Raw genomic sequence first — 56,792 nt, 5'->3', positions numbered from 1 at the left:
ACGCGCTGCTCGCGATCGGCGAACCGGCGGTCGCACACGCCTCCACGGTCGTCGACGGCCACAGCGTGCTGTTTACCGACACCGAACACGCAACCTTCCAGAACGCCATCACGTTCCCGTTCGCCGACCTCGTCTGCACGCCGCGGGCCTTCCGGGACGACCTCGGTGACGGCCACTACGCCTACAGCGGCTACCACGAACTGGCGTACCTCCACCCGGACCGGTTCACGCCCGATCCGAGGGTGCTCGCCGAGATTGGAGCGCGACCGGCCGCGCCCGCCGCTCCCCGGGCAGACGGTGGCGTCAGTACAGATTTCGGGCCTTCTGCCGACAGCGGTTCTGGCACGAACAGCGGTGCCGGTTCCGGGGCCGCAACCCGTACCGGCACCGCCCCTAACGCGACCACCGACGATCCGCTGGTCGTCCTGCGACTGGTCTCGTGGAACGCCGCCCACGACTTCGGCCGCGACGGAATGAACGACATCGAGCGCCTCGTCGCCGAACTCGAGCGCTTCGGCGCGACGGTCCGCCTCTCTGCGGAAGGTGAGCTGCCGCCGGCGTTGGCCGACCGCCGATTCGACCTGCCGCCCGAGCGGATGCACGACCTGCTCGCCCACGCCGACCTGTTCCTGGGGGAGAGCGCCACGATGGCCATCGAGAGCGCCGTCCTCGGCACGCCCTCGCTGTACGTCTCGGATCTCGACGCGGGCGTGCTCGAGGAACTCGAGACGCGCTACGGGTTGTTACGACGGCTCCCCCAGGAAACCGGCACGGCCGCCGTCGCCGACGCGGCTCGAGAACTGCTGGCGACCGACGACTCGACCTGGGAGCGGCGCCGTCGGCGACTCCTCGAGGAGAGCGTCGACACCACGTCGTTCGTCGTCGACACCGTCGAGCGGGTGGTTCGCGGATGATGGCCGATCGCTCGTTCGGCGACGACTACGAGTTCGCGCTCTGTCTCACCCACGACGTCGACCGGCCCTACAAGACGTTTCAGTCGCTGTACTACGCCGCCGCCGAGCGCGACCCGTCCCACCTCCGATCGCTCGTGACCGACGAGCGCCCGTACTGGCAGTTCGAGGAGCTGATGGCCCTCGAGGACGACCTCGGCGTCCGGTCGGCGTTCTACTTCCTCAACGAGAAACGTCTCCGGGAAAAGTCGCCGTCCGAGTGGCTGGCACCCCGCAACTGGATGTTGTACACCGGCCGCTACGACGTTCGGGATCCGGAGATCGTCGACGTGATCCGGGCCCTCGACGACGGCGGCTGGGAGGTCGGCCTGCACGGCTCCTACGAGTCGTACGACGACCGGCAGCGACTCCGCTACGAGAAGGGCGTTCTCGAGGACGTGCTCGGCGATCGGATCCGCGGCGGGCGCCAGCACTACCTCAACACGAACGTGCCCGAGACGTGGGACCACCACCGATCGATCGGGCTGCGGTACGACGCCAGCTACCGGGCGAGTCCGACGTACGGGTTCGACGGCCAGTACGACGTCCTGCGCCCGTTCGGCGACGACTTCGTCGTGTTCCCGTTGACGATCATGGAGATCGCGCTGCGCGCGAACACGCCGTCGGTGGACGCGGCGTGGCGCGAGTGCCGCCGCCTGCTCGAGGAGGCCTGCGAACGGAACGCGGTCATGACCGTCCTCTGGCACCCCCGGTACTTCAACACCGACGAGTTCGAGGGGTACCGTACGCTCTACGAACGGACGATTCGAGAAGCGAAGGCGCTGGGCGGCTGGGTCGGGCCGCCGGGCGAGTGTTACGAACGGCTCGTGTCGGCGACGCCGTGACGTGACGGCCAGTTCTGTGACAGCCAGCGCCGTGACGGCCGGATGTCAGTTCTCGAGGGCGGCGCGCGCCTGCTCGCGGTCCGCGTCGAGACAGATCTCGTGTTCGTCGTAGTAGAGCGACCCGGTGCCGTTGCCGACGACGTACCCCAGCGGGCCGACGACCTCGATCCGGTTGTCGTCGGACGTCGTGAAGCGCATCGAGGTGTTCTCGAACGCGAGTTCGCCGTTGATCCAGTAGCGCATGATCCCGTCCGGGTTGGCCGTGCCGTTCTCGTAGGAGTTCACCTTGACGTGGGCCTCGATCTCGTTCCACTCGTCCATCCGAACGACGGCGTCGGTCATCTGGAAGTCGCCGGAGCCGGTGTTGTCGAGGTGGTAGGAGTAGCTGAAGAACTTGTATCCGTCCGGCGCTGGCGAGTCGTTACGGTTGGCGAAGCCGATGGCGTTCGACCAGCCGTTGGTGCCGTCGGTCGCGCCGCCGCCCGAGGAACCCGACCCGTTCGTCAGCGGCGCCCAGAAGATTCGGATCGTATCGTCCGGCTCGAGGGCGAAGTTCTCGGGGTACAGTTTGAATCGCGTGTAGACCTCGTCCTGATAGCCGCCGACGTGCTCCGGAAACCGGTACTCGCAGTTGGCGATCTTCTGGTCGTCCGTAAACGTTAGCTCGAGCGACCGATCGCCGGTCGTCGCCCGGTTCGCCACGAATTGCGGCGTGTGGCTCCCCCGGACGTCGTTGACGTCGTAGACCGCGCTCGGGTCGCGATACGCGTCGTAATCGAGGGGTATCGGCTCCGGACCGGCCGCCGCGGCGGTCGTCGCGCTCGCGGCGCCGGAGAGGCCGAGCGCGGCCGTCGCTGATCCGGCTGCCTTGAGATACGAACGGCGCCCGAGGCGGTTCGTGCTGGCGCTGGTACGCTGATCGCTGTCGACCGATCGATCGCGTTCGGCTGCCGGCTGATCGCTCGTCATGCGACCGGGAAGCCGAATTATACTATTATAAACCTTTATTACTCATTAACTTCTGTAGTTCTATACTATACATATAATTTACCAACTATATCTAACCTATCGGACGAATCTCGCACAATCGTAGCATCTCATACCTGCCGTGGAAAGACGGGATTACCGCCAGCATCAGGCGTCGAACGGGCGGCTATCGACGCTGGCGACCGTCGAGCCTCCCGGTCCGCGGTGCGCTCGAGCGGGGGAGTCGTGACGGACGGAAGGAGAGTCGAAAAACGAAGCCGACGGAGCGAAACTCGCTCGCCGAGACGGATCGCTATTCGTCGACGTCTCGGACGTTCCGGTAGATGTCGACGCCGGCGTCGCCGGCGAGCGTGAAGTCCGCGATGTTTCCGTCGAACCAGTAGGCGTCGAGTTCGTCTTCCCGGACGACCCCCTCGACGGAGGCGCCCTCGACGGCGTCGGTCGGCTCGAGCGTCGCGTCGCGGTAGCTCGATTTGATCACGTCGCCGTCGATCGCGAACGAGTAGTCCGAGGGCCCCTCCGCCTCGGTGCCGTCGATGACGATGGCGTGGGGGAGGACGACTCCGTCGTTGTAGTCGTCGGGATCGATCCGCTGATCGCCCACGTAGACCTGGGTGCCACCGGAGATGAACGTGAAGTCGGCGAGTTCGCCGGAGAACCGGAAGCGGTGGACGCCGGTCTCGATGCTCCCGGACGCGACGCTGTCCGACAGCAGGTTGGCCTCCGCCTCGGAGGCGTCGCCGACCATGGTGTCGATCGTTCCGTCGACCGCCACCTCGTAGCTCGATTCGGAGCCGTTGCCGACGATCGTCAGGATGTGGGGCAGGTCGTCGCCGTAGTCGGCCGGGTCGACGGGCTCGCCGTTGACCAGGACGCGGGCCGGACCGTCGACCGTCAACTGCTCGAGGTCGCCGGAGAAGCGGAACGCGTCGCGCCAGCCGGCGACCGAGCCGATGACGTGGCCGGCGTCGATGCGGTCGCCGGCGTTGATCGACGCCCCGCCGTAGGCGGCCTTCGCGACGTCGCCGCCGACCTCGAACTCGTACCGGCTGGTCCGGAGCGTCCCGAGGCCGTCGACGAGGATCACGTTCTCGAGCGGTTCCTCGCCGGCGGCTTCTCCGCTGTCGGCGGGCTCGTCCGGGTAGTCGCTGGGATCGAGTCGCTCGCCCGAGACCCACAGCGCCGACGGCTCGGGATCGGCGGAGATGGCGACGATCTCGCCGTCGAAGAAGTAGCCGTCGACCGTTCCGGGCGCCGCCACGGCGTCGACGACGGCGTACTCGTCGGTCGCGATGTCGACCGTCTCGTTGTAGGTGGCCTGACTCCAGTCGGACTGGACGATCTCGCCGTCGACGTAGATGCGGTACTCGGCCTCCCGGTCGCCGTTTCGGTAGGTCAATCGCTCGTCGTACTGGTCCCGCTGACCGGGTTCGACCAGGGTCGGGTCCTCGTCGTACGGCGGCGTGTCGTCCCGTCCCTCCGGGATCCCGCCGATCGCGATCTCGTGGTTGTCGTAGATCAGCGCGCTCCCCGAGAGGTTCGACCCGACGACGTAGCCGAGCGGACCGACGCCCTCGATGAGGTTGCTCTCGGTGGTCGTCATGCGGAAGTTCGTGCGCTCGTAGGCGAGTTCGCCGTTGATCCAGTAGCGCATGACGCCGTCCCGGTTGGCCTGTCCGTTGGAGAAGGTGTTACACCGGACGTAGCCCTCGATCTCGTTCCACTGATCCATCCAGATCGGGGTGCTCGTCATCTCGAAGTCGCCCGACCCGTCCCGATCCATGTGGTAGGAGTAGCTGAAGAAGTTGTAACCGTTCGGCGCCGGCGAGTCGTTCCTGTGGGCGAAGCCGATGGCGTTCGACCAGCCGTTGGTGCCGTCGGTCGCGCCGCCGCCCGAGGAGCCCGCCCCGTTCGTCAGGGGAAGCCAGAAGATGCGGACGGTGTCGTTCGTCCCGAGCCGAATGCCGTCGGGATACAGGTCGAATCGGGTGTAGACCTCCGACGGCCTGTCGTAGCCGTTCTCCTCGAACCGGTACTCGAGGTTCGCCGTCTTCTGGGCGCCCGAGAACTCCGTTCGAAGCGCGGTCTGGGTGCCGTTCGTCGGCGAGGAAACGAACTCCGGCGGGATGCCGCTTCGGTTGTCGTTGACGTTGTACACCTGCGACGGACTGCCGTACTGGGCGTAATCGAGTTCGATCACGTCCATGCCGTCCGTGACGCCGTCGGGCGCGGCGCTCGAGACGCCCGCGGTCGTGCCGAGTGCCGCCGCGGCGGCACCGGCGAGTTTGAGATAGGATCGTCGCCCGACCGTCTCGCTGCCCGAATCGTCTGCAGAACCGGACGGCGCGTCGTCCAACCCCGGAGTCTTGCGTGCCATATACAGCGAGTAATCCGATTTTACCGTCATAAACTTTTCCGCCTATAGAACGTACAAATAACGATATAATAAACTATTCCGACTGGTACTGTAGTGTGATGATCGGGGATATACTTGAAATATTGAATATGTATTTTCCAGACTGTATTGTAGCGTTACCGGCAGGTCAGCGGTCCTGTCGGACGCTCGGCGGGTCCTCGTCACCCTCGGTCAACTGTCGAGGGAGCGGACGATTTCGTGAATCGTCCTCGCCGCACGCGCCGGAGTCGGACGACAGGTGCGGGGGAGACTGAAGCAGTCCCCTTCGTTCCGTCGAGTGAGACTACAGTCGCCGTACGAGTGTGATAACAAAGCCTACATGAACTGTAGCCGGCCGCGAGTGTCGCCTTCGGCCATCGCCCCTCGTCGACACCGATAACAATGAGTATCAGAGTTTCAGTAGCCGATCCGTCAGCACAGGAGACGTGGAACGAGCACGTCGATCGGTCCCCGCAGGGGACGATCTTTCACCGATACGAGGCCCTCGAGTGCCTGCGAGATCACTCGGGTGCGACGCTGTACCCGCTGGTGGGATACAAGGGAGAGCAACCGGTCGGGATCTTCCCCCTCTTCGTCCTGAACAGCGGGCCGTTCTCGCTGGTCTTCTCGCCGCCGTACGAGCTCGGGATTCCGAGCCTGGGGCCCGCGCTGTTGCACATGGGCCAGTTGAAGCAGCGAAAGCGGGAGAAACGACACCGTCGGTTCATCGAGAGCTGTCTCGAGTGGGTCGACGAGGAGATCGATCCCCAGTACACCTACGTCGAGACCGACTGGAACTACGACGACAGCCGCCCGTTCGCCTGGAACGATTTCGACGTCTCGCCGGCGTACACCTACGTCGTCCCGCTCGAGGACTCGCCGAGCGAGGAGGAACTCATCATGCGGTTCAGCCAGAGTCCCCGCAAGCGGATCCGCGAGCAGCAGGATTCGTCCTACACCGTCGAAGTGGGCGACCGCGACGACCTCGAGTGGACCGTTCGGCAGGTGATCGATCGATACGAGGAGCAAGGGCGAAAGGCCCACCTCTCCGTCGACTTCGTGACGGACCTGTACGAGCGGCTTCCGGAGGGCGCCGTCCGACCGTACGTCCTCTCGCTCGAGGGCGAGCGGGTGTCGGGCAACATCGTTCTCGACGACGGGGAACGGTACCGCGGCTGGCAGGGCGCGACGCGGCCGGACGCCGATTTCCCCGCCAACGAACTGCTCAAGTGGCACCAGATGCTCGACGCCATCGACCGCGGGGTGCCCGACTACGAGATCATCGGAGCGAACACGCCCCGACTGACCACCTGGAAGGCGAAGTTCAGCCCCGAGACGCGGACCTACTACTCGGCGAAACGGTCGACGCTGAGCATGGAGATGGCCGAGAGCCTCTACGTCAACCTCCGGGACGGCAGCGAGTTACTCTCGCGGCTCTCTCCGGTCTCGGCGAACTAGGCTCGCGCGCCGTCGATCCGACGGCGCTCTCGGCAGCGACCTGTGTCCGCACACGAACACCGTTGGACGACCCATCTACGCACTCGAAACCGTGTCATCACTCGATCCGACCCTGTACCGAAGCATCGAACCGATCAACGAGAACCAGTGGAACCACGTCGTCACCCAGTCCGACCGGGGAACCGTCTACCATCGGTACGGCTGGATCCGAGCGATCGAGGACGCCTTCGACCACGACGGCCACCACGTCGTCGTCGAGAAGGGGACCAATCCGGTCGCGATCATGCCGAACTTCGCCGTCGACCTCCCGATTCCCGACCCGATCAGCGACACGCTCCCCATCGCACCGCCGCTCGAGCAACTGGTGTCGATCCCGGTCGGCTTCGGCGGCCCGGTCGTCCTCACTGACGAGGCCGACTCGCTCGACCTGCTGTTCGATACGCTCGAGGCGACCGCCGGCCGCGGCGTCGTCAACCACGCCATCGAGACGTACGACCTCGAGTACATTCGGTACGGGCAGTACCTCCAGACGCGGGGGTACGAGCCGACGTTCGACTCGTGTCTGTTCCTGATCGACCTGCGTGAGGGCTGGGACGCCATCCTCGAGGGAATGGACAAGGGTCGCCGACGGGACGTCCGGAAGGGCAACGAACAGGAGTACCGGATCGAGATCGATCCGCTGGGCGAGGACCTCGAGACGACCTACGACTGGTACGTCGAGAATATCGCGCGCGTCGACGGCTCGCCGCTCCCGAAGGCGTTCTTCGAGGCGCTGACCGACCACCTGCAGGACCGAATCCGCGTCTTCAGGGCGATCGTCGAAGGGCGTGAAATCGGGCGATACGTCTATCTGCTCGACGAGGAGGGCGGCGTGTTGCACCACTGGCTGTCGGCGATTCCGGACGCGGACGACTACGAGTACTACCCCTCCGAACTCCTCCACGAGCGCGCGATCAACTGGGGGATCGACCGGGGGTACGACCAGTACAACTTCGGGAAGACCGGCTCGCACTTCTCGAACTCCGTCTTCCGATTCAAACACAAGTACGGCGGGACGGCAGTCCCCGTCTTCAAGGTCGAGAAGGGGTACTCCCGGCTGGCGTGGCCGATGTACCAGTTCGGACGAGACAAGTACGTGGAGAAGTCGCTCTGAGTCGGTCGGAGTGGACGGCGCGCGGCTTTCCCTCACTCGTCGGGGTGGACCGGTGCGCGGCGTTCCCTCACTCGTCGGGAGCGGACGGATACTCGTCGGGATCGACCCGCTGGCCGGAAACCCACAGCTCCGCGAGTTCGGCGTCCGTCTCGAGGGCGAGGAGTTCGCCGTCGAAGAGGTAGCCGTCGGCGGTATCCGGCTCGGCGGTCGCTTCGACCGTCACGTAGCCGGTCTCGGTGTTGCCGGCCAGCGAAACGTCGACCGTCTCGTTGGGGAAGGCCTCGTGGCCGTCGACGTTGCTCCACTGGGTGTGCACCGCATAGCCGTCAACGTAGAGCCGGTACGTCGTCTCCTCGTCGGTCGCGACGGTGATCCGACTCTCGTAGGCGTCCATCTCGGACGGATCCGCGACGAACGGGTCCGGGTCGCGGGCCGATCCGTCGGCGGCGCCGTTTCCCCGGAGTCGATGATCGTCGTAGAAGACGGCCAGATCGGTCGGCGCGGTCTCGCCCCCGCCGTAGCGAACCAGCGGCCCGGCGTACTCGATCGCCTGTGTCTCGGTCGTCGTCCAGCGGAAGTCGGTCCGCTCGTAGACCAGGTCCCCGTTCAGCCAGCACCGGACCTCGCCGTCGGGTTCCGCGTCTCCGTCCGAGACCGTGTTCATCCGGGCGGACGTCGCGAATCGGAACCACTTCCCGGCGGGGACCGGCGCGTCGATGACCTCGAACTCGCCGCTCGCGTCGTCCTGATCCATGTGGTACGTGTACGCGCTGAGATTGTACAGTGCGTCGCTGTCGGTCTCCCTCTCCGTCACGGCGAACATGCTCGACCACCCGTCGTCGCCCGACGGCCTGCCGCGACCGCCGGAGCCGTGCGGGCCGGCCGCCGTGTTCAGCCCCGCGGACCAGAACCGGCAGACGTCTCCGTCGGCCATCGTCCAGTCGTCGCTCAGCCGGACCATCGCTCGCTGGGTGACCTCGCGCGGTTGGTCGTATCCGTTGTCGGGAAACCAGAACATCGCGTTGCTTCCGTCGCTCGCGTTCGCCGGAATCGCACACCGCAACGCCGTCTCTCCCGTGTACGCTCCGTCGTCGACGAACGAGAACCGGCGGGGATACCCCGTCCAGACGCGATAGATCGCCTCGGGGCTGTCGTACTCCCCGTAGTCGATGTCGATCGATTCGAACGCCTCGCCGTCGCCGACCCCGTCATCGCCGTTGCGCGCGACGAGCGCGATCACTCCCCCCGTTACCCCCAGCGCGGCGGCCCCACCGCCGAGCTTCAACACCGACCGTCGGTCGACCATTTCGTTTCTCCAACTACCACAGACTCCTTTAGTTACGGTCCACAGACTCCGCGAGGTCCGGTCCGGTGTTTGACGAGGATCCCGGGCGATGCGATACCGATTCACGATACGGTCGGCTTACAGCGCAGCGCCCTGCAGCCCACTCGTTCGATGGTGATACCGTACACTTCTGACACATACTTCTGCGTCGTATATATCACATTACGCTCAAATATTGTGTCGTAAATCCGAGCGTATTAGGCCTCTTCCCGACGCATATGCGACCCGATTCTCAGATTCTGTGAACGATGTGAAATGCTTTTCGACGCCAGTCGTGTAGGGCGCTGACAGATGAGCAGTCTCGCAGCGCGGCGTATTCCGACGACTGCGCGACGGTGCTGGTCGGGAACCGAACCGAAACGGGACGGCCCGCTCGAGGGCGTACATCCGCTCTCGCGGGACCGGAGTCGCGTCTCGAGGCCGATATCGGTCGGTGATGCCCCGTGAGACGGATCGTCGACGCGATCTACGGCGCCTCGTCGATCGCGTTGCCGCTGGTCGCCGTCGTCGGAATCGCCGTCCCGGTGCTACTCGGAGCGACGAGTCTGGCGATTCTGGGGCTGTACTTCGCCGTTCCGATGATCGCGGCGCCGCTACTGGTCCGGGCGCTCGGCACCGATCGGTCGCTCCTCGCGCGCAGCGACTGGCACGTCCCGCGGGTCGACTGGCGGGCGTGGTCGATCGCGTTCCACCTACTGGTGGGCGGGCTGGTCGCACTGCTACTGGTCACCGACGTGCGCCCGCTCGCCTTCTACGTGGGGGTCGCGCTCGCGTACGTCCTCTGTTTTCTGTTGATAACGACCACGCCGTCGACTCGCGGCCATCACGCGCTCGGGCTGTACCACCTGATGGCCATCGCGACGCTCGTCATCTACAGCGTCACCCTCCACTACGATTTCTTCGTCGGTCACGGGGACCTGACGACGCACATCGCGCTGACGACGTCCATCGTGGAGACGGCCCGGACGGCCGTGATGGTGCCGGAGTACGAGGCGTTCCAGCTGTGGCACGTCTACGCCGCGGTGTCGACCCAGCTGTTCGGCGACGCGGTCGCGGCGCACACGACGATGTACCTCCTCTCGGGCGGTATCTTCGCCGCGGGCGTCGGTCTCATGTACGGCGTCGCCCGGCGCGTCTACCCGAACGAGGCGGTCGGACTCCTCTCGTGTCTGGTGTTGATCTCGTTCCCGCTGTACCTCTTCTACGGCATGTACTCGATTCCGCGCAGCGTGACGTCGATCCTCTTCCTCGCACTGGTGCTCGCGCTCGTCGACCGCCCGTCGGCCGGGATGCGCGCGCTGAGCCTCGTGCTCATCGGCGGGATCGTCGTCTACCACCCGGTGTCGATCCCGTTCGTCTTCGTGATCCTCGCCGTCCTCTATCTGACCGAACTGACGATCGACACCCCCGTCCGAGCGGTCGACAACTACGTCCTCTCGGTGACGGTGCTACTCACGGCCGCCTACTGGCTCTACAACGCCGAGTTCATCGTCGGCCGGATCCTCGATACCATCACCGTCAGCTTCTTCGGATCGACCGGGGGGTCGGGGGCCGGAGCGACCGCGGGCGTGCTCTCGAGTCCCTGGGTCGAGGTCGCCAACTTCGTTCCCTACGCGTTCGCGCTGTTGTTCGTCCTCCTCGGGTTCCTGTTCTGGCACCGACGGATCGCCGCGGGTGAAGCGAGCGAAGCGACGGCGGCCCACCGGCGCCTTTGGCCGAGTCGAAACGTCCCGCTGTTCACGTCGCTCGGCGTTCTCACTATCCTGCTGGTTCCGGTCGCCTTCCCCGGGCCGACGCTGCTGCTCGACTCGCTGGCCGGCGTCAACGTCGGCCGATTCGGCCACTACAGCTTCATGTTCATCGCGCTGACCGCGGGCTACGGGCTGTACGAACTGGTCGACCGCGGTGGGGTCGCCGTCTTCCTCGCGCTTCTCGTGCTCACGTCGGGCTTCGCGTTCACGGCGGTCTCGAACGAGTACACCGCCTCCGACAATCCGGTCGTCGAGCGGGAGTTCTACACGTTCTACCTCACCGACACCGAGCGGGCGTCGTTCGAGGCGATCGACGCGGGCTACGACGGCGAGATCGGCGCCGACAGGATGTCCTGTCGGTATCTCGTCGCGCTCCACTCGTCATCGTGTTCGATCGTCACCGTCCCCCAGGAGGGTGGAGGGGTGTTCGCCGGTTACGACGGCGTTCTCATCAGGGAGGGAGAACTCCAGGACCGCGATCGGCCGTTACAGTTCTCCGAGTACGTCGACGGCGAGTCGATCCCCGAAGACGAACTCGCGACCCGTAGCAGGGTGTACGACTCGACCGAAGTCGCCTTCTACGGCTGATCGGCGCAGCGCCGGTCAGCCCGTGAGCCGATCCGCCACCTGTTCGACGTTAATCAGGTCGAACGCGTGACAACCGACGAGCCAGACGATCCCACTCGCGGCGATGGCGAGTACCAACCCACCCGGCCCCGAGAAGACGCCCAGTAACGCGACGACGACGGCCGCCATCCCGACCGAGATCCCAGCCGCCGTCGCGATACAGCGGCCGACGGTCCGGGCGTCGAACGGCAGTTCCGTGTAGACGATGCCGACCGACAGGATCGCGTACGTTCCGTACGTGATCACGGTCGCGACCGCGGCGCCGACCGCCCCGAACTGGGGAATCAGGAGCACGTTCAGGGCGACGTTCCCGATCGAAGTGACCGCTTTGAGGACCGCCCGGGCGCGGGCCCGTCCGAGGTAGTCGAGCGCGGGGCCGGAGATGTTCTCGAGCGCCTCGAAGAGGACGAACAGCGCGAGGACCTGCACGACGAGGACCGCGCCGGCGTACCCGTCGCCGAAGACGGTGACGATGGCCGGATCGGCGACGACGAGGATGCCCACGCAGGCGGGGACGTACAGCGACAGCGTCTTGACCAGACTCTCCTGATAGACCGAGGTGGCAGCCTCGGTTCGGCCCTTCGACGTCTCCGCGCCGTAGGAGGGCGACAGCGCGAATCCGATCGACGCCGCGGGGACGCGCGTGAACTGACTGATCTGCTTGCCGATCGTGTAGAACGCGACCTGCGTCGGGTTCGTGAAGAACCCCACCAGGATGACGTCCAGATGGCCGTCGACTTCGGCGGACAACCGCGTGACGCTCAGCGGCAGGTTGTACCGGAGGATGTCCATCCTGACCGCGCCGTCGGTGGCGACGCTCGAGCGATCCAGGCCGCTGACGCGCCAGACCATCCAGTGGCCGAGCACCGCGGCGACGCCGTAGGCGACGACGTAGCCGACGACGGCGGCCGTCGGCGACGGCCAGAGCAAAACGGCGACCGTGACGAATACGAGCGTGAGCCCTCCCTTTATCCCGTGGAGTTTCGCGGAGGCGGTGATCGCCTCGTACCCCTGCAGGATGGCCCGGTTGTACCGGTAGAGGGTGTAGAAGAGGACGTACCCCGACCCGACGAGCAACAGGCCGGCGAGGCCGGCCTCGCCCAGCAGGGTCGAGATGAACTCGGCGCCGACGAGCAACGCGACCGCGACGATCAGGGACGCGACGAGGACCAGGATCCACGACTCGACGACCGCCGCGACGGCCCGTTCGTCCGCGTCCTCCCTGTCCGCCGCGATGAATCTCGCGGCCGCCCACGGGAGCCCGGATTCGCTGAGGAACCGGGAGAACGAGAAGATCGAGAGCGCGAGCGCGAGTAAGCCGTACGACTCCGGCCCGAGCGTGCGGGTGAGCACGAGCAGGAGGATCCCGGTCGATGCGACGTGAACGAGCCGCCCGCCGAAATCGGAGACGATGTTCGATACGAGTCTGTTCGCCATGGGGAGATGACCGGTAGTATCGTGTCAGCGGCGATCGATCGGCAGTCCCGCTCGGCACCGGTGTGCGTTCCGCGCCGCCGGCACTCGAGGACCGATGCTCGCGGCCGGCGTCGCCGGCGAACGGAGTCGCCGACGGCCCGCGTGGGTTCGACTCGCGGTCGCCGGTGCGGCGGTCAGTCGGCGCCGTGTCACCGCGATAGCTACGCCGACGGTGATGCGAGACGCGAACTAATAGCTTCGTGAGCGTATGCGTGTAACTACCGGATACGTGAACGATACTGACTGGTGACAGTACCGATACTCACCGCCTGAAACGCCCCTCGAGCGTGTATGCACCGAATTCCGTCGCACCGGCGAACCGGGTCGTGTCACCGGCCGGTAAAACGATCACCCATCGATATGTAAGCGAATTCCGTCTACATTCCGTGATGTCACTCGTCAGTAAAGCGAAGAAGGCGAAACTCGACCTCGCCGTCTACCGGTTCGCGGGCGACCTGCCGGCGGAATCGTACGCGTCGACGGAGTACGAACTGAGTCTCGTCGACGAGACGGACGCCGTCCGGCGGTTTTTCGGGGACGACTCCGAGTGGCGCGACCGGTACTTCGAGTACCTGAACGACGGCTACGTCGGGATGGCGCTCCACGACGACGGCGACCTCATGAGTTACGGCTGGATCCTGACTCCGGAATCGAAACGCGCGCCGCGCGCGTTGCCCGACTCCATCTGCGACGAGGAGTGTTACTGGCTGTTCGACGCGGGGACGGAACCCGAGTACAGAGGACTGGGACTGTTCAAGGAGATCAACCGCGTTCGCACCGAGTGGATCCTCGAGCGCGATCCGGCGGCGCCGATCTACACGGACACCGGCGTAGACAACGTCGCCCGATACGGGATCGAGTCCTCGGAGTTCGAACCGTACGGGACGATGTCCCTGTTCAGGGTCGAACTCCCGGGAACCCCGCTCTGGAAGTGGGGGCGGTGGAATCGACACGCCGAGCACCCGCCGATGCCGGAGTAGTGGGCCGTCTCGACCACAGTCGTCGATCGGCGGAGAATCGATGACCGATCGCGTCGGAGTCGACCACCGCTCGTCTCGCGGCCGACGAATGCTGCGGTCCGTACGAACCGATTACCGTCTGTTCGGCGCGATTATCGTCGAATAGCTTTATCTCTCCCTTCGTACTAGATCGGCGGCGATGCCGACTCCGTTCCGTCTCCGGTTCGTCCGCGTCCAGCTCGCCTGGCTGCTCGGCCTGTTGCTCGCGCTCGTCCTCGCGGGCGCGTTCTCGTACCCGCTGTTCGTCCTGCTGGCCGTCATCGGGTTCGTCACGATCGCCGAGCTCCTGACGCCGGTCGACGTCACCCCGCGCTGGGACGGTGACCTCGACGTGTTCGTGACGCTCGCGCTCGTCGCCGCCGTGATCGCCGCGGGCGTCCGCGTTCTCCAGTTGTTCGCGCCCGGGGTACTCCCGTGAGCGTCCCTCGAGGCCGTCGGGACTGCGTCGACGACCGATGACAGCATTGAGGATCGGTGACGACGAGACCGGTACGGAACGAGCCACCACGGCAATACGTCGATCGAAGCGGTCGACGATGCGTCGAACGAGGCGGTCGACGATACGGGCGAACGGGGCTCGATGTTGCGGGACGCGACGCGATCGCTATCGATCCGTTTCTCCCGGACGAGACACCGTTCGGCAGGAGGTGACGTTCGGATTCCGCCCTCGAGCAGCCCGCTCGCGACGGTCGCGTCAGTCGTTCGTCGGCGCCACGTCCCAGCGGTAGGTGACGAGCCACTGGCCGCGCTCCGCGTCCTCGGTCACCTCGAGTCGGACCGGTCGCTCGAGGTGCGCCACGAGGCCGACCGCGAGGATCGAGGCGACGGGGTGGTCGAACCGGTCGACGGGGCCGAAGGCGCTGGCGGTGACGGCGATCTCGGCCCGCCCCTCGTCGACGGTCGAGTTGGCCGCGGCGACGAACTCGAATCGATCCTCGAGCGCGTCGGTGAGCTGATCGACGGTCGCGGCCGCCGTCGGCGTCACGGCCTCGGAGAGCGTTTCCTCGAGTTCCCGGACGAAGCCGGTGCCGATCGGCTCGAGAACGAGCCCCTGCCCGCCGGGGTCGGCGTCGACGGATGCCTCGACCGTCTCCGGGGCGGCATCCGGATCGCGCGGGACGACCAGTCTGATACGGTCGTCGTCGGACGGAACGTAGTGGCGCTCGTCGGAGAGTCCGGACGCCGCGACGATCGCCTCGTAATTGGCAGCACACGTCGCGTACACCTCGGTCGCATCGCCGCGTTCGATGAACCGTCCCAGCGAGAGCGTGCTGGTGAGCAGTGCCCCGACGAGCGCGACCCCGGCGAGAGCGAACAGTACGGGCTGTGCGCTCGAGACGACGAACCCGGCTCCGACGCTCAGTATCGCCAGCCCGACGAGCCCGTACGTCATCCGTCGCGTCCCGGACTGGCGCGATCGATCGACCTGTTCGCGGAGCCGCTCGTTTCGCGTCGTCAGCCGGTCGACCCGATTCCGAAGGTCGGCGAGTTCGGCCCGCGTCACGTCCGGCGGTCGTTCGGTTTCGGCGATGCTCCGATCGACGTCTTCGTTGGGTTCGTTCGCCTTCATGACTGTGTGTTGTTCGCGTTCACCTGCAGGAGCGGCCGCCATCTACTGCCGAGAGACGGAGTCGGCTCGAGCCGAGCGACACTGGCCCACCGCTGGGGCGACGAACGACCGGCCCACGACTGGCGCGAACGGCGCATTCGTCCCGGTTCTAGTGACGATTCGGGTGAAAGTAATGGGTACGCTACGCTCGGTTCGGTCCGCAGAACGCCGCGGCGACGCGATTCGAATCGACTCCCGAGACGGACGCTACCGTCGGTAGACACTCTAAAATTCCTGAAAATCTGCGTAACCGACCATCCAATTTACTTGACGGACATGGAAGGGCAGGGAAATGGCTGACAGACGCGCGACTCAGGACAGCCCCGCACGGAACGACGGGTGGCTCCCGACGGATCTCGCCGCCGTCCTCGTCGCGACCGGTCTCGCCGTCGTCGTGGCGTTCGCACCGGTCCTTCGAGGGACGCCGCTGCACGTCCCGGTCGCGATCGCCTTCGTCCTCTTCGTCCCCGGCTACGCCCTCGTCGCCGCGCTGTTCCCGGAGCGCGACCGTTCCGTCGACCAGGGAGGTGACGAGAGCGGGCGGGAACGCTGGCTCGGAACCGGAGGCGGGATCGACGGCATCGATCGGTTCGCCCTGTCGATCGTCCTCAGTGCGATCCTCGTCCCGACGGTCGGACTCGCGATGAATTACACGCCCTGGGGGATCCGACCCGGACCCGTCGTCGCCGCCGTCTCCGTCGTGACGGTGCTCCTGACGGTCGTCGCTGCTCGACGGCGCGCGGCCGTCGCTCCGTCCGCGAGGTTTGCCACCCCCGTCCGCCCGTGGGCGGCGCGAGTCCGCCGGTCACTGCTACCCAACGAAACTCGAGGGGACGTGCTGTTGAACGGCCTGCTGGTCGTCGCCGTCGGCGTGGCCGTCGCGAGCGTCGGATTCGCGGTCGCCGGTCCCGGACTCGACGGCACCAGCACCGCCGGGGACGACGGGTTCTCGGCGATCTACCTCCTCGACGACTCCGGCGACCTCCTCGCCAACGAGTCGGCGACGCTCGAGGCCGGGAACAACTCGACGGTCACCGTCGGAATCGAGAACGGGGAACACCGGACGGTCTCCTACACCGTCGTCGCCGTCGAGCAGGAGCTCGCGACGGACGACTCCGGGGACCTCGCGGTCGAAACGCAGCGGGAACTCGCGCGGTTCGAGACGGAACTCGAGCACGGTGAGAGCGACGAAATCGAGCAGACGATCGATCCGGCGACCGACGAGTCGTCGAACGAAACGGCGCGAATCGTCTGGCTCCTGTATCCGGGCGACGTTCCCGAGGAGCCGTCGCCGGCGAACGCCGAGGCGTACGCCACGCTCTCGCTCGAGGAGAGCGACGAGGGTAACGGTGACGAAGCCGGCGGCAACGACGGCGGTGAAGATACCGATGGCAGAGACGACGGCAGTGAAAACGGCAACGGGAGCGACTGAACCGCCTCAGGTAGAGACGTTCGCGTCCGAGAAACTCGGGAACACTTCCTCGCGGAGCACCTCGCAGAACGCCGCCTGATCGGGGCTGTGGCTCTGGTAGACGATGTGGTCGAAGCCGGCGTCGACGTACGCGCCGGTCACGTCGACGATGTCCTGCGGGTCCGTCGTGATCGTCATCTGCTCGGCGAGGTGGTCGGGGTCGACCACGTCGCCGTGGCGCTGGATCGTCCGCGGGTCGGCGACGTCGGCCTCGAAGAAGATGTCGAGCATCGTCCCCCGCCACGGGAGACACGGCTCGAGGGCGGCGGTCTCGCTGTCGGGGTCGTAGGAGACGTGCAGGTGGATCGAGCGATCGAGATCCGACAGCGAGTCGTTCCGGTCGGACTTCTCGATGCCGCGCTCGACGGACGGGAATAGCTCCTCGCGGACGCGCTCGGGGGACTCGTAGACGGTGACGTAGCCGTCGCCGAGGTCGCCGGCCATCCGGGCGAACGTCGGGCCGTTGCTCGCGACGTAGATCGGCGGGGCCTCGTCGGGACCCGTGTAGAGGGTCGCGTCCTCGAGCGACCAGAACTGCCCGTCGTAGTCGACGAACTCGTCCTCGAACAGCGCTCGGATCATCCGGATCGCCTCCGCAGTTCGCCGTGCACACTCGCCGAACTCGGGCATGGGCAGGCCCAGCGGACTCTCGTTGAGCGCCTCGCCCGACCCCAGCCCGAGGAAGGTCCGGTCGGGATACAGTTCGGCCAGCGTCGCCAGCTGGTGGGCGACGTTGGCGGGATGGTACCGGTGAACGATAGCGCTGACCCCCGTGCCGATCACGAGTTCGTCGGTGCGCTCGAGCGCGGCGGGAAGCCACGTCCAGCAGTTGCCCCCGTTGGCCGGCGAGCCGTCCTGCAAGTGGTCGAACCAGGGGTGGAAGTGGTCGTTGACCCACGCGGTGTCGAAGCCGGTCTCCTCGGCGAGTTCGACCTGCCGGAGACACTCGGCGGGTGAGAACTCCTCGAGCGAGGCGAACCATCCGAATCGGACCATGTGTTCCGCCATGCCCCGACGACTTCTAAACCTACCCGTCGCGGCGGACGCGCTCTCGAGTCCGCTTCGAGACGGCTCTCACTCCGCGCCGTCGATCCCGTCGAGCAGCCCTCGCATGTAGCCGACGGCGAACAGCCGCCCCTTCGTCTCGTAGCCGGGGTTGTCGTTTTCCTCGCCGGCCATCGTCGGCACGTGGTCCGGACGGATCGGGCCGTCGAAGCCGATATCGCGGTAGGCCGCCATGGCAGCCCGCATATCGGTGGACCCCGCGTCGTGCCAGGTCTCGACGAACGCGTCGGCGTCGCCGTCGACGTCCCGAAAGTGGACGAAGTTGATCCGATCGCCGAAGTGGCGGATCGTCTCGGGGATGTCGACGCCCATCGCCGCGAAGTTCCCCTGACAGAACGTGACCCCGTTGTGCTCGCTGTCGACGATCTCGAGGACGCGGTCGTAGGCCTCGACGCTGTTGACGATCCGCGGGACCCCGTGGACGTCCTCCCGCGGCGGATCGTCGGGGTGGAGTCCCAGTTTGACGCCCGCCTCCTCGGCGACGGGGACGACCCGCTCGAGGAAGTACTCGAGGTTCGCCCAGAGCTCCTCGCGGGCGATATCGGGAACGTCCGGCGCCGGTCGCTCGCGCATCGCCTCGTCGTCGTACGCGGTGGTCAGCGACCCGCCGCGGGCCGGGACGGCCGTGTCGGTTCTGGCCCAGCGGATGCCCGCCATCCAGTCGTAACAGACGACCGGGACGCCGAGTTCGCCGAGGTTGCGAAGGAGCGTACAGAACTCCTCGATCTCCTCGTCGCGGCCCGGTCGCCCCAGCCGCGTCGTATCCGTCAGCGGGACGCCGCCCTCGAGTACGGCCACGTCGATCCCCGCGTCGGCGAAGCGCTCCGTCCAGCGCGACAGCGTCTCGTACGCCGACGGGCGGCTCCCGTCGCCGATCTCGAGGGTGTGTACGACCGCGCTGGTGACTCCGACCTGTTTGGCGAGGTCCCACCGTTCGTCGGGTTCCGGCGGTAACACGAGGGAGACATCCATTGAACGTCGGGAGCATCGAGGGGCTGAATCTTCAGTCTTATCCGGAACTGGACCGGTGACGCGTGCCGAATCGCCGCGGTGGTGTCACCGAGAGACGACTCGGTCATCGTACTCGCTTCGAGAGCAACCCGTTTCGTTCTTTGGCTCCTGTTCCGGGGGTCCGGAGATCGGAACGAGCCGCACGGCTTCGGTCGACGGACGGGCATGCTCTCGAGCTAAGGGAGACGGAAAACTATCATAATAGCATGTATATCGGATTTTATATGGCTATTCACTATCCAATATATCGAATGCGACCGATAGAATGGGAATATGGGGCGGTCATAGGACCGAAATCGGCCCATTAGCGACGTCTCCAATGTTCGAAGGCCGGCCGAGGGTACTACCGATTCGGTATCGGGATTGAGCGGGCTAAAGTCCCGACATATCCCGATATCGGTATTCTATTCAAGTATCGCTGACAACGGTGAATTCTTGTAATTATCTTTTACAATCTTAGAATACTCATCTTACCGATATGCTCTAGAGGGTCATTCTGGTCGACGGTTCCGCGCCCGACTCGAGTCGGCCGCGGCGAGATGAGACTGGACCCACTGGACAATCTGCTCGGCGTGGGAACCGGGTTGCTCGAGAAGAATGTGCCGGCCATTGGAGCGGTCCGCCGAAAGTGGACTCGTTCCCGCTATCCGTCCCGTTCGGGGGCGGACTCGTTCGCGCTCGCGTTCGCCGTTCCCAGCAGGTCCGTCTGGAACTCCCGTTCGTACGAGAGGAACTCCAGGGGAACCTCCCGCCGGAGCCCCGCGTACTCGAGGGTCGCATCGAACTCCACCGTCAGATTCGACGTCTCGTCGTTCCGAACGTGCGTGACCCACCAGTCGTCTAGCTGGGCGTTGTCGATGGCCGCGCTGGCGTCGATCGTTCGCGTGCTGCCCGATTCGATGACGGTTCGGTCGGCAGCCACGCCCTCCCCGACGACGATTCCGTTGAGTCGTACCGTGTACCCGATCTCCGTGATCGGCACCGGAATTCCGGTCGGGTTGGTCACCGTCGCCGACGCGTCGATCGGCGTTCGGTTACTGGTGGCGTTCCCCCACTGCGCGTCCGTCTCCTCGACGACGAACACGGTCCGTTCGTACGCCTGAACTCGCTGGCTCTGATTCGTTCGTAACGGCTCGAGCAGGTTCGTCTGGACGGTCCGTTCCTGCGTCCACTCCTCCGACGAGAGCTCAACGACACCCCGGGTGGCGACGACGTCCGGTTCGACGCGCACCGTCGTCGTCTCGTTCCCGTTCACGTGGGAGACCCACCACGCCGGAATCTCGTCGTTGTCGAGCCACGTGGAGACGGCGACGGTACTCTCGTCACCGGCGAGTCGGACGCTGTTCTCCCGCTCCGAGGCGATCACGATGTCGTTCGCCGAGACGGTGTACGAGACGTCCGCCGCGGCGTCGCCGACGCGGAGGACCAGCGGATTGTCGACGGCGATTCGCGTTTCGATTTCCGTCCGCTCGTCCGTGACGGTCCCCCACTCGTTCTCGACGGATTCGATCCGCGGTCGGTCCGCCGCGATCACGCCGTAGGCGGCAGTCGATACGATCAGGACGGCTGCGACGAGTATCGCACCCCCCGTTCTGCGACGTCCCATCTATCGCCTCTTTGCTCCGGCCGGGGTTTTTCCGTCGCGTTACACGTTCAAGTCGTTGAAGTCCGAGGCACCGTTCCATCCGTCTCCCCGGCGCCGATGGCCCGCGTGAGACGCGGCCGCCGAGCCTCGAGCGCCGTCCGGATACCAAATCGTATTGGACGAACGACTATTTCATCCGATCCGATATATTAGAGCAGGACGGGTTCCACCGCTCCCCGTGTCAGAGGCAGACGTCCCGTTCGTGGTGACTCATCCCACCCCCATCCGTCGGGAATCGGTCGGCCGTTCTGCCAGCACCGGTCCCGAGTCGTTCTCCGACGGTTCTCGCTGGCTGGTTCACGGCGAAGACGAGGAGAACGCGACCTTCGGCCCTCTTGGACGAATCCTGCTTCATCCGAGCCGCTCGATCCAACGTGTGACCCGATCCGTTGGCAGCGAGTGCTCTGCACCGGCTCCGGTGGACGACCCCACTCGCATCCCATCCGAATCAGTTAGCCGGCCCCGGTTCATCGAACCGGTACTGAGTGACCCGGGTTCGCTCGACGACATCCTCCTGGTCGAAGATAATCCGGGTGACGCTCGCCTCACGGTAGAAATTCTTCGAGAACTGGGCTGGAACTCGACGGTCCACATCACGACCGACGGCGACGAGGCGTTGGACTTCCTCCACCGACGCGGCGAGTACACCGACGCACCGCGCTCCGAGCTGATCCTGCTCGATTGGCACCTGCCTCGGACAACCGGGCGGAAGATTCTGGCTGAACTGGAGGGTAATCGCGCTCTCGAGAACGTCCCGCTGGTCGTGCTCTCCGGGTCGGGCGCCGCGATCGAGCGCCTCGAGCGAGAGCATCCACAGGCGGACGCGTCTCTCACGAAACCCCTCAATCCGGACGACCTCGTGACGACGCTGTAGTCGCTCGGTGTCGGATGGTGCGTACACCGGATGAGTGGGTTCTCGTGCCGTTTTACGGGCGAATTAGTATTCGGCCGGGTCAGATCCTTCCAATCGCAAGCAATCAAGAAACGAAGGAGGGGACAGAAGCGCACACTATGAACGAGGAGCAGAAGCTAACATCTGCGTCTGACCGCCCTATCGAGCACGGTCGGACGTACGACCACGCCCACCACGGTCCAGTCGAGGTCACCGGTATCTGGCAAAAGACGCGGTGGGTCGAGACGGTGCGTGACGGCGACGAACAAGAGACGGTCGTCATTCGCTTCTTACCCCCCGACGGTGACGACTGGTCCGACGAACGCTCCGCCTCCTTGAACGAATTTCTCGAACACATCGACTGAGACGTTGCGTTCTCAACCCCCGGAAACCAGTGGTCCCGTTGGATCCAGAAACGCCGTTACGACTCGCGACTGTAGTCGTCGGAAAATGCTCCGTCAGGGGTTCGAACGACACGAAACGCTCGCGATCGCTCGCGTTTCTCTAATTCGAATCCCTTCCGTCCGCGCTTCGCTCACTCGTAAAAACTCGCTCGCTGTAGTGCTCCGTCAGGGATTCGAACCCTGGTCATTGCCGTGAGAGGGCAATATGATTGGCCGGACTACACCAACGGAGCGTTCACTGCGTTCTCGCACCGAGCCTCGACGGACGTCGTCCATCTCGGCAACGGAGCGTTCGGCCTTCCTCTGCATGCATTCGTTGCGCGGTACGATGTTTAAGCATTCCGTTTCGATTCGAGAGTGTCGCGTCGTACCACGTTTCCCTCGAGCGCCGGACCTACTCCTCGAAGGGCGACTTCGTCGCCTCGGGTTCGAACCCGTCGAGGCTGATGATGTTCTCGCGACCGACGCGGAGTTTGCTGATGGTGCCGTCTTCCTCCATGTCCGAGAGGAGCATGCTGACCTTGGACTTCGACCAGCCGGTTTCCTCGACGATGTTGACCTGTTTCATCCGACCGCCGTTCTCGCGGATCAGTTTGACGACCCGGTCCTCGTCGGTGAGCAGTTCGTCGTCGGTGAGCGGCTCCGACGCCGCGGCGGCCTCAGTCCGGTCGTCGGTACCCGCCGCTGCCGCTGCCGTTCCCGCGGCGGCGGTCTCGGCCGTCGCGTCCTCCGTCTGCGCCGGTGTCTCGGGCTCCGACCCTTCATCGGCGCCGGCGTCGGGCCACCACCGGCGGCCATACCAGACGGCGCCGACGGCGATCACGAGCAAGAGCAGGCCGCCGGCAGCGAACGGCCACGATGCGCTGTCGCTGGCCTCCGTGACGAGCACCGCCTGGGGCTGGCCGTCGAGGAACTGGTGTTCGCCCCGCCAGACCACCTCGTTCGTCGACTTGACCGATTCGCCCGTGTACCGGGCCTCCCCGGTGGGTTCGACCCGTTCGAACGTGAGCCCGTCTCCGGCCGAGATTTCGATCGCCTGATCCTCCGCCAGGTAGATCCCTTCGAAGACGTCGCCGACCGTGACCGTGTTGCCGTCCACCTCGGCGATCCCCTCCCAGGTGAACGACATTTCGACGATACCCCGGCTCGTGCCGAGTTGTTCTTCGACCCGGGCTGACCGCCGGAAGTTCGTCGCTTCCATTTCGCGGTCGGTTCGGTCCATCCCGGTTTCGACGAGCGAGTCGACCAGCGTCGTGAAGCGCTGATAGAGGTCGGTTTCCTCCGATTCGAACTCCTCGGCGAACGTCTGGAACGCCTCGCGTTCCTCGGATTCGTTCTCGCTGTCGAATCGGCGCTGGTGCTGGAACGTCCACGTCGCGCTCCCGTTCTCGTGGACGGTAATCTCGAAGGTCGTCTGGTCGAAATCCTGCGTATTGGCGATCGAGTTGGTCGACGACTGGAGCTGGATCCGTGGATCCGTCGTCGATTGCTGGGTGTGGGGTGAGTCCCCTTCGGCAGTTGGTGTGCCGGCGGCCATCGTCGTCGGAGCGCCGACTGCGGCGGCGAACGCGACGACGAAAACGATAATGCCGACGGAGACCGACCGGTTCATTCGTCTACCACTACGTGCCGTAGCTAAAAATCCTTGTGAATACTGGCACCCCGTCAGACGGCCCTGGGGTTCCCGGCCGGACGTCCGGCCTCAGCGCGGCAACGCCCACGATTCGGTGCTCGAGGCGTGTCGACACGCACAAACCGGACGACGACCTACCGTCTCCCATGATCGCCAATCTCGCGCAGGGCGTACGGGCGTTTACGAGCAACGTCTTTCTGGTCGACGGCGAGCGGACCGTGCTGATCGATACCGGGGCGAACTTCGACGTCGTCGACGCGATCCGCGACCGGATCGACGACATCGACGCCGTCGTTCTCACGCACACCCACCGGGATCACGTCGGCAACCTCGAGGCCGTCACGGACGCCTTCGGCGTCGACGCGTGGGGGTACGATCCCTCGATCGACGGCGTCGACCACGCCATCGAGGACGAGGAGACGGTCCGACTCGGTGACCATGAGTACGTCGCGCTCCACACGCCGGGACACAAGAACGACCACCTCTGCTTCTACAGCGACGACGCCGACGTCCTCTTCGCGGGCGACCTGATCTTCCAGAACGGGAGTTTCGGCCGGACCGATCTCGAGGAAGGCGACCGCGAGGCGCTCGTCGAGAGCATCGACCGCGTCCTCGAGCGGATCGACGAGGACCTCGCGGCGATGCACACGGGCCACGGGCCCAGCGTGACGAACAATCCGTACGAACACGTCGAACTCTCCGCGCGGATGGCTCGACAGGCCTGAGCCGTCGCCGTCGCGAATCGAGGCTATCGCGCGTCGAAGACGTGGACGTCCGTCGGTTCGAAGCCGACGGTAACGTCGCCGTCGACGCCGTCCTCGAGCAGTAACACGATCTGCCTGTCGTTCCACCGGCCGTACGCGCGGACTCCCTCGCCCCGAAACTCGCTAGTCTCGACGGCGACGTCGAATCGATTGGTCTCGGCGCCTCGGGCGAGCGCGGCCGGCCGCACGCAGAAGCTCACCCGGTCGGCGCCCGCGGGAACGCCCGCGATCTCGAACTCGCGGTCGACTCCGTCGATAGCGATCCGCGCCCGTTCACCGGTTCGGTCGCGAACGGCGCCCTCGAAGACGTTGTTGTCGCCGACGAACTCGGCGACGAACCGCGTCGCCGGTTCGCGATAGAGCGACTCCGGCGTCGCGACCTGTTCGACCCGCCCGTCGCGCATCACGGCGAGACGGTCGGAGATCGCCAGCGCCTCCGCCTGGTCGTGGGTGACGTAAACCGTCGTGATCCCGAGCGTCGACTGGATGCGTTTGAGTTGACGGCGCAGCGACTCCCGCAGGCGCGCGTCGAGCGCGCTCATCGGCTCGTCGAGCAGGAGCAGATCGGGTTCGGGAGCGAGCGCGCGGGCCAGCGCGACGCGCTGGCGCTGGCCGCCCGAGAGCTGGTCCGGATCGCGCTCGCCCATCCCCTCGAGGTCGACCAGCTCGAGCAGTTCGCGGACACGCTCCCCGGGAGTCGTTCCGCCGGGCGGCTCCCGGAACCGGAGGCCGTAGCCGACGTTCTCGGCGACGCTCATGTGGGGAAACAGCGCGTAGCTCTGGAAGACGACGCCGACGTCGCGCTCCTCGGGCGGGACGCCGGTCGCCGGCTCGCCGTCGAAGCTGACCGACCCGCTCGTCGGCTCCTCGAACCCCGCGATCGTTCGGAGCGTGGTCGTCTTGCCGCAGCCCGAGGGGCCGACGAGGGTGAAGAACTCGCCGTCGCGGACCGTCAGGTCGACGTCTCGCAGCGCGACGGTTCCGCCCCCGCCTCCGTTCTCCCCGCCCGCCCCCGCTCCATCCTCTCCACCCGCTCCGTCCGCGCGCCCACCGTAGCGCTTGGTGACGGCCTCGAGTCGGAGTTCCGTCACGCCCGCTCACCCCCGCCGACGCGGTCGATGACGACGAAACTCGCCGCCGTCACGAGCAACAGCAGGGATCCCATGGCGATCGCGGGGCCGGAGCGGCGACCCAGATAGCGTTCGACGGCGACGGGCATCGTGTAGCTCTCGCTCCCGCTGGCCAAAATCACCGTCGAAGAGAACTCGCCGATCGAGATGGCGAAGGCGAACGCGGCCCCCGCGACGATGCCGCTTCGCACCAGCGGGAGTTCGACGTCGAGCAGCGCGCGCGTTCGCGACGCGCCGAGCGCCCGGGCCGACTCGACCATCGCGGGATCGAGGTTCGCGAGCAGCGGCGAGACGTTCCGCGTCACGAACGGGTAGGCCGCGACCGCGTGGGCGGCGACGATGGCGACCGAGCCCGTCAGCTGGAGCCGCCAGCCGCCGGGCAGCGAGAGGCCGAAGACCAGTCCCTGTAGGAGTCCGATCCCGAACACGACGCCGCTGACGGCCAGCGGAAGCATCGCGAGCGCGTCGACGATTCGGCCGCTTCGCCCAGCGCGGACCGTCAGCACCGAGATTACGACCCCCATCGGCACCGCGACGGCCAGCGTCGCGAGGCCGAACAGCAGCGAGTTCCGGATCGCGGGCAGCGGCAGCGTCTGGAAGCTCGCGCCCTCGAGCTGACGCTCGAGGAGGAACGCGTAGTGGTCGAGCGTGAACCCGGCGCCGTCCGTGACGCTGCCGACGAGCAGGCTCGCCATCGGTCCGACGAAGAGGACGAGCGCGACGAGCCCGTAGCCCAGAACCGCGAGTCGCCGCGGCGAGAGCGCCGTCCGCAGGTCGGGGAAGAGCGGTTCTTTCGGCGTGGGCGAGGGCGCCCTGGAGAACCCCGCCTGCGCGGACTCGTAGCGGAGGTATGCGTACGTGAGTCCCAGCGAGAGCATCGTCTCGAGGACGGCGAGCGTGGCCGCCTCGCCGTAGGCCAGCCGCTGGACGCGGTCGTAGATCCAGACCTCGACGGTCGCCAGCCGGAGCCCGCCCAGCGCGAGCACGATGGGGAAGGTCATGAACGTGAAGATGAACGTCAGCAGTGCGCCGGTGAGCACCGCCGGGAGCAGTTGCGGGACGACGACGTCCCGGAAGGCCCGGCGCCGACTCGCGCCGAGGCTGCGGGCGGTCTCGACGGTCCGGGCGTCGACCGATTCCCACGCCGCGACGGTGAGTCGGGCGACCAGCGGCGCGTTGTAGAAGGCGTGCGCGAGGATCACGATCGCGAGCGGACTCGTCTCGACGAACGCGAACGGACCGAGGCCGACCGCCCCGAGCAGACTGTTGAGCGTCCCCGTCCGCCCGAACATCGAGTAGAAGCCGACCGCCACGAGGATGCCCGGCAGGACGAACGGGAGGATCGTCAACGACCGGAGCGTCCGCCGGCCGTAGAACTCGTAGTTCGCGAGCACGTACGCGGCGGGCAGTCCGATCGCGACGCTCGCGACGGTCGACAGCGCGGCCTGATACGCCGTGAACCCGAACAGCCCCTTCCGGACGGGCGGCGCGTCGAGGGCGAGCCACGGCACCGGCAGGTCGAGGCCGGGAATCGGATACGCGAGCGTCGGGGCGACGGAAATCGCCCCCAGCCACCCCGCCAGCGAGGCGAGGTGGTCGCCGACCGCGAGCGGGTCGGCGAAGACGTCCGCGAGGGCCCCGAAATAGAACGGATCCGTCAGGACCTCGGCGAAGTGCGCGAGCGTCGGCCGCCCCTCCTCGAGAACGGCCTCGACGAAGACGACGCCGACGGGGAGGTACAGCATGACGGCGAGGACGGCCGTCGTCCCGAGCGCGGCGAGCGAGAGGCCGTGGCGCTCGAGCCACGACCGGACGCCCTCGAGGCGGTCGCGGGCGGCGGCGACGCGATCTGCGGCGGGCATGGATCGGCCCGACAGTTACTGGCTGGCGAACTCGCGAGCCCAGTCTTCGACCCAGCCGTCGAGATTGCCCCGGAGCCTGTCGTAGCCGACGGTCACCGCCTCCGGCGGCACGTGGGCGTACTTGTCGAACTCCTCGTCCAGGTCGACGTACTCCTCGTCGACGGCGGGGAACTGGACGTTGCGCTGGGCGATCTCCGCCTGCGCCTCGTTCGAGAGGACGAAGTCGAAGAAGTCGTAGGCGAGGTCGACGTCTCCGGCGTCCTCGAAGATCCCCATTCCCTCGGGGTTGGCGTAACCCTGTCCGTTCAGGAACGCGATCTGATGGCGCGTGAGGTCGTTTCCTTCCGCGCTCGCGAACACCTGATCGGTCGAGTAGGAGACGACCATCGGCCGCTCTTCTTCCATGTACGCGCCGTAGTAGGACTCGCTCCAGTCGTCGAGGATGCGGACGCCGTTCTCGTCCAGTTCCCGCCAGTAGTCGAGGTAGCCGTCCTCGCCGAATGCGTCGATCGTCCACAGGAGGAACGCCTGTCCCGGATCCGAGGTCTGTGCGTTCTGGGCCAGCAGCGCGTCCTCGTAGGCGGGTTCGGTCAGATCCTCGAACGTCTGCGGTTCGTCGACCTCGCTCTCGTCGTAGACGAGGCTGATGTAGCCCGTGTCGTAGGGGAGCGCGCGACCGTGCGGATCGCCCAGATCCAGCCCGTCGCGGATTCGATCGGCCCGGTCGAGCCGATCCGTCTCGAGTTCGCGGAAGAGTCCGCCGTCCGCGAGGTTGTCGTCGACGGCCACCAGGTCGTCGACGTTCAGTCCGAGGTAGACGTCGGCGTCGATTTCACCGCCGCCGTCGGCCTGCCCGATGTAGTGGTTGATCCGCTGATCCGGCAACTGCTTCCACTCGAGTTCGGCGTCGGGATGCTCCGATTCGAACGCTTCCTTGAGCCACGGGCCGGCGGCGTTCTCCTCGTCGATCATCGACGGGTAGGTGACGACGGTGAGCGTCCCGTCGCCCTCGTTCGAGTTCCCGTCACCGTTTCCGTCCCGGGTCAGACAGCCCGCGACGCCGAGCGTCGCACCGCCGGCGACCGCGCCGACGACCGTTCGTCGTTTCATTACACGGTGGTTCCACTGAGTGGTCTTAACCCCTGTGGTCGACAGATCGCGGACATTGCTGCCGTTACCCCCGAGTTTCGTCAGTATCGAGGGGTCGAAAAATCAGCCCCGCCGGCGGAGAATGCTGGACCGAAGAGCGTCTCGAGACGCTATCGGCGACGAAGCACGGAGCGGTCCCAGACCGATCCACCGTGCTCAAGCTTGGCCCGTCGTGCTCAGGCTTGGTCCGCGCGCTCAGACCTGCCCGGCCGCCTCGAGCAACGCGTCGTAGGCGTCGCCGTACGCCCCCGCGACGCGTGACGGGTCCGCCCGCTCGTCGCCGCCCAGCGCGGGAAGTGGGACGCGCTCGAGCGGATCGAGGTAGTCGAGGACGTCCGGGACGCGTTTCTCGAGGGCGCCGTCTTTCGGACTCGAACTGGCGATTTCGCAGGCCCGGCAGTAGCGGTCGGCGGGATAGATCCGGGCGCGGCCCGGTTCGACGGCGGCGACGGCGCTGATCGCCGCGTGATCGAGCGACTGCAGCGGCTGGGCGATGTCGCCGTAGGATTCGACGACGGCGACTTCCGCCGACTCGATTTCGGTCGCGAGTTCCTCGAACGCGGGGACGTACCGCCGCTCGGCGACCTCGTTGAACTCCGCGACGGTCTCGACCGAGATCGCGTCCTCGAGCGGGAGCGCATCGGCGACGACCGCGGGAACGTCGGCGGTGGCGTTGCGGACGAACAGGGGTAACCGCTCGTCGTCCCCGTCCCCGTCCGGGCGCCCCATGCGGTCGACGACGAACTCCCGGTCCGCCCGTCCGAGCAGCCCCGTGCCGCCGCCCGGCGCCGGCTGCCACAGTCGGTGAACCGGATTGAGCCGTTCCGGCTGGCGACCCCGCGCTTCGGCGCGCGCGAGGCGCTTTGCGTCCTTGCCGTAGAGTCTCCCGCCGGAAAACGCTCGTCGGCAGTCGTCGTGGTCGAACCAGTAGTCGTTGCCGGCTCGGGGCTTGTAGCCGACCGCGCCGGTCCGCTCGAGCAGGCCGACCGAGAACGTGGTCTTGCCGGCGTCGACGCGGTCGGCACCGACCACGAGGAGGATCATTCTTTCAGGCCGTAGTAGCCCGGTTCGTCGTCGCTCCGCGGTTCCGCGACCACGAGGTCGTCGGCGTTGGTCATGACCCACGGAATCGCCCAGTCGAGCAGGACGTCCTCGGTCCCCTCGTCGATCTCCGCGTCGGGCTCGAGCCCCTGCAGGAGCCGGGCGATCTCGTAGACGGTGTACATCCGGTCGTCCTCGAGCAGTTCCGCGGGGGTGTAGAAGTCACAGGGTGGCAAACTGTCGAACTCGTCCTTGGGCACGGGCATGTGTGGTCCGTACTGCGGGGCGACGCGTAAAACGTTCGTTCGCGACCGACCGCGCTCCGGTCGTCCGCGACGGTTCGACCCGGTCCCTTCCGGATTCACGCCGCTCGCCACAGCACTTTATAAGATTGCCGATAGAGTTGTGGCGATGGCAATTGGCCACGGTGTGATCGTGGGGGGCTACGGGCTGGCGACCCTCCTGGGGGTCGCCCTCGGTGTCGTCGTCTGGCGACACCGCGACAGACGTGGAACGATCCCGCTGGCCATCTGCCTGTTCGCGACGGCGCTGTACTCGGGGTCGCTGTTCGTCGCCAGCGTCGCCGACAGTTTCGCGGTGTCGCGGCTCATGATCCGGGTACTGTTTATCGGCATCACGACCAGTATCGCGACGCTGTTCGTGTTCCTCGTCGAGTACACCGGTCGCGAACACCTCGTCACCCGGCGGACGATCGCCGCGCTGGCGATCGAACCGATCGTCGTCGTCGGACTCGCGTTCACGAATCCACGAAACGTGTTCATCGAGGCGTTCGAACCGAATGCGGCGGCCGTCACCGGTCTCGAAGTGACCTGGGGACCCGCGGCCGCCGTTCACACGCTCTACTCGTATCTCCTCCTGGTGACCGCGTCCGTGCTGGTCCTCGAGTTCCTGTATCGGTCCCGATCGGTCTACCGCGGGCAGGCCGCCGCCTTACTTGGGGCCACGATCGTTCCGGCGCTCGCGAACCTGGCGTATCTTACCGAGATGTTCCCGTTCGATCCGATGCCGATCGGCTACCTCGTCAGCGGCGCGTTGCTCACGGTCGCGATCTTCCGCTACCAGCTGGTCGACGTCGTCCCGATCGCGCGAGATCGCGTGCTCGACACCGTCTCGGACGCCGTCTTCGTCGTCGACAGGGAGGATCGGGTTATCGACTGTAACCCGGTCGGGAGGGAACTGCTCGCGGAACTCGACGACTCGCCGATCGGTACCGGCGTCGACGCGCTGTTCGCCGACATACCAGAGTTGCGCGAGGAGTATTCCGACCTGACCGAAGCGCCGGTCGAAGCCGAACGCGAACTGGCGCTCATGGGCGGCCACTTCCACGTGCAGGTGACGCCGATCGAGGACGGCCGCGATCGCCACGTCGGCTGGCTGTTCATCGTCCGCGATATCACCGAGCGCAAACGCCGCGAGACGAAGCTGAAGCGCCAGAACAAGCGCCTCGAGCGGTTCGCGGACCTCGTCTCCCACGACCTGCGCAATCCGCTGACCGTCGCCGACGGCTACGTCGATCTGGCCCGGGAGACCGGAGACACGGATCACCTGGAGGAAGTCGAGCGGGCTCACGAGCGTATGGAAACGATCATCGACGACGTCCTCGCGCTCGCACGCGAGGGGGAGGCGGTGACCGATCCGGAGCCGGTCGACCTGGGGTCGCTGGCCGAGCAGGCCTGGGCGAACGTCGACACCGGCGACGCAGCGCTGTCGATCGAGGGAACGACGACCCTCCTCGGCGACGGGACGCGATTGCTTCGGCTCCTCGAGAACCTGTTTCGAAATTCGATCGAACACGGCCGTCCAGTCGACGATCCCGAGGGAGTCGACGAGCCGAGGGGAGCGGACGACTCGCGGGAGCCGCCCATGACCGTCTCGGTCGGCGTCATCGGAACGAGTCCGAACTACGGGTTCTACGTCGCGGACGACGGCCGCGGGTTGCCCGACGACCACGAGCGCGTCTTCGAAGAGGGGTACACGACCGACGCGGAGGGAACGGGCTTCGGACTGAGCATCGTCGAAGAGATTTCGACCGCTCACGGGTGGACCGTCGACGCCTGCGAGAGCGAGGACGGAGGCGCTCGGTTCGAGTTCACCGGTATCGAGACCGTCGACGCGGCCGCTCGGACGGAATCGACCACGGCGACTACTGACTGAACGGCGACCCGACGCGGCGGTCGTCGCCCGACTCGTCGGGCCAGACTCGCGAAACGGCCAGTGCACTTTATGTCGTTCCCACTCGAGTACGGACGATGCCAACGGGTTCGGGACTCGATCCCATACAGGTGATCTACGCGGTCGCGGCCGTCAATAGCCTCATCCTCGTCGGCGTACTGTCTCGGTATCGAGACCGCCGAGCCGTACTACCGCTGTGTGCCCTGAACCTGTCTACGGGCCTGTGGGCCGGTTCCCTGTTCGTCGTGACGAACCTCGAACCGGGACTACTCGCGCTCGTGTGTTTCGCCGCCGTGTTCCTCGGTGCCGGAGGGGCGACGATGATGACGCTCGTCTTTACGCTCGAGTACACCGGTCGAGAGCGGTTCGTCACGCCGTCGATCCTCGCTGCGCTCTCGATCGAACCGATTCTCGCCGTCCTGTTCGTGCTTGTCAACCCCAACGAACTCTTCTATACCCTTCGGGAGGACGGCCTCGTCGACTGGGGGATCGCGTTCTGGCTCCACACCGGGTACTCCTACGTCGTTCTATCCGTGGCAACGGTACTGATGCTCGGGTTCCTGTACCGGTCGCGGACACTATACCGCGGGCAAAGCGCCGCGTTGCTCACCGGCACCGTCATGGCCTGGGTCGCCAACGCCGTCTACCTCTTCGGCCCGTACGAACTGGACACCTCGCCGATCGGCTTCCTCGGAGCCAGCGTACTGTACGCGATCGCGATCGTCCGCTACCGACTGGCCGACATCACGCCGATCGCCCGCGATCGCGTCCTCGACACCGTCACGGACGGTATCTTCGTCGTCGACGATCGTGACCGGGTGATCGACGCGAATCCCGTCGGACGGGCCCTGCTGACGGACGTCGACGAGTCGCCGATCGGCGCCGGCGTCGACTCGTTGTTCGCCGACTGGCCGGAGCTGCAGGAGGAGTACCAGTCGCTGACCGCGACTCCCGAGATGGCCGAACGCGAACTCGCGGTCGACGGCGAGTACTTCCTCGTCCGGATGACGCCGATCGACGACGGTCGCGACCGCCACCTCGGCTGGCTGTTCGTCGTCCGCGATATCACCGAGCGCAAACGCCGCGAGGAACAACTCGAGCGCCAGAACGAGCGCCTCGAGCAATTCGCGGACCTCGTCTCCCACGACCTGCGCAATCCGTTGACCGTCGCCGACGGCTACCTCGAGATGGCCCGCGAGACCGACGACGACGAGGAGTACCTCGAGGAGGTCGCGCAGGCCCACGAGCGCATGGAGACGATCATCGACGACGTGCTCGCGCTCGCCCGCGAGGGAGCCGACGTGACCGATCCGGAACCGATCGATCTGGCGACCGTCGCCGAGCGGGCCTGGGCGGGCGTCGAGACGGTCGATGGGAGCCTCGAGATCGACTCGAGCGCGCGGCTTCTCGCGGACTCCGATCGGCTGCAACGGATGTTCGAGAACCTCTTTCGCAATTCGGTGGAACACGGAACCGAAGACGAGGACCATTCGCTCGTGGTCTCGGTGAGTGTGGAGGACGATCCGGACCGTTCCACGATCGCGTTTTCCGTCGCGGACGACGGTAACGGTATCCCGGCGGATCAGCGCGAACGCGTCTTCGAAGACGGCTACTCGACCGGTGACGAGGGAACCGGATTCGGGTTGAGTATCGTCCAGCAGATCGCCGCGGCACACGGCTGGTCGGTCACCGCAACCGAGAGCGAGGCCGGCGGTGCGCGGTTCGAGTTCACCGGCGTCGAACGCGCCGATGGGGTCGAACCAGATATCGATGATTCGACACTTTCGTCCGAGACGCTCGATCCGCCGTCGAGGCGCTCGTAGTCAGTTCTCCGCCGCTCCCTTCGCACCGCTCGAGGGCGACGATCGATCGGACTACTGTCGTTTTCGGCCGCAGTCTATTACTTGGTGCCGACTGCGTTACAGACGATGGCGTATTCCCTGCTGAGTACTCAGACGATCTACGCGCTCGCGACGCTCACTGCCGTGGGGGCCATCGTCATGCTCTGGCAGTACCGGGAGCGAACCGGCGCGCTGGCGTTGCTCCTGATGATGGGGGCGATGGCGATCTGGAACGGAGCCGTTCTTCTCCTCCTGAGTACCGAGAGTGCGACGGTCGCCTCGCTTTCCCTCCGAACGACGTCCGTCGGTATCACCTTCGTCTCGATGCTGAAACTCGTCTTCGTCCTCGAGTACACGGGCCGCGAACACCTGCTCCGGCCGCGGATCGTTGGCGCGCTCGCGATCCCGCCCGTAGCGGTGGTGATCCTCTCGTTCACCAACCCGGCGGACCTCATTTATACGACGCTGCAACCGGCCGAAGCGGGCCCGCTCCCGATCGAGTACGAGTTCGGGCCCGGGGCCCTGGTTTATACCGTCTACGCGTACGGGATAAACGTCGTCACGACGGCGATGGTACTGGCGTTCGTCTACCGTTCCCGCGCGGTGTATCGCGGACAGAGCCTCGCGCTGCTCGGCGGTGCGCTGGCGCCCTGGATCGCACACGCGGTGTACGCGGCAGATCTCACCGCGATCGACCCGATGCCGGTCGGCGGGATCCTCTCGAGCGTCCTGTTCGCGGTCGCGATCGGCCGGTACCGGCTCCTCGATCTCATGCCGATCGCCCGCAATCGAGTCCTCGACACCGTCGCCGACGGCATCTTCGTCGTCGATACGGACGATCGCCTCATCGACGTCAATCCGGCGGGCCGACGGCTGCTCGCATCGGTCGATGTCGAAACCGAATCGCTCGTCGGACGCTCGTTCCCGTCGCTGTTCGACGAGACGGGGCTCCGGGACTGGTACGAGGCCGTCACGAACGGACGGGCGGAGACGGCCACCGAACTCTCGGTCGGTGCGACTCACGTTCGGATCACGGCGACGCCGATCGACGACGATCGCGATCGGCGCGTCGGCTGGCTGCTCGTCGCCCGCGACGTCACCGAACGCAAGCGCCACGAGGAGCAACTCGAGCGCCAGAACTCCCGTCTCCAGCGGTTCGCCAGTCTCGTCTCTCACGACCTGCGCAACCCGTTGAACGTCGCCGACGGCTACCTCGAGATGGCTCGCGAGACCGACGACGACGCGCACCTCGAGGAGGTTGCACAGTCACACGAGCGCATGGAGACGATCATCGACGACGTGCTCACGCTCGCCCGCGAGGGAGCCGACGTGGCCGATCCGGAACCGGTCCCGCTCGAGCGCGTCGCCCGGCACGCCTGGAACGGCGTCGAGACCGGCGGGGCGTCGATCGGGATCGACGGCGACGCGACGATCCTCGCGGATCCCGAACGCCTGCAACGGGCGCTCGAGAATCTCTTTCGCAACGCCGTCGAACACGGCTCGACGAGCCATTCAGAACCTGGCGGTTCTGAAGACGCCGTAGAACATGGTTCTACGAGCCCCGCTTCGCACACTCAGCAGGACGCCGTAGAACATGGTTCTACGAGCCCCGCTTCGCACACTCAGCGCAACGCCGTACCACACGGGAACGAGGCGGGAGACGGGACCGACCTCGAGATCACGGTGGGAACGATCGACGACGATGGTGACGGCTCGATCGAGGGGTTCTTCGTCGCCGACGACGGGATCGGTATTCCGGCCTGTCGCCGCGAGCAGGTTCTCGAGAGCGGGTATACGACCGGTGAGAACGGAACCGGACTGGGACTAAGCATCGTCGAGGAGATCGCTGCTGCCCACAATTGGTCGGTGCACGTCGCCGAGAGCGAGACCGGCGGCGCCCGGTTCGAGTTCCGCGGGGTCGAATCGATCACTGACTCGGGCGGTTCCGAACCGGACGCGGAGTCGGAGACAGTCGCGGATTCGAGCGACGACGAGGCCCCGAACGACGATTCCGACCGGAGCGCCGACGTCCCCATGCGGTGATCGTCGGCGCGCCCTGCCGAACGCGGTTATCGTGACTGCTCGAGCGCTTCAGCGAGTAGCTCGATCGGATGTACGGGTCGGTCGTACCCCTCGAAATCGCCGATTTGCGTTCGACAGGAGGTTCCCGGCGCGACGACTGTCGACTCGCCGTCTTCCGACGTTCGACTCGCTTCGCTCGTCTCACCGCCGTCGGTCGCGCTCGAGGGGGCCGCGCGAGTCTGGTTGACGCTGGCCTCGAGTTGATCGCGCAGCAGCGAGCCGATCGCTCGCGAGAGGTCGTAGTGGTCGGCCTCGTAGCCGAAGCTGCCGGCCATGCCACAGCAGCCCGAATCGACCGGGTCGACGGCGTAGCCCGCCCGCCGGAGGACGCCGACCGCGTGGTGGTCCGCGCCGCGAGCCTTCTGGTGGCAGTGGCCGTGGAACGTCAGCCGCTCATCCTCGGTGACCGTGGCGTCGAAGGGTAGGTCGTCATCGAGCCGGTACCGGTCGAGATACTCGCAGACGCCGTACGCGTTCGATGCGAGCGCCTCGACGCGGTCGTCCGCGAGCAGAGAACGGTACTCGTCGACGATCATCGCCGCGTCGGAGGGCTCGACGAAGAGGACCGACCAGCCCCGCTCCAGGTAGGGATCGAGGTCGTCGAGCAGTGCCTGCCCCTGCTCGGCGGCAACGTCGAGCATCCCCTGGGAGTAGGCCGCCCGACCGGTCGGGCCGAGGTCGGGGATCGCGACGCGGATATCGGCGGCCTCGAGCACGCGGACGGCGGCCTTCCCCGGCACGGGGTTCGAATAGTTCGTGTCCGTGTCGGGGTAGAGGACGACGCCTGCCGACGCGGTCTCGGGGGCCACTTGTGATCCGCCTCGCGACTCGAACCAGTCGACCAGCGTCTCCCGCTGGAACGTCGGCAGCGTCCGCTCGGTTGCGATCCCGACAGTCTTCTCGAGGAGGGTCCGCGCACCCGGCAGATCGGTCGCGCGGTTGGCCACCGGTGCGGTCGCGCTCCCGAGCGCCGCGAGTCGGTCGACGTTCGCGAACAGCCGCTCTCGGAGGGTCGTCCCCTCGCGGTCGTGGTACTGGTGTTTGACTTCGGCCTTGAGTTTCGCGAGGTCGACGCCGGTCGGGCAGTCGCTCTGGCAGCCCTTGCAGCCGATACAGTGGTCCAGCACGTCCTGCTGGAACCGGTCGCCGTACAGTTCCTCGGGATCGATCTCGCCGCTGATCGCCGCCCGGAGCAGGTTAGCCCGCCCCCGCGTGGTGGCGATCTCCTCTTCGGTCGCGCGATAGGTCGGGCACATCACGTCGCCGTCGGTCTGCCGACAGGTGCCACAGCCGTTACACAGCTCCACGAGGTGGGAGAAGCCGCCCTGGTCGTCGAAGTCCAGCGTCGTCCGCGGCTCGAGCGAGGCGTAGTCCGGTCCGTAACGGAGGTACTCACGGATGTCAGTCGGGTCCTCGTCGCGATAGACGACCTTCCCAGGGTTCATCCGCCAGTCCGGGTCGAACGCGGACTTCACGTCTTTGAACGCCTGCCAGAGATCCGGCCCGTAGAGCTTCGGGTTGAACTCGGTTCTGGCGAGACCGTCGCCGTGCTCGCCCGAGAACGACCCCTGGTGTTCGCGGACGAGGTCGGTGACGTCGTCGGCGATCGCGCGCATCTTCTCGACGTCGTCGCCGTCCTTGAGGTTCAGCACCGGCCGGATATGGAGCGTCCCGACGCCCGCGTGGGCGAAGTAGGCCGCCGTGGTGTCGTGGGCCTCGAGGATCTCCTGAAAGCCCGCCACGTACTCGGCGAGTTCGGCGGGCGGGACCGAGGCGTCCTCGACGAACGGGTACGGCTTCGGATCGCCCTCCATGCTCATCAGGAGCGGGATGGCGGCCTTCCGGAGCTTCCAGAGCCGGTCCTGCGTCGCCGGCGCGAACGCCTCGATCGAGTGGAACGCGCCCCCGCCGTCGACGAGTTGCTCCCCAGCCGCTGCGATCGCGTCCGGCAGGTCGTCGACGACCTCGGAGTCGAACTCGAGCATCAGCGCCGCCGCGGTCCCGTCTGGGATCGGGTCGGCGTACTCGGCGTACTCCGACGACTCCGCAGCGAGCCGAAACACCTCGTCGTCCATCAGTTCGACCGCGCTGGCCTCGAGCGCGAGCGCTTCCGGTACCGCCGCGAGGGCCTCGAGCAGGTCGTCGTAACAGGCGACGATCAGCGCGGTCTCCTCGGGGTGAGTCACGAGCGAGAGCGTCGCTTCGACGACGACGCCGAGGGTCCCTTCGGCGCCCACGAGCAGTTTCGAGAGGTTGAGAATCCGATTCCCTTCAACATCTTTTCGAATTACCTTCTGCAGGTTGTAGCCGCTGACGCTGCGCTTGAGGTCCGGATACCGCTCCTCGATCTCGTCGGCGTTGTCCTCGACGATCTCTCTGACGGTCCTGTAAATCGCCGCCTCGCGGTCGTTCTTCGAGACGATCTCCTCCCATTCGGGACTGTCGAGGACGACGTCCCGCGCCCGGATCGTCGAGCCGTCCGCGAGGACGACCTCGCACTCCTCGACGTAGGCGTCCGTGATCCCGTAGCGCACCGAGTGGGCGCCGGTCGAGTTGTTCCCGATCCCGCCGCCGATGGTCGCCCGGTTCGAGGAGGCCGGATCGGGCGCGAAGCGGAGCCCGTGGGGCTCGAGGGCGTCGTCTAAGTCGTCTTGCACGACGCCCGGTTGGACGGTTGCGGTCCGTTCGTCGGGATCGATCGCACGGATCTCGTCCATGTGCCGGGACAGGTCGAGGACGACGCAGCCGGGGCCGACCGCCTGCCCGGCTAGCGAAGAGCCGGCGCCGCGGGGTAGGACGGGGGCGCCGTGTTCAGCGGCCACGCGAACGGCCGCGCTGACGTCGTCGGCGTCCCGCGGGAAGACGACGCCCGCGGGCTGGGCCCCGTAGATGCTCCCGTCCGTGGCGTAGAGCACGCGCGTGTACTCGTCGAATCGAACGTCCCCGTCGCAGGCGTCCCGGAGGTCGGCCGCGAGGTCGCCCGCCGCGTCTCCGGAGGCTGTACTCGCGGACGGATCGAGCACGCCGTCGGTCCCACCGCTGTCCGTTGCCATGGGAGCACTCGTCCGTCGAGTACCAAAACAGTGCGTGTCACTCGCACACGATGTCGGCGCCGGCGCCGGACGGCTGCGGTGCTCTCGAGCGATGGCGTCGCGAAAAAACGTGGAGATTGACTGGCTCGTCGCGTGCCGGCAGCGTTACTCGAAGTGGTCGATGCAGGTCTGGTACTCTTCCTCGGCCTTCTCCCAGTTGACGACGTCGAAGAAGGCGTCGATGAACTCGCCGCGGTCCGGACCGTAGTCGTAGTAGTAGGAGTGTTCCCAGACGTCCAGTGCGAGAACTGGGTGTGCGCCCCAGAGCGCGCCCTGATCGTGCTTGTCGACCGCGAGGTTCCGCAGTTGCTTGGCGACCGGGTCGTAGACCAGCAGGGCCCAGCCACCGGCGGCACTGGCGGCCTTCTTGAATTCGCCCTTCCAGCCCTCGTAGGAGCCGAAGTCCTCCTCGATGCGGTCGGCGAGGTCGCCCTCGGGTTCGCCGCCGCCGTCGGGGGACATGTTCTCCCAGAACAGCGTGTGGAGATAGTGGCCACAGCCGTTGTGGGTGACGTTGCTCAGCGCGCCGGGCGTCGAACCGTAGTCGCCCGACTCGCGGTTCTCCTCGAGGGTCTCCTCGGCGGAGTTGAGGCCGTTGACGTAGCCCTGATGGTGGGTGTCGTGGTGCCAGGTCAGTACCTGCTCGGAGAGTGCCGGTTCCAGCGCGTCGTAATCGTAGGGAAGTGGTGGTAGTTCGTGGTCAGCCATTGGAATCACCTATACCGTGATATCTACTGCTCGCCTGTTAAGTTTTAAGGAGAGAAACGATACCATGTCGCACGTTGGATCGTTCGCTCCCTGGACGATTCGTCGCCGCCAGTAATCCCACGACGAATCCCGTGTTAAACCTTTCAGCCACCGCGGCCGAGTATCGGCACCGATCGGGGCCCTACAGGCGCTCCTTGTGCTTCGCGTGTTCGAGCCACTCCTCGAGGGACGGCTGGGTCCAGTAGCGGACCGCCTCGCTGCGGTTGTCGTGTTCGATCACGCCCGCGTCCTCGAGTTTCGGCAAGTGGGTGTGCTGGAGCTCCGTCTGTACCCGCAGCCGTCGTTGCTCGAGATCGGGTTCCGAATCGTCGCCGTCCGCAGCCGCCGTCTCGTCGCCGTCCGCACTCGCGGTTGCGTACTGGTACGACACGACGGCGTCGGTAATCTCGTCGGCCGTCGCGACGCCGTCCGGCTGTTCGTGCAGATAGTAGAGTACGTACCGCCGGCGTCGATTCGAGAGAATATCGAAGATCAGGTCCAGCGACGGCGTTCCCGGAGCCGCAACGCCCGTTGATTCGCCCTCCGTTTCACGCATCCACGAACCACCTACCGTGTGTTACCATTCGAAACCACCAACCGTCCCTACTGCAGCGGTCACATTAGATGTTACGTCTACCTAGAAAAACATATATGTTTTCTCCGGAATATAATTCGGCGCGTAATAACGTATCGGCGGCGTTCGGTGAGGAACGTGCCCGGTGTCGATTACGGCGAAAATCGAATCGATCCGGCGGCGTCAGCCGTCGGGTCGCGGCCGCGTTACTCGTAGAGCCACTCGGCGTCGTGCTGCTCGTAGTCGATCAGCTCGTCGTCGTCGAAGTGGATCCCGATCTCGCGTTCGTTGGCGCCCTCGTCCTCGTGGTCGGCGGCGTGAACGACGTTCCGACCGAGGTCGAGCGCGTAGTCGCCCCGGATCGTGCCGGGTTCGGCCTCGAGAGGGTCGGTCTCGCCGATCATCTGGCGGACCTGACGGGTCGCGTCCTGGCCCTCCCAGACCATCGGGACGACCGGTCCCGAGGTGATGAAGTCAACGAGGTCGTCGTAGAACGGTTTGTCCTCGTGTTCGCTGTAGTGTTCCTCGGCCCGTTCGCGGGGCATGGTCTCGACCTTGATGCCGACGAGTTTGAGCCCGCGGTCCTCGAGTCGGGAGACGACCTCGCCGACGAGCCCGCGCGCGAACGCGTCTGGCTTGACCATCACGAAGGTGCGCTCGTGGTCACTCATTGTTCGGCCTCGGTTTCCTCGGGTTCGGCTTCGGTCTCCTCAACGTCGGCCTCGGTCGCTTCCGTTTCGGCCGCCGCCTCGTCGCTGTCCTCCTGACCGCCGGCGACGTCGTCGGGTTCGCCTTCGGCGGCCGCGTCGGCCTCACCCTCGACGGACTCGCCCTCGGCGACGTCCTCGTCCCCGGCGGGCTCGGTGTCCTCGTCCTCGTCGACGGCTTCGGCCTCGGTCTCGAGGTCCTCGTCTTCGTCGGCCTCGACCTGTTCGGCCTGGGTGGGACCCTTGCCGCGACGGCCGTCCTCGGTCCACTCGAGGTCGCGCGGTTCGCGACCGAGCTTGTAGTTCTTCTCGGCCTTGGAGTCGACGAAGTGGAGCACGCTGCCGTCGTTCTTGACGTACATGATGCCCGTGCCGGGCTCGATCTCTTCGCCCGTGTAGTCGCAGGTTCGTTTCTCGACCATTATTGTCCTCCGATGGAATCGGCCTCGCGGGCGGTCTCGCGAAGCTGGATGATGTCTCCCTCGCGGACCGGCCCGAGGCAGTTTCGGGTGATGATACGTCCCTGATTCTCGCCCTCCTGAATTCGGCACTTGACCTGCATGGCTTCGCCGTGCATGCCGGTCTTGCCGACGATCTCGATGACCTCGGCGGGCGTTGATCCGCTTCCGTCCTCTTCAGCACTCATCTCTGATCACCTCAGTCGAGGTCCTCGACCTTGTCGGCGATGTCTTCGACGTCGTCGCTCGCCTCGCCGGCGTCGACGATCGCCGCGGCGGCCGAGCCGACCTCGAGGCCGGCGGCGTGGCCGACGTCGTCCTGGGTCTCGATGAAGACGACGGGAATGCCCTTCTCCTCGGCGAGGTCGGGCAGGTGCATGACGATCTCCTCGGGGGAGACGTCCTCGGCGACGTAGACGAGTTCGGCGTTGCCGCGCTCGATCGCTTTCGTGGTTTCGTTCGTTCCTTTCTTTACGCGTCCGGTGTCTCGTGCGACCTCGAGGGCCTCGAGGGCATCGTCTGCGAGGTCGGCTGGGATGTCGGTTGTGACGTAGACTGACATTGGTTGTTCACCTCTCCTACGCGTGGGCTCGCGCTCCCCTGCCGTCCGGGCACTGGGTACCCGTGCCGGGCCGATCCCGGCGGAAGTCCTGTGAAGCTAGGAGCATCATCAACCCCGCATAGGGTGTACTACGTCTGTAGCGTTGCCCCCCTTAAAAGCGTGTTCAAACGCCCGAGGCCGTGCGATACGTCCCCACGGCGATTACGCACTCGGCCAGCACCTGCATCTATACGATCGTTGTTATATTCTCCCGCCATCACTGCTAATTATTACCAAGGATATACCTTCTCCCGCAATGTGTGGTAATTCATGATGGGCGAACGGAGGGACGACCGCGGGGGGAACCCGCTCGTGCCGGACGGATCCGGCGCCGACCTGTCGTTGAACGCGATACTCGAGGTGATGGCCCACCACCACCGACGCGAGATTCTGCGGGTGCTCGTCGACTCGCCCGACCACACCGCGTCTATCGACGAACTCATGAACCACGTCAGCGACCTCGAGGTCGCCCGAACGGGCCAACGGCCGGGTCGCGATCAGCTCGAGATCGCGTTCCACCACGTTCACCTCCCGGCGTTGACGGACGTGGGACTCCTCGAGTACGACGCCCGCTCGAAGGACGTGCGGTACCGACGACACGAGCGAGTCGAGGACCTCCTCGAGTACCTCGATTCCATCTCGGAGTGAGTGCCCGGAGTCTCACGCTGGCGAACGCCCGCTACTGGTCTGTTCACGCGGCCGCGACCCGCGACCGCCGACGAACCGGCCTCCCGGGATCGGTCGCGGTCCGGTGCCTATTACTCCCGACCCCCCGAGGAACGGACCATGGACGCTGACGTCGTCGGACTCGCGGCATCGCTGTTCGACGAGGCGACGCGGACGAACGAGCGACGGCTGCTCGTGCTCGCCGGCGATCCGGAACGCGGCTACGAGGCCCTCGAGTCCGTCCTCGAGGGGCTGCCCGTCCCGATCACTACCACCACGCTCGTCGGGCCCGACGACCGACTGCGGTGCGAGCACCTGCCGCAGGCCAACGCGAGCGAACTCCTCGGGACGACCCGCGACGTGATCGCCCTCGACGCCCACGAGGGGCTCCGACCGAACGCCCTCGGGAAAGTCGTCGGCGCGGTCGACGGCGGCGGCCTGCTGGTCCTCCTGACGCCGACGCTCGAGGACTGGCCCGACCGGCGCGGTGCGTTCGACGAGTCGCTGGCCGTGCCGCCGTTCTCGCTGTCGGACGTCACCGGCCGATTCCGGCGGCGACTCGTCGAGACGCTTCGGGCACACCGCGGAATCGCGATCGTCGACCTCGAGGCCGACCGGATCGAGGCCGACGGACTGACCGACCCGGCGCCGCGGCTGGTCGACGGGTCGAACGCGACGGTTCGTGAAGCGCCGGCGGACGCTCGGTTCCCCGACGAAACCTACGAGGCGTGTCTGACGGACGACCAGCGAGACGCCGTCGCGGCGTTCGAGTCACTGCTCGAGGACGGCGAGACCGACGGCGATGGTGACTCTCCACGGCGGGCCGTCGTCCTCGAGGCCGACCGCGGCCGAGGGAAATCGAGCGCGGCAGGGTTAGCGGCGGGCGCCTTCGCCGCCGACGGACTGGACGTGCTCGTCACCGCGCCCCGGTCGCGGAACGCGGCGGAACTGTTCGAGCGGGCCGAGGAACTGCTGTCGGCGCTCGGGGACGCGGATGCGACGCACCCGAACGCCGACGTCGCAGCCGATTCCCACCGAATCGAGACGGCCGCCGGCGGTCGGATTCGATACCTCGAGCCGTCGGCAGCCGTCGACGGCGACCGCCTCGAGTCGGCGGATATCGTCCTCGTCGACGAGGCGGCCGCGCTGCCCGTCTCGGTTCTCGAGTCGCTGCTGGCTGCCGACCGCGTCGCATTCGCGACGACGATCCACGGCTACGAGGGTGCGGGACGGGGCTTCTCGGTGAGATTTCGGGACCGACTCGCCGAGAGCGACCACGCGGTCGTCGACCGCACGCTCGTCGACCCGATCCGGTACGCGGCGGGCGACCCCGTCGAGGTCTGGGCCTTCCGCGCGCTGTTGCTCGACGCCCGACCCCCGGTCGACCCGCTAGTTGCCGACGCGACACCGGAGACCGTCGCGTACCGCAGTCTCGAGCCCGACGACCTGCTCGCAGACGAACGGCTCCTGCGGGAAGCCTTCGGCCTGCTCGTACTCGCCCACTACCGCACCGAACCGAACGACCTCGCGCGACTGCTCGACGCCCCCAATCTCGAGGCCCGCGCGCTGGTCTACCCCGCCGACGGTGGGCAAGGCGGCAGTGAAGGGGAAGGCCACGTCGTCAGCGTCGCCCTGCTCGCCCGCGAGGGAAACCTCCCGCCCGAGATACGCTCGATGATGTACGAGGGCGGCCGTATCCGGGGGAACATGCTCCCGGACGTCCTCACCAGCCAGTTACGTGACGAGGACGCCGGCGGCCCCGCGGGCCTGCGCGTGGTCCGCATCGCGACCCACCACGCGGCCCGCTCTCGAGGGGTGGGATCGCGGCTGCTCGAGCGCGTCCGCGACGAATTTTCGGCCGACGTCGACTGGCTCGGCACCGGCTTCGGCGCCACCCCGGGCCTGCTCGAGTTCTGGCGGGAGAACGGCTATCGCACGGTCCACGTCTCGACGACGCGCAACGACGCCAGCGGCGAGTACTCGGCGCTCATGCTCGCGGCGACGAGTGCCGCGGGGCGGGCGCTGTGCGACCGCCACGCCGACTGGTTCGCTCGCCGGTTTCCCGGCCTCTGTACGGACGCCCTGCCGGACCTCGATCCCGACGTCGCCCGCGCCGTCTTGCGGTCAGTCGACGCCGCGGCGGCGCCAGAACTCGAGCGCTCCGACCACGAGTGGCGCGTCGTCGCGGGCGCGGCGTACGGCCCCGGCCTGTTCGACGTCGATCCCGGCGCGTTCCGCCCCCTCGTCGTGCGGTACTTCGTCGAGGACCCGAGCGACGTCGACCTGACTCCCCGCGAGGAACGGCTGCTCGTCCTGCGCGCGCTTCAGGGCCGGGACTGGCAGGCCGTCGCCGACCGCCTCGAGTATCACTCGACGGGGCAGTGCATGCGGGCGCTCGGTGAGGCGTTCTGTCCGCTGGTCGATCGATACGGGTCGGAGGCCGCGCTCGAGGTTCGGGATCGGTTCCGCGACGAATGACGAGTCCTCTCTGGGGGCTATTTACCGCCGGAACGAGACAATTCGGCTGATGGCTACTGAGGCCACCTTTACGGTTCCGTCCGATCAGTTCCCCCTCGGAACGATCTTCGAACAGTTGCCGGACGTGACCGTCGAACTGGAACGGATAATCCCGGCTCAGGACGTTGTCATACCGTACTTCTGGGTGCGAGGAACCGTGGTCGACGACATCGAGGACGCGTTTGCCGGCCATCCCGGCGTGGTCGACATTCGCCTCGTCGATTCGGTCGCCGACGAGTACCTGTTACGCGTCGAGTGGGCCCTCGAGTATTCCGGCGTTCTCAGTACACTGGTCGAGACGGAGATTCCGCTCATCAAAGCGATTGGCACGACCCAACAATGGACGTTCGACGTACGCGGCGATTCTCGAAGCGATCTCGCGGCCTTTCAGCAACGCTGTCGAGAGCAGGACATCCCGATCACGCTCACGGAGGTACATGCACTCACGCCGCTCGAGACGATCACTGAGGAAGCCCTCACCGAAACCCAGCAAGAGGCGCTGATACGCGCCTACCAGCGCGGGTACTTCGAATCTCCGCGCGAGGTAACGATGGAAGAGATCGGCGACGAACTCGGCATCTCCCAGCAGGCCGTCGCGTCTCGTCTCCGGCGCGGAATCAAGCACGTTCTCGGGCGGACACTGCCCGATACTGAACGACCAAATCGATAGCGCTAAAAAAGGTTTTGTATAGCACGAAGCTACGCTCACGTTGCTGGCCGTCCACAGTAGACACTATGCCCGAGGGGGAAATCGAACGGACAGTCGCCGAATGTCGCACCTGTGAATCCATCTATGCGGCTCGACGATGGAGTGACGGGACGATCCAACCGATTGGGAGGGGGTGCTGTCAATGTGGATCGACGCAGTTTCGAGTCATGAACGAGTCGAGTACTCCCGCTCTCCGAGAGGAGAAAATCAAATAACCAGTATTACTTGTTAAACGGAGTATTGGGGAGGAAAGTGGTTGAAAACAAGCGTTCTGCTATCGTGGCAACGGGGAATCGCCACGCCCTCCCCAGCCGATTCACTCGTTCGCGGTGTCTGCTCACGGGCGCGATGCGCCCGTTCGCATGGTTCGCGGGACCTTCGGTCCCGCGCCACTCACTCGCTCATCCCTCGCACGAATTCGTCGGCCGACCTCGCTATCGCTCGGTCGGCAGACAGCGCGCGCCACCGCACGCTGATTCTTCAACCAAGCGTGGTATGTTATCAGCCAGTACTGAGCGACTGGCGTCCTAGGAAAGCAGGCGCCGAAGCACGGCGTCGGGCGTCGCTTTCAGGAACCACGCGACCAGTCGCCAGCGTCTGGTGACGTAGGCGTGGTTTCGCTTCTTGCGGATCGCGCGAGCGATCTGTTCGGCCGCCCGCTCGGGCGAGGCCTCCCAGAAGCCGCCCAGCGAGAGGTCGGTGTCGACGAAGCCGGGTTCGATCGTCGTGATCGTCACGTCGGCGTCGCTGCCGGCCTGGCGGTCCCGAAGGCCCTCGAGGTACGTCGAGACGAACGCCTTCGACGCGTTGTACGCCTGCGTCCCCCCGTTACCGAAGTGGGCCGCGACGGAGGAGATGCCCACGAGGTGACCGTCCCGCTCGCTGGCGTGGTCGGGGACGGTCTCGAAGTACTCCATCGCGGCCGTCGCGATCGCGGTGAATCCGCGGACGTTGACGTCGATCGTTTGGCGTTCGGGTTCCCACTCGAGGTCGTGGTTCACGGCCGCCGTCCCGGCGCTGATGACGACGAGATCGACCGACTGCATCGCGTCGGCGAGTTCGAAGAACCCCTCGCGGGCGTCCGCGGTGTCGGTGACGTCCATCGTCGCGACGTAGGACTTGGTCGGCAGTTCGGAGCCGATCTGTTGCATGCGTTCCGTCCGGCGGGCGGCCAGTCCGATCCGATACCCCTCGTCGGCGAGTTCCCGCGCCAGCGCTTCGCCGATCCCCGACGAGGCGCCGACGATGATCGCACCGCGTGTCTCGGTCATATCCCCCACGTTCGGCCGCTGGCACGTAATGATACTGGCACGAGGCGGCCGCCACCGCACGTCCGGTTTTCGAGCCGCTCACTCCGTCTCGGACAGCCTGCCCCCATTCTGAAGGCCCTACGCCTTTGTCGCGGCCCGTCGTCGCACACCGTATGGTCGACGTGGTCACGATCCTCGCGGTTGCGCTGCTCGTCGGCGGCGTCGTCGGCACGGTCGCCCCGCTGGTCCCCGGCGGACTGCTCTCGCTGTCGGGACTCTACCTCTACTGGTGGCACTCCGGCTTCGCGGACCCTGGAACCCTCACGCTGGCCGTCCTCACGCTGCTGGGCGTCCTGACGGTGGTCGCCGAACTCTTCGGCGGGTCGATCGCCGCTCGAGCGGGCGGCGCATCCTGGACCACGACGACGATCGCCACCGTGGTCGCCATCGTCCTCATGATCGTCACCGGGCCGCTGGGGCTGCTCGCTGGACTGTTCGGGACGGTCTTCGTCGTCGAATTCGTCCGGGGTCGCGACGCCGGCGGCAGCGCCCGCTCGGCGGCGTACGCGGCCGGAGGCATGCTCGCCTCGACGGCCATCCAGGTGCTGCTGACGGTGACGATCCTGCTCGCGTTCCTCGTCGCGGTCTTCATCCTCTGACGCCGCGCCCCCGGTCGTCGGTCCAGCGACCCTCGGTGGACGCAAACACTGACTTCGAGGCCGTCGTACGGCCGCCCATGGACTGCGCCGAAGACGACTGCGAGCGGCCCGCCACCGTCGAACTCCACATCCCGTGGACCGACAACCGACTGGTCTGTGCCGCCCACGCTCGCGTGCTCGGCCGGCAGGACGGCGTCGTCGCCGACCCCATCACCGACCGCGGCGACGAACTGCTCGAAGACGGGTGAGCGCTCGAGGCCTGAGCGCCTCTCCGAAGGTTTCGATACTCACTATTTTCCTACACTCTCAACTTCATATAGGTGGCGTTTCAGAAGAGATATGGTCGGATGTGCCTTCGTCCACTCCACTTGTCCATGAATTCCAATCGTCGACGGTTCCTCCAGCGCTCGAGTCTCGTCACCGCCGGCCTGCTCACCGCTACGGGGACCGCGAACGCGGACGCGCGCCGCTCGGGGTCCGCGGCGACCGGTCGCGTCGCGGGAACGATAACGTACGGCCCCCAGCCCGTCGCGGACGTCACGGTAACGCTCGACGGCGAACGGGGCACGAAAACCGAGGAAAACGGGTCGTTCGAACTGGACGTCGGGCCCGGGACGTACGCGCTCGCGGCGCGGGCCGACGGCTACGCGGACGAGACGCGCGAAATCGAGGTTACGGCCGACGAGACGACGAGGGTCGATCTCCGACTCGACCGCGAGTGGGGACCCGGTGAGGGAGAACTCGAGGTGGCCGTAGTCGAGCCAGGCGGCGGATCGACGCTCGAATCCCGGGTAACGATCTACGGAAACGGCGAAGAGCACAGCACGATCGCGCCGGCGGGGAGTATTCCGGACGGCGACCACTGGAACCGAGGATTCGCCGTCGCCGAGGGCTGGTGGGAGGTTCGCGCCTCGGCGGTCGACGGCTACGGCGATGGGTACGCCGAGGTGTACGTCGACCCCGACGCCACCACCCTCGCAATCGTCGAGGGCACCGAGGAGGATCGCCAGATCCACCGCAACGGATGGGTCGACGGGATAATCACGGACGCGGACGGTCGTCCCGTTCCCGACGCGGTGGTCCGGTTTCTCGACGACCGGTCGACGATGATAACGATGAGCAGCGACGACGGCCGGTTCGAGGCGGAACTCGCTCACGGCCAGTACGCGATGGACGTCGACGCCGACGGCTACGAACGAGCGGAGACGGACGTCGCCGTCCGATTCGGTCGGATTACGACGCGGGACGTGACGCTCGAGTCGCGATAGGGGGTCGCCGATTTCGATTCTCGGTCCGGCGTCGCAATTTATCAGGCTGGGGACCGATGTCGTTCGCATGAGTATGTTCGAGCGGCTGGGCGAGAAGGTCGAACGGTTCAAACAGGAGGCGGTGGACGCCCGCGAGGAGAGCGCCGAGTTCAGCTGTCGGAACTGCGATACCGGGATCCACCACGAGCGGGAGACGTGTCCCGAGTGTGGGAGCAGCGAGATCGAACGGGTCTCGACGGATCCGGAGTCGGAATCGGAGCGAGATGCGGAATCGGAGTGAGGAGCGGCCTCGAGACCGAACCGACGGTCGACAGCGACGGACTCAATCCGCCGATCGATCGTCGTCGACTCAGGGGTGGGCGTAGTAGACGACCGTCTCGGCGTCCGCGGTTCCGTCGTCGTCGGCCTCGTCCTCGTGGCGATCTATTCTCGCGAATCCGACCCGTTCGAACTGCACCATCTCGTCCGGCTCGAGGTCGCCGACGCCGGGTTCGGCGTGGCCCCGGACGTCGCCGTCGGGCGTTCGCATCCGGACGGCGACGCTCTCGCTCGCCGGCGCCCAGTGGATCACGTCGACGTCGCCCTCGCGGACCACGTCGATGTCCTCCCCGGTGTACTGGAGCGCGCCGCGCGTGAACTGGAAACAGCCCAGTCCCTTGAGCCAGACGCGTTCCTCGCGCTCGGGGACGTCCTCGGGCTCGAGCATCACGGAGTCGCCGACGGGAATCTCGCGGACCCCGCGCTCTTCGTGGTTGGGGTGGAGCGGCGGGTTCGCCTCGTCCGGCGGACTGCCGCCGAGGGGGACCTGATTGCCGTCGCGAACGAAGAACCGCCGGTCGGTCTCCTCGTCGATCAGGTCGCGGTTGTTCGCGTAGATCGAACTCATCGCGAGGTCGACGTCGCTGGTCGAGGTCCCGAGGCCGCTCATCGCCTCGACGATGGCCGCCCCGCGGATCCCCCGCCGCCGGAGGCTCTTGATCGTCGGCGCGCGCGGATCGTCCCAACCGTCGAGGTCCCCCTGTTCGATCAGTTCCGCGATGGTCGACGTGCTCATCTTCACGTCGTAGGCGTCGATCTGGACGTGCCCCCAGTGGACGACTTCGGGGTACTCCCAACCGAAGTAGTCGTAGACGAACCGCTGGCGCTTCGCGGAGTCCTGCAGGTCGATGCCGCGGATGATGTGGGTGACCTCGAGCAGGTGATCGTCGACCCCCGACTGGAAGTCGAGCATCGGCCAGCAGCGGTACTCGCTGGCTTCCTTGCGCGGATGCGGCGTGTCGATCATGCGGAACGCGACCCAGTCGCGCAGCGCGGGGTTCTTGTGCTCGATGTCGGTCTTCACGCGGAGGACCATCTCGCCGCTACTGTACTCGCCGTCGATCATCGCTTCGAACTCCTCGCGGACCGTCTCGACGTCCTTGTCGCGGTGGGGACAGGGCTCGCCCGAGTTCTTCAGGTCGGAGAATTCCTCGCCCGAACACGAGCAGGTGTAGGCTCCGCCCAGGTCGATCAGTTCGCGGGCGTGGTCGTAGTAGGTCTCGAGCCGATCGCTCGCCCGGTAGGTCGCGTCGGGCTCGAAGCCGAGATAGTCGAGGTCCTCGAGAATCGCGTCGTAGGCCTCGAGATCTGGCCGCTTCGTCTCGGGGTCGGTGTCGTCGAAGCGGACGCAGAACCAGCCGTCGTAGCGCTCCTTGTAGGTGCCGATGACGGCGGGCATCCGCGCGTGGCCGACGTGCCACGGGCCGTTGGGATTGGGCGCGACGCGCATCCGAACCTCGTCGTACGCCTCCGCGTTGGAGAGGTCGGGCAGGTCGTGCTCGTCTTCCTCGTCCTCGGCCTCGATTTCGGCGAGTTCCTCGGGGGCGAGTTCCTCGAGGCGCTCGCGCTTTGCGTCGTACTCGAGGTCGTTGACCCGGCCGACGACGCCGCCGACCACGCCCGGAATCTCGTCCCCGTGCTCGCGGAACTCGGGATTGTCGCCCATCAGGGGGCCCATGATCGCGCCGACGTCGGCGTCGCTCTCGTGTTTGACGGCGTTCAACAGCGCGTGCTTTTCGGCCTCGCGCTCGACGCGCTCGCGCAACTCGTCGTTCATTAGGCGGGGGTATTCGTGCCCGGACCAAAACGTCCGCGATGTCGGGCCGTCGCTCGCGGGTCGTTTTGCGCAAATTCCGTGATACTGGAGCCGACGTTCGATTCGATATCCCGTCGAACTGGCATCCGGCGTGCGGTGGCGCGCGCTGGCGGTTGGCCGAGTGACAACGAGGCCAGCCGACGGAGTCGTGCGAGGGATGAGCGAGTGACTGAAAGGAACGAGCGAATCGGTTGGGGAGGGCGTGGCAATTCCCTGTTGCCACGATAGCAGAACGCTCAGCCTCGCCGCTATAGATCAACTATACCGAGAAACGATGACCGAAGACGAAACCGAGACGACGAGCCGTCTCAGTAGCCGCGTTCGATCAGGTAGTCCGCCAGCTGACAGAGCAGTTCGCGGGCCTCGTTGTCCGGCAGGACCTCGAGTCGGTTCTTCCCCCGGGCGACGAGTTCCCGCGCCTTGTCGTTCGCGTAGGTGATCGAACCGGAGGCCTCGAGTTCGGCGACGGCGTCGTCGATCTCGGCCTCGGTGACGGCCTCGACGTCGTCGGTGTCGACCAGTCCCTCGACGTCGACGCCCTGATCGCGGGCGTGGACGGTGATCAGCGTCTGTTTGTTCTCGACGAGGTCGCTCCCTCGCTGCTTGCCGAGTTTCTCGCTCGGGACGGTCAGATCGAGCACGTCGTCCTGAATCTGGAACGCGCGGCCGACGTCGAGCCCGTAGCCGTAGAGCGCGTCGATCGTCTCGTCGTCGGCGCCAAGCAAGACGGCCGGGAGACACGCGGAGGCGGCGTACAACACCGCGGTCTTCTGCTCGACCATCTCGAGGTACTCGTCGGGGGTGACGTCCCCGCGCTCCTCGAAGGTGACGTCCAGCGACTGGCCCTCGCAAATTTTCGTGCAGGTCGTCGCGAGCACGTCCAGCGCTTCGACGGTCCGCTCGGGCTCCGCACCGGTCTCGAGCATGATCTCGAACGCCTTCGAGTAGAGCGTGTCACCCGCGAGGATGGCCGTCTCGAGGTCGTACTCCTTGTGGACGGCGGGGACGCCCCGACGGAGGTCGTCGTCGTCCATGATGTCGTCGTGGATGAGGGTAAACGACTGGATGACTTCGACGCTGACGGCGGCGTCCATGATGTCGATTTCTGCTCCGTCGAGCGTGGGGAACTCGCGATAATCCACGCTCAGGGTGTCGACGTCCACCAGCGCCTCCGCCGTCGTCAGCAGGACGGTCGGTCGAAGCCGCTTCCCGCCCGCGTCGAGCAGGTACCGCGACGCCTCGTAGAGCCGCTCGGGACGCTTGATCGGCAACTCTTCGGGGATGGCCTCGTTGACCAGCTCGCGGCGCTCGCGGACCGCCTCGAGCACCGCCTCTTCGCGTGCCTCGGGACTTGTCATATCAGTCGACGAGCTGGATGAGGTTGCCGTTGCGCGTGACGTGCAGGTCTCGTCCGAGCTTGTACCCCTGATTCTCAGCGAGGTTGATGTAGCTGGAGTAGCCTTTCATGTCCTGGTGGGCCGGGATGACGTGCTGGGGCTGAAGGGCGTCTAACATCTCGTAGTGGCCCTCCTGACAGAGGTGGCCCGAGACGTGGATGTCGTCGTAGACGCGGGCGCCCTGCATCCCGAGCAGTTTCTCGGCCTGGTAGCGCTGGCCCTCGTTGGTCGGCTCCGGAATGACGCGGGCGGAGAAGACGACCTTGTCGCCGTCGTCCAGTTCGTAGGGCGTTTCGCCGCGGGCCATCCGGGTGAGCATCGCGCGCGGTTCGCCCTGGTGGCCGGTGACGACCGGCAGGTAGTTCTCCTTGCCCTCGTTCATGATCCGCTTGAACGTGCGGTCGACGGACTTGCGGTGGCCGAACATCCCGAGGTCGTCGGGGAAGTCGGCGAAGTCCAGTCGCTCCGCGGTGCCCGAGTACTTCTCCATCGAGCGACCCAGCAGGACCGGTTGACGGCCGATGTCCTTCGCGAACTCGACCAGCGACGTCACGCGCGAGATGTGACTCGAGAATGTGGTGGCGACGATGCCGCCGTCGTAGTCCTCCATGCTGTAGAGGACGTCCCGGAGGTGTTCCCGGGCGACGTTTTCCGAGGGGGTTCGCCCCTTCTTGTTCGCGTTCGTACAGTCCTCGATGTAACACAGTACGCCGTTGCCCTCGCGACCGATTTCGCGGAACCGCTCCATGTCGATCGGGTCGCCGATGACGGGCGTGTGGTCCATCCGTTTGTCCAGACCGTAGACGACGGCGCCTTCCGGCGTGTGCAGGACTGGGTTGATCGCGTCGATGATCGAGTGGGTCACGTTGACGAACTCGAGTTCGACCTTGCCGGAGTCGCCGATCGACATCGTCTCGCCGGCGTCCATCTTGATCAGGTCGTTCTCGACGCCGAACTTCTGCTCGCCCTCGATCTGCTGTTTGACCAGTTCGATCGTGAAGGGTGTCGCGACGACCGGCGCGTCGTACCGGTGGGCTAGCTTGGAGATGGCGCCGATGTGGTCGAGGTGGCCGTGGGTCGGCACGATGGCCTTCACGTCGCCCTCGAGGTCGCTCATGACCCGATCGTCGGGGATCGCACCCATGTCGATCAGATCGAGGCTGTGCATCCGCTCGGTTTCGACGTTGTCGTGGATCAGGACCTGCGAGAGGTTCAGACCCATGTCGAAGATAACGACGTCGTCGCCGGCGCGGACGGCAGTCATCTGCCGGCCGACTTCCTCGTAGCCGCCGATTGTTGCGATTTCGATTTCCATGGTTCGTTGTACTGAAAGCCGCGCTGGACTCTCACGAAACGGTCCGCGGACTCCCGGTTGTACGGCCCCGGCGTCTTACAGCGCGTCGGCCATCCCGCTATGCGCACGGGGAGGCGATCGCCTCCCGGTCCACGACATCGTGGATCCGCACGCACTTGCCCGCGGGGTTCGCTACTGGGCCATACACGCCGGGGTGTTAAAAACGCAGTGGGTTGGCCGCCGTGGCGCTCGACACCTCACCGGCGTCGCCGCTCCGCTCGAGAACGCCGCAGGCGGGCGTTCTGATGCATCCTCGTGATCGGCAACCGTGCGGAAGTTCCCCAGTCACGAACCCTCGAGCGTCGCCGAGACGAACACCCACGCCGACTCGTCCGCGGCGGTCCACTCCCGGTCGATCGCGAATCCGGCGGCCCGCAACTGGTCTCGCGTCGCGTCCGCGCCGGCAACGTGCCACTGCATTTCGACGCCGCTGTCGAGCCAGTCCGGGTTGCTCCCCCGCCACTCGTCGGGCCCTTCCGAGACGAGCACTCGGCCCCCCGGCCGCAGGACGCGCGCGAACTCGTCGACCACGGTCCGGTGTTCCTCGAGGGGGACGTGGATCACCGAGTGAAGGGCGGTAACGGCGTCGACCGCCGCGTCGCCCACCGGGAGCGCCGTCAGGTCGCCCTGAACAAGGGGTTCCTCGGAGACCGCCGTCGCGGCCAGTTCCAGTTGTCCGCGGGAGAAATCGACGCCGACGATCGACATCGACTCGCGTCCGCGATGGAGAACGGGCGTTCCCTGCCCGCAACCGGCGTCGAGGACGCGTGCAGGCTCCGAAAGGGACTCGAGGAACGACTCGATAATCTCGCGTTCGCGACCGTCGGCGGAGCGTTCCGCGGCGTACGTCTCCCGCAGCGCGTCGTACCCCCGGCGGACTGCGTCGCTGTCGACCATGGTGGAGACCACCGAAGCAATCCAGTTCACTGTTTCGTGAGACCGGTCGCGTCCCGTGTCGGCGGTCGGTACTCGATCCCGTCGATCGGAACCTCAATCCCGCCGATCGGTACCTCAATCCCGCCGATCGGTACCTCAGTCCCGACGGCCGTTACTCGATCGTCGTTCCCGGATTCGCCCCGTCGAGGAACGATTCGAGGTCCGCGAGTCCGAAGATCGACGCCTCGGCCTCGAGGTCGAGCAGGGCCCGGACCTTCGCGGCCATTCCCCCGGTGACGTCGGTCGCGTCGCTGGCCCCCAGCACGGACGCCACGTCCTCGTAGGCCGAGATCCGGTCGATCACCGCGTCTTCGTCGTCCAGCACACCGGATACCGTCGAACAGAGGCCGATCCGATCGGCCTCGAGCTTCCGCGCGAGTTCGGCCACCAGTTCGTCGCCGCTGATCACGGTCGCGCCCTCGCCCGCGTGGGCGACCATATCGCCGTGGAGGACGGGGACGAACCCCTCCTCGAGCAGCGTCTCGACCTGTCCGGTCGGGAGGTCGAGCCCGCCGTCGGCGTCCCGGTGGGCCGCCGAGAACGGGTGGACCGGCACCGCCTCGACGTCGCGCTCGAGCAGCCGACTCAGGACGAAGTTGTTGAGCGTCTTCATCGCGCCGTGGACGTCCAGCGCCGCGGCGGCCTCGCGGGTGCCCGCGGTCGTGGTGATCCCGTGCTCGCTGGCGTGGTGGTGGCCGAAACTGCCGCCGCCGTGGACGATCACGAGGTCTTCCACACCGCCCTCGAGGGCTTTCGAAACGGCGTCCGCGGCCCGATCGAGGGCTTCCCCGTCGAGCGTTTCGGCTCGATCCTTGTCCGTGATGACGCTGCCGCCGAGTTTCAGGACGATCATTCGAGTCGCTCCACCCCTTCTTCGGAGAGTTCGGCCCGGAAGGTGTCCTCGCAACCCGGCGTGTACGACAGCGCGGTCTCGGTCTCGTCGCTCGCGTCGAGGGCGACGATACAGCCCCCGCCGCCGGCGCCGGTCAGTTTCGCTCCCTCGGCGCCGGCGTCACGGGCTGCCCAGACCATCGAGTCCAGCGACCGCGAGGAGACGCCCAGCGCCGAGAGCAGGCCGTGGTTGAAGTCCATCAGTCGGCCGAGTTCCTCGACGTCGCTAGCGGCGAGCGCGTCCTCCCCGTTGCGCACGATGTCGCCGATCGCTTCGACCGTGTCGGCAGCGAAGTCGTACTCCTCGCGGAGGTCGCGAACGCCGGCGACGAGTTCGCCGGTGTCGCCGGCGCCGCCGTCGAAGCCGATCACGATCGGGAGATCCGGCGCCTCGAGGGATCGACAGTCGTCGCCCTCGACCCGGACGGCCCCGCCCGTGGCCGAACAGAACGTGTCCGCGCGGGAGGCCTGCCCGCCCTGGACCTCGTACTCCGTCTGATAGGCTCGCTCCGCGAGTTCGTCGATCGCTAGCGTCGTCCCGAGTTCGCGGGCGCCGGCGTCGATGGCGGCGACGGCGACCGCCGCCGACGAACCCAGTCCCGCGCCGAGCGGGATGTCGCTCTCGATGGACACGTCGAAGCCGACGTCCTCCTCGCCGGTGACGTCCTTGACCTGCTCGATCGCTTCGTCGACGTACCCCATCGCCGCGGTGAGCAGCGACTCCGCGACGTCCACGTCGGGTCGCTCGTCCGTCGTCCCGTCGTACTCGACGGTGAAGCCGTCCAGACTGAGGTCCTCCGAGTGGATGCGTAGCTTGCTGTCCGCCCGTTGCTCGACGCCGACCCGCGCCCGTAACTCGATGGCACACGGGACCGCGGGCTCGCCGTAGACCACCGCGTGCTCCCCGAATAAGTACACCTTGCCGGGAGCGCTCGAAACTGCCATGCCCGGGCGTTCGCACGACGACGGTTAATAGCTATCTTTGTGGATTCGAGTGGCGACCAGCGTACCCGCCGAGAGGGAAACGGGGACGT

The 56,792-nt window shown here is 66.4% G+C and carries 49 protein-coding genes and 1 tRNA gene (1 of these 50 running past the window's edge); 21 read left to right on the top strand and 29 right to left on the bottom strand.

Annotated elements, in window-relative coordinates; genetic code table 11:
* Positions 1-914: the 3' portion of a DUF354 domain-containing protein gene (locus J0X25_RS19060; protein ID WP_207289030.1), read on the top strand. The gene continues 265 nt to the left of window position 1, outside the view; only the last 914 of its 1,179 coding nucleotides appear in the window; its start codon lies off the left edge, out of view; the stop codon is at positions 912-914.
* Positions 914-1,795: a polysaccharide deacetylase family protein gene (locus J0X25_RS19055; RefSeq protein ID WP_207289029.1), complete on the top strand. Its 882-nt coding sequence runs from the start codon at positions 914-916 to the stop codon at positions 1,793-1,795. Before J0X25_RS19060 ends, J0X25_RS19055 begins: the two co-directional genes overlap by 1 nt.
* Positions 1,796-1,840: 45 nt before the next feature.
* On the opposite strand, the gene J0X25_RS19050 is transcribed toward J0X25_RS19055, so the two are convergent.
* Positions 1,841-2,764, bottom strand: coding sequence for a hypothetical protein (locus J0X25_RS19050; protein WP_207289028.1), 924 nt, complete (start codon positions 2,762-2,764; stop codon positions 1,841-1,843).
* Between the two features lie 310 nt (positions 2,765-3,074).
* Positions 3,075-5,159: a hypothetical protein gene (locus J0X25_RS19045; RefSeq protein ID WP_225896705.1), complete on the bottom strand. Its 2,085-nt coding sequence runs from the start codon at positions 5,157-5,159 to the stop codon at positions 3,075-3,077.
* 420 nt (positions 5,160-5,579) lie between these two features.
* Between J0X25_RS19045 and J0X25_RS19040 the strand changes: the two genes are divergently transcribed.
* Positions 5,580-6,635: a GNAT family N-acetyltransferase gene (locus J0X25_RS19040; protein ID WP_207289026.1), complete on the top strand. Its 1,056-nt coding sequence runs from the start codon at positions 5,580-5,582 to the stop codon at positions 6,633-6,635.
* 91 nt (positions 6,636-6,726) lie between these two features.
* The gene (locus J0X25_RS19035) at positions 6,727-7,788 is read left to right on the top strand and encodes a GNAT family N-acetyltransferase (RefSeq protein WP_207289025.1); all 1,062 of its coding nucleotides are present in this window, start codon (positions 6,727-6,729) and stop codon (positions 7,786-7,788) included.
* A gap of 67 nt (positions 7,789-7,855) precedes the next feature.
* Here J0X25_RS19035 and J0X25_RS19030 read toward each other — a convergent pair whose 3' ends face one another.
* Positions 7,856-9,094, bottom strand: coding sequence for a heparin lyase I family protein (locus J0X25_RS19030; RefSeq protein WP_207289024.1), 1,239 nt, complete (start codon positions 9,092-9,094; stop codon positions 7,856-7,858).
* 482 nt (positions 9,095-9,576) lie between these two features.
* Here J0X25_RS19030 and J0X25_RS19025 point away from each other — a divergent pair, with 482 nt between their 5' ends.
* Positions 9,577-11,472, top strand: coding sequence for a hypothetical protein (locus J0X25_RS19025; RefSeq protein ID WP_207289023.1), 1,896 nt, complete (start codon positions 9,577-9,579; stop codon positions 11,470-11,472).
* A gap of 15 nt (positions 11,473-11,487) precedes the next feature.
* Here J0X25_RS19025 and J0X25_RS19020 read toward each other — a convergent pair whose 3' ends face one another.
* Positions 11,488-12,948: a flippase gene (locus tag J0X25_RS19020; RefSeq protein ID WP_207289022.1), complete on the bottom strand. Its 1,461-nt coding sequence runs from the start codon at positions 12,946-12,948 to the stop codon at positions 11,488-11,490.
* 428 nt (positions 12,949-13,376) lie between these two features.
* Here J0X25_RS19020 and J0X25_RS19015 point away from each other — a divergent pair, with 428 nt between their 5' ends.
* The gene (locus J0X25_RS19015; protein ID WP_207289021.1) at positions 13,377-13,967 is read left to right on the top strand and encodes a hypothetical protein; all 591 of its coding nucleotides are present in this window, start codon (positions 13,377-13,379) and stop codon (positions 13,965-13,967) included.
* Between the two features lie 178 nt (positions 13,968-14,145).
* The gene (locus J0X25_RS19010) at positions 14,146-14,424 is read left to right on the top strand and encodes a DUF8044 family membrane protein (RefSeq protein WP_207289020.1); all 279 of its coding nucleotides are present in this window, start codon (positions 14,146-14,148) and stop codon (positions 14,422-14,424) included.
* Positions 14,425-14,700: 276 nt separating this feature from the next.
* Here J0X25_RS19010 and J0X25_RS19005 read toward each other — a convergent pair whose 3' ends face one another.
* Entirely contained in the window at positions 14,701-15,576 is an 876-nt protein-coding gene (locus J0X25_RS19005; protein ID WP_207289019.1) for a DUF7982 domain-containing protein, read from the bottom strand.
* A 331-nt stretch (positions 15,577-15,907) separates the two neighbouring features.
* Between J0X25_RS19005 and J0X25_RS19000 the strand changes: the two genes are divergently transcribed.
* A complete protein-coding gene (locus J0X25_RS19000) occupies positions 15,908-17,047 on the top strand; it encodes a DUF1616 domain-containing protein (protein ID WP_207289018.1) in 1,140 nt (379 codons plus the stop codon).
* A gap of 6 nt (positions 17,048-17,053) precedes the next feature.
* Here J0X25_RS19000 and J0X25_RS18995 read toward each other — a convergent pair whose 3' ends face one another.
* From J0X25_RS18995 to J0X25_RS18985, 3 genes are all read right to left on the bottom strand, one after another.
* A complete protein-coding gene (locus J0X25_RS18995) occupies positions 17,054-18,082 on the bottom strand; it encodes a TIGR03557 family F420-dependent LLM class oxidoreductase (protein WP_207289017.1) in 1,029 nt (342 codons plus the stop codon).
* A 78-nt stretch (positions 18,083-18,160) separates the two neighbouring features.
* Positions 18,161-19,123 carry a mannonate dehydratase gene (locus J0X25_RS18990; protein WP_207289016.1) on the bottom strand — a complete coding sequence of 321 codons (963 nt, stop codon included), beginning with the start codon at positions 19,121-19,123 and terminating at the stop codon, positions 18,161-18,163.
* 682 nt (positions 19,124-19,805) lie between these two features.
* Positions 19,806-20,768, bottom strand: a complete 963-nt coding sequence (locus J0X25_RS18985) for an LEA/WHy family protein (RefSeq protein ID WP_207289015.1) — start codon at positions 20,766-20,768, stop codon at positions 19,806-19,808.
* A 457-nt stretch (positions 20,769-21,225) separates the two neighbouring features.
* Here J0X25_RS18985 and J0X25_RS18980 point away from each other — a divergent pair, with 457 nt between their 5' ends.
* Entirely contained in the window at positions 21,226-21,681 is a 456-nt protein-coding gene (locus tag J0X25_RS18980; protein ID WP_225896704.1) for a response regulator, read from the top strand.
* Positions 21,682-21,818: 137 nt separating this feature from the next.
* Positions 21,819-22,064 carry a hypothetical protein gene (locus J0X25_RS18975; protein ID WP_207289014.1) on the top strand — a complete coding sequence of 82 codons (246 nt, stop codon included), beginning with the start codon at positions 21,819-21,821 and terminating at the stop codon, positions 22,062-22,064.
* Positions 22,065-22,261: 197 nt separating this feature from the next.
* On the opposite strand, the gene J0X25_RS18970 is transcribed toward J0X25_RS18975, so the two are convergent.
* Together J0X25_RS18970 and J0X25_RS18965 are read right to left on the bottom strand one after the other, a co-directional pair.
* Positions 22,262-22,336 (bottom strand) — tRNA-Glu (locus J0X25_RS18970).
* 161 nt (positions 22,337-22,497) lie between these two features.
* The gene (locus J0X25_RS18965) at positions 22,498-23,715 is read right to left on the bottom strand and encodes a helix-turn-helix transcriptional regulator (RefSeq protein ID WP_207289013.1); all 1,218 of its coding nucleotides are present in this window, start codon (positions 23,713-23,715) and stop codon (positions 22,498-22,500) included.
* 167 nt (positions 23,716-23,882) lie between these two features.
* Between J0X25_RS18965 and J0X25_RS18960 the strand changes: the two genes are divergently transcribed.
* Positions 23,883-24,461 (top strand): MBL fold metallo-hydrolase, encoded by a 579-nt coding sequence (locus tag J0X25_RS18960; RefSeq protein WP_207289012.1) that lies wholly within the window; start codon positions 23,883-23,885, stop codon positions 24,459-24,461.
* Between the two features lie 23 nt (positions 24,462-24,484).
* On the opposite strand, the gene J0X25_RS18955 is transcribed toward J0X25_RS18960, so the two are convergent.
* From J0X25_RS18955 to J0X25_RS18935, 5 genes are all read right to left on the bottom strand, one after another.
* Entirely contained in the window at positions 24,485-25,591 is a 1,107-nt protein-coding gene (locus J0X25_RS18955) for an ABC transporter ATP-binding protein (protein WP_207289011.1), read from the bottom strand.
* Positions 25,588-27,492 carry an ABC transporter permease gene (locus J0X25_RS18950; RefSeq protein ID WP_207289010.1) on the bottom strand — a complete coding sequence of 635 codons (1,905 nt, stop codon included), beginning with the start codon at positions 27,490-27,492 and terminating at the stop codon, positions 25,588-25,590. The genes J0X25_RS18955 and J0X25_RS18950 overlap by 4 nt, the downstream gene beginning before the upstream one ends.
* A 15-nt stretch (positions 27,493-27,507) precedes the next feature.
* Positions 27,508-28,602, bottom strand: a complete 1,095-nt coding sequence (locus J0X25_RS18945; protein WP_207289009.1) for a thiamine ABC transporter substrate-binding protein — start codon at positions 28,600-28,602, stop codon at positions 27,508-27,510.
* 234 nt (positions 28,603-28,836) lie between these two features.
* Entirely contained in the window at positions 28,837-29,685 is an 849-nt protein-coding gene (locus J0X25_RS18940) for an ATPase (protein ID WP_207289008.1), read from the bottom strand.
* Positions 29,682-29,948, bottom strand: coding sequence for a DUF5827 family protein (locus J0X25_RS18935; protein WP_207289007.1), 267 nt, complete (start codon positions 29,946-29,948; stop codon positions 29,682-29,684). Before J0X25_RS18935 ends, J0X25_RS18940 begins: the two co-directional genes overlap by 4 nt.
* Before the next feature lie 145 nt (positions 29,949-30,093).
* Between J0X25_RS18935 and J0X25_RS18930 the strand changes: the two genes are divergently transcribed.
* The 3 genes from J0X25_RS18930 (at position 30,094) to J0X25_RS18920 (ending at position 35,759) form a co-directional block, all read left to right on the top strand.
* Positions 30,094-31,857: a sensor histidine kinase gene (locus J0X25_RS18930; protein ID WP_207289006.1), complete on the top strand. Its 1,764-nt coding sequence runs from the start codon at positions 30,094-30,096 to the stop codon at positions 31,855-31,857.
* A 95-nt stretch (positions 31,858-31,952) separates the two neighbouring features.
* Positions 31,953-33,698, top strand: coding sequence for a sensor histidine kinase (locus J0X25_RS18925; protein WP_207289005.1), 1,746 nt, complete (start codon positions 31,953-31,955; stop codon positions 33,696-33,698).
* 105 nt (positions 33,699-33,803) lie between these two features.
* A complete protein-coding gene (locus tag J0X25_RS18920) occupies positions 33,804-35,759 on the top strand; it encodes a histidine kinase N-terminal 7TM domain-containing protein (protein ID WP_207289004.1) in 1,956 nt (651 codons plus the stop codon).
* 26 nt (positions 35,760-35,785) lie between these two features.
* On the opposite strand, the gene J0X25_RS18915 is transcribed toward J0X25_RS18920, so the two are convergent.
* The 7 genes from J0X25_RS18915 to rpl7ae form a co-directional block, all read right to left on the bottom strand.
* On the bottom strand, positions 35,786-38,851 hold the full coding sequence (locus J0X25_RS18915) for an FAD-binding and (Fe-S)-binding domain-containing protein (RefSeq protein WP_207289003.1): 3,066 nt from the start codon (positions 38,849-38,851) through the stop codon (positions 35,786-35,788).
* Positions 38,852-38,995: 144 nt separating this feature from the next.
* Entirely contained in the window at positions 38,996-39,598 is a 603-nt protein-coding gene (sod, locus tag J0X25_RS18910; protein WP_207289002.1) for a superoxide dismutase, read from the bottom strand.
* Positions 39,599-39,779: 181 nt separating this feature from the next.
* Entirely contained in the window at positions 39,780-40,193 is a 414-nt protein-coding gene (locus tag J0X25_RS18905; protein WP_207289001.1) for a DUF7344 domain-containing protein, read from the bottom strand.
* Positions 40,194-40,417: 224 nt separating this feature from the next.
* Positions 40,418-40,882 carry a nucleoside-diphosphate kinase gene (gene ndk / locus J0X25_RS18165; RefSeq protein ID WP_207289000.1) on the bottom strand — a complete coding sequence of 155 codons (465 nt, stop codon included), beginning with the start codon at positions 40,880-40,882 and terminating at the stop codon, positions 40,418-40,420.
* The gene (locus J0X25_RS18080; RefSeq protein ID WP_207288999.1) at positions 40,879-41,340 is read right to left on the bottom strand and encodes a 50S ribosomal protein L24e; all 462 of its coding nucleotides are present in this window, start codon (positions 41,338-41,340) and stop codon (positions 40,879-40,881) included. The genes ndk and J0X25_RS18080 overlap by 4 nt, the downstream gene beginning before the upstream one ends.
* Positions 41,340-41,564 carry a 30S ribosomal protein S28e gene (locus tag J0X25_RS17495; protein ID WP_207288998.1) on the bottom strand — a complete coding sequence of 75 codons (225 nt, stop codon included), beginning with the start codon at positions 41,562-41,564 and terminating at the stop codon, positions 41,340-41,342. The genes J0X25_RS18080 and J0X25_RS17495 overlap by 1 nt, the downstream gene beginning before the upstream one ends.
* 11 nt (positions 41,565-41,575) lie before the next feature.
* Positions 41,576-41,938: a 50S ribosomal protein L7Ae gene (rpl7ae, locus tag J0X25_RS14335; protein WP_207288997.1), complete on the bottom strand. Its 363-nt coding sequence runs from the start codon at positions 41,936-41,938 to the stop codon at positions 41,576-41,578.
* 312 nt (positions 41,939-42,250) lie between these two features.
* Here rpl7ae and J0X25_RS14295 point away from each other — a divergent pair, with 312 nt between their 5' ends.
* The 3 genes from J0X25_RS14295 (at position 42,251) to J0X25_RS13820 (ending at position 45,830) form a co-directional block, all read left to right on the top strand.
* On the top strand, positions 42,251-42,625 hold the full coding sequence (locus J0X25_RS14295; protein WP_226776979.1) for a DUF7344 domain-containing protein: 375 nt from the start codon (positions 42,251-42,253) through the stop codon (positions 42,623-42,625).
* A 138-nt stretch (positions 42,626-42,763) separates the two neighbouring features.
* The gene (gene tmcA, locus J0X25_RS14210) at positions 42,764-45,121 is read left to right on the top strand and encodes a tRNA(Met) cytidine acetyltransferase TmcA (RefSeq protein WP_207288995.1); all 2,358 of its coding nucleotides are present in this window, start codon (positions 42,764-42,766) and stop codon (positions 45,119-45,121) included.
* 49 nt (positions 45,122-45,170) lie between these two features.
* Positions 45,171-45,830 carry a helix-turn-helix domain-containing protein gene (locus J0X25_RS13820; protein ID WP_207288994.1) on the top strand — a complete coding sequence of 220 codons (660 nt, stop codon included), beginning with the start codon at positions 45,171-45,173 and terminating at the stop codon, positions 45,828-45,830.
* A gap of 566 nt (positions 45,831-46,396) precedes the next feature.
* Here the strand turns inward: J0X25_RS13820 and J0X25_RS10570 are convergent.
* A complete protein-coding gene (locus tag J0X25_RS10570) occupies positions 46,397-47,140 on the bottom strand; it encodes an SDR family NAD(P)-dependent oxidoreductase (RefSeq protein WP_207288993.1) in 744 nt (247 codons plus the stop codon).
* Positions 47,141-47,292: 152 nt separating this feature from the next.
* Between J0X25_RS10570 and J0X25_RS09975 the strand changes: the two genes are divergently transcribed.
* From J0X25_RS09975 to J0X25_RS09260, 4 genes are all read left to right on the top strand, one after another.
* Positions 47,293-47,778: a DUF456 domain-containing protein gene (locus J0X25_RS09975; protein WP_207288992.1), complete on the top strand. Its 486-nt coding sequence runs from the start codon at positions 47,293-47,295 to the stop codon at positions 47,776-47,778.
* Between the two features lie 77 nt (positions 47,779-47,855).
* Positions 47,856-48,026: a DUF8014 family protein gene (locus J0X25_RS09270; RefSeq protein ID WP_207288991.1), complete on the top strand. Its 171-nt coding sequence runs from the start codon at positions 47,856-47,858 to the stop codon at positions 48,024-48,026.
* Between the two features lie 126 nt (positions 48,027-48,152).
* Positions 48,153-49,046 carry a carboxypeptidase-like regulatory domain-containing protein gene (locus J0X25_RS09265; RefSeq protein WP_207288990.1) on the top strand — a complete coding sequence of 298 codons (894 nt, stop codon included), beginning with the start codon at positions 48,153-48,155 and terminating at the stop codon, positions 49,044-49,046.
* Between the two features lie 67 nt (positions 49,047-49,113).
* Positions 49,114-49,326 (top strand): PhlB family protein, encoded by a 213-nt coding sequence (locus J0X25_RS09260; RefSeq protein ID WP_207288989.1) that lies wholly within the window; start codon positions 49,114-49,116, stop codon positions 49,324-49,326.
* A gap of 69 nt (positions 49,327-49,395) precedes the next feature.
* Here the strand turns inward: J0X25_RS09260 and J0X25_RS06800 are convergent, their stop codons facing one another.
* From J0X25_RS06800 to mvk, 6 genes are all read right to left on the bottom strand, one after another.
* Positions 49,396-51,141, bottom strand: coding sequence for a glutamate--tRNA ligase (locus tag J0X25_RS06800; RefSeq protein ID WP_207288988.1), 1,746 nt, complete (start codon positions 51,139-51,141; stop codon positions 49,396-49,398).
* 347 nt (positions 51,142-51,488) lie between these two features.
* A complete protein-coding gene (gene idsA3, locus J0X25_RS05725) occupies positions 51,489-52,538 on the bottom strand; it encodes a geranylfarnesyl diphosphate synthase (RefSeq protein WP_207288987.1) in 1,050 nt (349 codons plus the stop codon).
* 1 nt (position 52,539) lies between these two features.
* Positions 52,540-53,892 carry a ribonuclease J gene (locus tag J0X25_RS03015; RefSeq protein WP_207288986.1) on the bottom strand — a complete coding sequence of 451 codons (1,353 nt, stop codon included), beginning with the start codon at positions 53,890-53,892 and terminating at the stop codon, positions 52,540-52,542.
* Between the two features lie 324 nt (positions 53,893-54,216).
* Positions 54,217-54,828 (bottom strand): class I SAM-dependent methyltransferase, encoded by a 612-nt coding sequence (locus tag J0X25_RS02810; RefSeq protein WP_207288985.1) that lies wholly within the window; start codon positions 54,826-54,828, stop codon positions 54,217-54,219.
* A gap of 151 nt (positions 54,829-54,979) precedes the next feature.
* Entirely contained in the window at positions 54,980-55,720 is a 741-nt protein-coding gene (locus J0X25_RS02530) for an isopentenyl phosphate kinase (RefSeq protein WP_207288984.1), read from the bottom strand.
* Complete coding sequence (gene mvk / locus J0X25_RS00970; RefSeq protein ID WP_207288983.1) at positions 55,717-56,703, bottom strand: mevalonate kinase; 987 nt, start codon at positions 56,701-56,703, stop codon at positions 55,717-55,719. The genes J0X25_RS02530 and mvk overlap by 4 nt, the downstream gene beginning before the upstream one ends.
* Between the last annotated feature and the right edge of the window lie 89 nt (positions 56,704-56,792).

Origin of the sequence: Haloterrigena alkaliphila, assembly GCF_017352155.2 — an archaeon.
Taxonomy (GTDB): domain Archaea; phylum Halobacteriota; class Halobacteria; order Halobacteriales; family Natrialbaceae; genus Haloterrigena; species Haloterrigena alkaliphila.
This window is presented reverse-complemented; position numbering and strand designations above follow the sequence as displayed.

What these genes read in the sequence shown, in the direction of transcription:
- J0X25_RS19055 (WP_207289029.1), top strand. Translation starts at nt 914, where the DNA reads ATGGCCGATCGCTCGTTCGGCGACGACTACGAGTTCGCGCTCTGTCTC.
- J0X25_RS19050 (WP_207289028.1), bottom strand. Translation starts at nt 2,764, where the DNA reads ATGACGAGCGATCAGCCGGCAGCCGAACGCGATCGATCGGTCGACAGC.
- J0X25_RS19045 (WP_225896705.1), bottom strand. Translation starts at nt 5,159, where the DNA reads ATGGCACGCAAGACTCCGGGGTTGGACGACGCGCCGTCCGGTTCTGCA.
- J0X25_RS19040 (WP_207289026.1), top strand. Translation starts at nt 5,580, where the DNA reads ATGAGTATCAGAGTTTCAGTAGCCGATCCGTCAGCACAGGAGACGTGG.
- J0X25_RS19030 (WP_207289024.1), bottom strand. Translation starts at nt 9,094, where the DNA reads ATGGTCGACCGACGGTCGGTGTTGAAGCTCGGCGGTGGGGCCGCCGCG.
- J0X25_RS19020 (WP_207289022.1), bottom strand. Translation starts at nt 12,948, where the DNA reads ATGGCGAACAGACTCGTATCGAACATCGTCTCCGATTTCGGCGGGCGG.
- J0X25_RS19015 (WP_207289021.1), top strand. Translation starts at nt 13,377, where the DNA reads ATGTCACTCGTCAGTAAAGCGAAGAAGGCGAAACTCGACCTCGCCGTC.
- J0X25_RS19010 (WP_207289020.1), top strand. Translation starts at nt 14,146, where the DNA reads ATGCCGACTCCGTTCCGTCTCCGGTTCGTCCGCGTCCAGCTCGCCTGG.
- J0X25_RS19005 (WP_207289019.1), bottom strand. Translation starts at nt 15,576, where the DNA reads ATGAAGGCGAACGAACCCAACGAAGACGTCGATCGGAGCATCGCCGAA.
- J0X25_RS19000 (WP_207289018.1), top strand. Translation starts at nt 15,908, where the DNA reads ATGGCTGACAGACGCGCGACTCAGGACAGCCCCGCACGGAACGACGGG.
- J0X25_RS18995 (WP_207289017.1), bottom strand. Translation starts at nt 18,082, where the DNA reads ATGGTCCGATTCGGATGGTTCGCCTCGCTCGAGGAGTTCTCACCCGCC.
- J0X25_RS18990 (WP_207289016.1), bottom strand. Translation starts at nt 19,123, where the DNA reads ATGGATGTCTCCCTCGTGTTACCGCCGGAACCCGACGAACGGTGGGAC.
- J0X25_RS18985 (WP_207289015.1), bottom strand. Translation starts at nt 20,768, where the DNA reads ATGGGACGTCGCAGAACGGGGGGTGCGATACTCGTCGCAGCCGTCCTG.
- J0X25_RS18975 (WP_207289014.1), top strand. Translation starts at nt 21,819, where the DNA reads ATGAACGAGGAGCAGAAGCTAACATCTGCGTCTGACCGCCCTATCGAG.
- J0X25_RS18965 (WP_207289013.1), bottom strand. Translation starts at nt 23,715, where the DNA reads ATGAACCGGTCGGTCTCCGTCGGCATTATCGTTTTCGTCGTCGCGTTC.
- J0X25_RS18960 (WP_207289012.1), top strand. Translation starts at nt 23,883, where the DNA reads ATGATCGCCAATCTCGCGCAGGGCGTACGGGCGTTTACGAGCAACGTC.
- J0X25_RS18950 (WP_207289010.1), bottom strand. Translation starts at nt 27,492, where the DNA reads ATGCCCGCCGCAGATCGCGTCGCCGCCGCCCGCGACCGCCTCGAGGGC.
- J0X25_RS18945 (WP_207289009.1), bottom strand. Translation starts at nt 28,602, where the DNA reads ATGAAACGACGAACGGTCGTCGGCGCGGTCGCCGGCGGTGCGACGCTC.
- J0X25_RS18940 (WP_207289008.1), bottom strand. Translation starts at nt 29,685, where the DNA reads ATGATCCTCCTCGTGGTCGGTGCCGACCGCGTCGACGCCGGCAAGACC.
- J0X25_RS18935 (WP_207289007.1), bottom strand. Translation starts at nt 29,948, where the DNA reads ATGCCCGTGCCCAAGGACGAGTTCGACAGTTTGCCACCCTGTGACTTC.
- J0X25_RS18930 (WP_207289006.1), top strand. Translation starts at nt 30,094, where the DNA reads ATGGCAATTGGCCACGGTGTGATCGTGGGGGGCTACGGGCTGGCGACC.
- J0X25_RS18925 (WP_207289005.1), top strand. Translation starts at nt 31,953, where the DNA reads ATGCCAACGGGTTCGGGACTCGATCCCATACAGGTGATCTACGCGGTC.
- J0X25_RS18920 (WP_207289004.1), top strand. Translation starts at nt 33,804, where the DNA reads ATGGCGTATTCCCTGCTGAGTACTCAGACGATCTACGCGCTCGCGACG.
- J0X25_RS18915 (WP_207289003.1), bottom strand. Translation starts at nt 38,851, where the DNA reads ATGGCAACGGACAGCGGTGGGACCGACGGCGTGCTCGATCCGTCCGCG.
- sod (WP_207289002.1), bottom strand. Translation starts at nt 39,598, where the DNA reads ATGGCTGACCACGAACTACCACCACTTCCCTACGATTACGACGCGCTG.
- J0X25_RS18905 (WP_207289001.1), bottom strand. Translation starts at nt 40,193, where the DNA reads ATGCGTGAAACGGAGGGCGAATCAACGGGCGTTGCGGCTCCGGGAACG.
- ndk (WP_207289000.1), bottom strand. Translation starts at nt 40,882, where the DNA reads ATGAGTGACCACGAGCGCACCTTCGTGATGGTCAAGCCAGACGCGTTC.
- J0X25_RS18080 (WP_207288999.1), bottom strand. Translation starts at nt 41,340, where the DNA reads ATGGTCGAGAAACGAACCTGCGACTACACGGGCGAAGAGATCGAGCCC.
- J0X25_RS17495 (WP_207288998.1), bottom strand. Translation starts at nt 41,564, where the DNA reads ATGAGTGCTGAAGAGGACGGAAGCGGATCAACGCCCGCCGAGGTCATC.
- rpl7ae (WP_207288997.1), bottom strand. Translation starts at nt 41,938, where the DNA reads ATGTCAGTCTACGTCACAACCGACATCCCAGCCGACCTCGCAGACGAT.
- J0X25_RS14295 (WP_226776979.1), top strand. Translation starts at nt 42,251, where the DNA reads ATGGGCGAACGGAGGGACGACCGCGGGGGGAACCCGCTCGTGCCGGAC.
- tmcA (WP_207288995.1), top strand. Translation starts at nt 42,764, where the DNA reads ATGGACGCTGACGTCGTCGGACTCGCGGCATCGCTGTTCGACGAGGCG.
- J0X25_RS13820 (WP_207288994.1), top strand. Translation starts at nt 45,171, where the DNA reads ATGGCTACTGAGGCCACCTTTACGGTTCCGTCCGATCAGTTCCCCCTC.
- J0X25_RS10570 (WP_207288993.1), bottom strand. Translation starts at nt 47,140, where the DNA reads ATGACCGAGACACGCGGTGCGATCATCGTCGGCGCCTCGTCGGGGATC.
- J0X25_RS09975 (WP_207288992.1), top strand. Translation starts at nt 47,293, where the DNA reads ATGGTCGACGTGGTCACGATCCTCGCGGTTGCGCTGCTCGTCGGCGGC.
- J0X25_RS09270 (WP_207288991.1), top strand. Translation starts at nt 47,856, where the DNA reads ATGGACTGCGCCGAAGACGACTGCGAGCGGCCCGCCACCGTCGAACTC.
- J0X25_RS09265 (WP_207288990.1), top strand. Translation starts at nt 48,153, where the DNA reads ATGAATTCCAATCGTCGACGGTTCCTCCAGCGCTCGAGTCTCGTCACC.
- J0X25_RS09260 (WP_207288989.1), top strand. Translation starts at nt 49,114, where the DNA reads ATGAGTATGTTCGAGCGGCTGGGCGAGAAGGTCGAACGGTTCAAACAG.
- J0X25_RS06800 (WP_207288988.1), bottom strand. Translation starts at nt 51,141, where the DNA reads ATGAACGACGAGTTGCGCGAGCGCGTCGAGCGCGAGGCCGAAAAGCAC.
- idsA3 (WP_207288987.1), bottom strand. Translation starts at nt 52,538, where the DNA reads ATGACAAGTCCCGAGGCACGCGAAGAGGCGGTGCTCGAGGCGGTCCGC.
- J0X25_RS03015 (WP_207288986.1), bottom strand. Translation starts at nt 53,892, where the DNA reads ATGGAAATCGAAATCGCAACAATCGGCGGCTACGAGGAAGTCGGCCGG.
- J0X25_RS02810 (WP_207288985.1), bottom strand. Translation starts at nt 54,828, where the DNA reads ATGGTCGACAGCGACGCAGTCCGCCGGGGGTACGACGCGCTGCGGGAG.
- J0X25_RS02530 (WP_207288984.1), bottom strand. Translation starts at nt 55,720, where the DNA reads ATGATCGTCCTGAAACTCGGCGGCAGCGTCATCACGGACAAGGATCGA.
- mvk (WP_207288983.1), bottom strand. Translation starts at nt 56,703, where the DNA reads ATGGCAGTTTCGAGCGCTCCCGGCAAGGTGTACTTATTCGGGGAGCAC.